Genomic DNA, 57,671 nt, shown 5'->3' on the forward strand with positions numbered 1-57,671 from the left:
CGATGACTCCCGGTAGGCCGTCATCGCCTACCGGGTCTCGGTCGGAGCCCGAAGTGGTGCGACGTGGCAGTCGGCGCTCGTCGCCCCGGCTTGTTGTGCTGCAACGCTGTACAAAGCGTCCGCTGCCCGCGGCATCGGCCACCCGGCGGAAGTCAGACCGCAGTCGGTTCGGGGGTGGCCGCGCGGTGGCCGAGGCGGACCGGCATCCGCTCATATCCGTGCAGCGTGAACAACTTTCGGCGTTGCGGCGTCCCGTCCAGCTGCAGGTCGGGGAAGCGCTCGAACAGCGACTGCAGCGCGAAGGTGGCTTCCATGCGGGCCAGGCTGGCGCCGAGACACACGTGTATGCCGCTGCTGAAGGTCAAGTGCTCCTTGGCATTCGCGCGGCCGACGTCGAAGACATCGGGATCGGCGAAGATCGCGGGGTCTCGATTCGCGCCCGCCAGCGACAGCACGACCGTGCTGCCCTTGTGTAACTGGATACCTTCGAATTCGAAGTCGGTCGATGCGATTCGCGCGGTCGTCTGCACCGGGGCGTCGATGCGCAGTACCTCTTCGACCGCATTCGGCCAGAGGTCCGGTTCGGCGCGCAACCGATCCAATTGTTCGGGGTGCGCGACCAATTGGGCGACACCATTGCCGATCAGGTTGACCGTCGTCTCGAATCCGGCACCCATCAGCAGACTCGCGCTCGCCTTCAGCGCGAAGTCATCGAGTTCACCGGCGGTGACCAGGCTGCTGAGGATATCGTCCCCGGGTTCGCGGCGCAGTCGCGCGATATGCCCGTCGAGGTAATGGTTCATCACCTCCATCGCCCCGAGCGCCCGCCGGAACGCCCGCCAGGAGATCCCGACATCGAGCAGCGGGGTCATGCGATCGCCCCAGTCCAGAAATACCTTTCGGTCCTTTTCCGGGAAGCCGAGCATTTCCGAGATGATGGCGATCGGCACCTGCGTGGCATACGACTCGATCAGATCGGCCGAGCCGCCCGATGGCAGCGCGTCGAGCAGTTCTTCGGTGACCGTTTCGACTCGATCCCGCAATCTGCCGACCGCCCGCGGGGTGAAGGCCGAGGCGACCGGCTTGCGCATCCGCGTATGCTCCGGCGGGTTGATGACCAGCATCGACGGCGGTTCGACCGGATTGGGCGGCAACGGAAGCCGTTCGGCGAGCAGTTGCAGCGGCTTCGGAATATTGAAGGTATCGGTGGTGCGTACACCGAACCGGCTGTCCCGCAGCACACTTCGGCACAGATCGTAGTCGAAGCTGGCCCACGCGATCGGGGTGCGCAGCAGCCGACCCTGCCCACGCAGCCGCTCGATCAGCGGGTAGGGATCGGCCAGGCCGTCCGGTCCGCCCATCAGCTGGGCGAACGGATCACCACGCCGCGCCTGCGTGCGCAGGGCCAAGCGAGGCGCACCCTGCGTCGACAACCAGCGGAACCAATATTGCGGCTTCATCTCACCACCCCATCGTTGTGCGATAGCTCCACCGTACTAACCGACCGGCGTGCGTGGAACGTCCTATGGTCGGACGCCCACCTATACCGGAGTAGGAGCTCAGCCGCGCTCCGCGGTGACCCGCTCGGATTCGATGCGCCGCTCGCGCAGGGCCGGATCGGGATTGACCACCTGGACCAGCGCGGCCCCCGCGACCAGTACCGAGACGAATCCGTCGATCAGTTCGGCGGCGGTATCCCAGGACGTGCTCGACAGCACCCGGTCGCCCTCACCGAACCCCTGCCGCAATGCGGATTTCCTGGCCTCGGCCAGCACCTCGGAGACCGGCATACCATCCAGCGCCACCCCGGTGCCGCGCGGCAGGAAGTGGTCCCCGTGTACCCGAACGGATGTGGCGAAATCGGTGATGCCGATCGGCAGATCGCGCACCGGCAGCCCGAAGGCGTCCAGCGAGAGTGCGGCGACCTCGGCGGTGCCGTCGGTCTCGGCCAGCCGTTCGGCGGTGGTCAGCGCCAGATCGGCGTCCGGATCGGGCCCAAGCACCACCTCGGTCCCGGCCCACCAGCAGCCGAGCAGCACCGCGGCGGTCTGCCAGTGTGCTGGCAGCAGCACCGCGACCCTGGCACCCGGGCTCAACCCGAATTCGTCGCGAATCAGATTGGCGGTCTTGGCCGCCCAGTTCGCCAGCGTCAGCCCGGAAAGCTCGATCCGGGCGCCGGTGGCATCGTCGTAGTAGGTGACGCGTGGTCCCGCTGGATCGCGTTCGAGGATCGGATCCAGCACCGCCTCGGTGAGGGTCAGTTTCTGGTCTTGGTCACGCATCGGTCAAATCACGCATGGTCAATTCACGCATTTCGGTCCATTCTGGCCTGCGTCGATCGGTGGGGCGGGCGGCACGGGCGTTGCGGTGCTCGACGTTCCGGAGAAGTCGAACATGCGGCCCGCGGCCGAGCCCGGACCAGAATAGTCGCTTGCCAGTACGACGCTGACCGAATCGGGCGACATCGAGGCATCGGAGACAATAGTCAGCCCGCCGAGTGCCTGCGCGACCGCCTTGGCCTTCGGATTCGAGGTACTCACCGCGAGAACTCGGCTGCCGGTGACGGCGGGCCCGGTGTAGTTACCGACCAGTCCCTCCTGAAATCCCTTGGCCCGCAGAGCCTGTGCCACCTGACCGGCAAGTCCGCCGACCCCGCTCGCATTGAACACATTGACGCTCACCGAGGTCGGATCGGTCGTTGGCTCGCCATGATCGGTGGACTTGCCGTCGACCAACCCCGCCACATACGCCGCGACCGGCTTCGGATCGACCCGGACGACCGATTCACCGTCGCTGGTCGTGTCATTGAGATCGGCGACCGGCACCGTCTCGAAACTGACCTGACCGCCCGTCAGATCCTTCAGCTGATGCAGGAACGCCAGCACATCCCAACCATCGTCCAGCACAACGGTGCGCCCGACCGCATCACTGAGATTCTTCAATTTGACAGGATTGCCGAGCGTTTTGGCGCTGAGCACCTGGCCGACCAACTGCGCCATGAAGACCTGCTGGCGCACGATCCGGTCCAGATCGCCGCGCGGGAGATCGTGGCGCTGACGCACGAAGCTCAAAGCCTCTGGGCCGTCGAGCTTCTGGCGGCCCGCGCGGAAGTCGGCGCCGGACATCCATTCGTCGACGGGATTGTTCAGACACACGTCGACCCCGCCGACCGCATCGGTCAGCAGCACGAAGCCGAGCAGACTGACCTCGGCGTAATGGTCGACGGTGATGCCGGTGAGATTGGCGACGGTCTTGATCAGCGCCTGCCGGCCTGCCTGCGTGGACTGCTTTTCCGCGTCTGCCTCCGAGACGCCCTGCTTGATCAGCTTCAGCCGCTGGGCCTCCTTGGTCGCGCCGTAGGCCGAGTTGATCTTGCCCTTGCCCATGCTGGGAATGTCGACATAGGAGTCGCGTGGAATGGAAATCGCGGTGGCGGAGCGGCCGTCGTTCGGAACGCGGATCAGCACGATGGTGTCGGTATTGGTACCCACCTCATCACCCGCGTGCAGTAAGGCGCGCTCGTTATTGCTGAGCGGATTGCCGTGCGCGTCGGTGCGGCTGTCCACGCCGACCAGCAGGATGTCGACGGCGCCGTCGCGGCCACCGCCGAGCCCGAGGCCGCCGATGCGTTCGATATTCGAGATCAGCGAGTCCACGCTGTGCCAGGCGAATCCGGTGATGAGCAGGATCAACACCGCCCCGATCGCGATGAACGCGCGCAGCGGCCCGAAGCCGCCCTCGGCCCCGGATAGTTGCGACGGCGCTGTCGCTCTGTGCATCTGCCGCACCACTGCATCCTCTCGCCGAACCCGGGTATCAATCCTGAGCTGTGCTCGCCGAGCGCTCCCAGCTGATCTTCTGCCTGCGCAGCGCCGGTTTCATCGCAGTCGATGGGTTGCTGACTTCGACCGCCCCGCCCCCGGTACCCCCGTCTCCGTTGCCTCAAGGCTAACCAACGGTTATCCGAGCGGACCTCAACCGCTGGTGCCCCGGCGTGCCAGACTCGTGCCCGTGACCGCGATATCGCCCTCCTCGACCGTAACCGCGCGCCTCGTCGTGACCGGGGCGGGCGGGCAGTTGGGCCGCGAACTCCTGCGCCGCGCACCCGCCGCCCGTGCCTTCGGTCGCGGTGAGTTGGACATCACTGATGCCGATGCCGTGGGTGCCGTGCTCGAGCCGGGGGATGTGGTGCTGAACTGCGCCGCCTACACCGCCGTCGACCAGGCCGAATCCGATGCCGAGGCCGCCTTCGCCGGTAACGCGACCGGACCCGCCGTACTCGCCGCGGCCTGTGCGCGGGTGGGCGCCCGACTGATCCATATTTCGACCGACTACGTGTTCGCAGGTACCAGCGACAAGCCGTACGAAACCGATGACCCGACCGATCCCGCGACCGTCTACGGCCGATCCAAATCGGCGGGCGAGCAGGCCGTGCTGGAACTGGCGCCACTCGCGCATGTGGTGCGCACGGCGTGGGTATACACCGGGCGCGGAAGCGATTTCGTGGCCACCATGGTGCGGCTGGAACGCGAACGCGACACCGTCGACGTGGTCAGCGATCAGCTCGGCTCCCCGACCTACGCCGCCGATCTGGCCGAGGGACTGCTGGAATTGGCCGGCCGGCCGGATGCGCCCCGGGTGCTGCACGCGACCAACTCCGGCCAGGCCAGCTGGTTCGACTTCGCCCGGGCGGTATTCGCCGGAATCGGCGCGGACCCGACTCGGGTCCGTCCGTGTGACTCGACCGCATTTCCGAGACCCGCACGGCGCCCGGCATATTCGGTGTTGTCCAATCGCTCGTGGGCCGATGCCGGACTGACTCCGCTGCGGTCGTGGGAGGCCGCACTCGGGGACGCGCTATCGGGGTTGTCCCGCTAGGCTGGGCGCTCGTGAATGAGCGTCAGCGAGTGAACCAAAGACACAGCGCGCCTTCGCGCACGACGGAGCCGAGCGTCAGCGAGGCGCAGTCGTGAGCGATTCTGTGGCCCCAGGCGGGCTTGTCGTCGTCACGGTGACCTATTCACCTGGCGAGCACCTCGAGCACTTCATCACCACCCTGGCCGCTGCCACCAGCGACAAGCCACAGGTGATTCTTGCCGACAATGGGTCGGTGGACGGGACGCCGGAGCTGGCGGCGGAGGCGAACTCGCACGTGCGACTGCTGCGGACCGGCGGCAATATCGGCTATGGCGGCGCCATCAACCGGGCGGTCGCGGAGATCGATCCGAGCGTCGAATTCATCGTCATCGCCAATCCGGATATCCGCTGGGGTGCCGATTCGATCGACAAACTGCTCGCCGCCGCCAAGCGCTGGCCGCGCGCGGGTGCGCTCGGACCGATGGTGCGCGAACCCGACGGCAGCGTCTACCCCTCGGCGCGCTCGGTCCCGGGTCTGCTCGACGGCGCCGGTCATGCCATTCTCGGCACGGTGTGGCCGTCGAACCCGTGGACGCTGCGCTACCGCCAGGACAATGAGGAGATCTCCGAGCGGGCCGTCGGCTGGCTGTCCGGTTCGTGCCTGCTGGTGCGGCGCGCGGCCTTCGATTCGATCGACGGTTTCGACTCCCGCTACTTCATGTACATGGAGGATGTGGACTTCGGCGACCGGATGGGCAAGGCGGGCTGGCACAACGTCTTCGTGCCCGATGCCGAGGTCACCCATGCCAAGGGACATGCGGCCGCACGCCATCCCGAGATCATGCTGCCCGCCCATCACGCGAGCGCGTACCGATTCCAGGCCGATCGACATCCGCACTGGTGGCAGGCGCCGTTGCGGCTGGCATTGCGGGCCGGACTTGCGATCCGTTCCCGAATTGCGGTTCGATCTGCGCTGCGTCAACAGGCGCAGGAAGCTCAGGGCTAGCGTCACAACTACGGCGCGATGGTGCCCGGCGCGTGTCGCCGGGCACTGAACTGGTGTCGCAGATGTCGAGTGCACCAGCGAGGACGATCCACTGTGAACAGGGGAGCATGATGGCAGGAAATGCAGGCACCGACGCCGTGATTCTGGTCGGCGGTCAGGGCACGCGGTTACGTCCGCTGACCCTGTCGGCGCCCAAGCCGATGCTGCCCACGGCCGGGCTGCCGTTCCTTACCCACCTGCTGGCCCGCATTGCCGATGCCGGTATCAGCCATGTGGTGCTCGGTACCTCGTTCAAGGCGGAGGTCTTCGAGGAGCATTTCGGCGATGGCGCCGAACTCGGTCTGGAGCTCGAGTACGTGACCGAGACCGAGCCGCTGGGTACCGGCGGTGGGATTCGCAATGTGCTGCCCAGGCTGCGCGCGGACAACATCATGGTGTTCAACGGTGATGTGCTCGGCGGTACCGATCTCGGTGCGATCCTCGACACCCACGAGTCCACCAATGCGGATGTGACACTGCACCTGGTCCGGGTGAGCGATCCGCGCGCGTTCGGCTGTGTGCCGACCGACGAGGACGGTCGGGTCACCGCCTTCCTGGAGAAGACCCAGGATCCGCCGACCGACCAGATCAATGCCGGTTGTTACGTCTTCCGCCGCGAATACATCGAGAAGATCCCGGTGGGCCGCCCCGTCTCGGTGGAGCGCGAGGTCTTCCCGGCACTGCTCGCCGAGGGCGCCCGCGTCCAAGCCCATGTCGATTCGTCCTACTGGCGCGATATGGGCACCCCCGAGGACTTCGTCCGCGGCTCCGCCGACCTGGTCCGCGGTATCGCCCCCTCCCCGGCCCTGCCCGGTCAGCGCGGCGAATCCCTGGTCCACGAGGGTGCCGGTGTGGCCCCCGGCGCCGTACTGATCGGCGGCACCGTCGTTGGCCGCGGCGCGGAGGTCGGTGCCGGAGCTCGCCTCGATGGCGCGGTCCTGTTCGACGGCGCCCGCATCGAAGCCGGTGCCACCGTAGAGCGCTCCATCATCGGCTTCGGCGCCCGCATCGGCCCCCGCGCCCTCGTCCGCGACGCCGTCATCGGCGACGGCGCCAATATCGGCGCCCGGTGCGAACTACTACGCGGCGCTCGAGTCTGGCCCGGCGTCCAAATCCCCGACGGCGGCATCCGCTTCTCTACCGACGTCTGAGCGCTTACGTCTTACTCCGGGCGTCTTACTCCGGGCGGATTTTCCAGATGTAGCGGGTTTTGGGGCGGCCTGCTCGGCCGTAGTCGGATTTACGGTCGACCAGGCCGTCATCGGCGAGCTTTTCGAGGTAGCGCCAGGCGGTGATGCGGGAGACGCCGACGGTGGTTGCGGTGTCGGCGGCGGTGATTCCGCCGGGGGCGTCGCGGACGGTGCGGGAGATTTCGTCGAGCGTTTGTGGGGCAACGCCCTTAGGGGCGGTGGCGCGTTGGTCGGAGGTGCGTAGCGCGCTGAGGGCGCGGTCGATGTCCTGTTGGGAGACGGCGGTTTCGCCCGCGGGGAGGGCGGTGCGGAATTCGAGGTAGCGTTCGAGTTTGTCGCGGAAGGCGGCGAAGGTGAACGGCTTGAGGAGATACAGCACCACGCCGTAGGAGACGGCGGTGCGCACCATGGCCAGGTCTCGGGCCGAGGTGATGGCGATGACGTCGGGGCGCGGCGCGAGGCCAGTAAGCGCGGCGGCGACGTCGAGGCCGCTGGCGTCGGGCAGGCCGATATCCATGAGCACCAGATCGATCGGCGCATTATCGGCGGCGGCATCGGCGGCGGCACGCATCGCCTCGCGGCCGGTGTGCGCCACGGCCACCGCGGCGAAGCCGGGAATGCGCTCGACGTACGCGCGGTGCGCCTCGGCGATCAATGGCTCGTCCTCGACGATCAACACTCGGATCATCGCGCGTCCTTTCGCGGAATCGTCACGGTCACGGCGCTTTCCGGATCTCGTTCGGTACCGATCACACCGTCGTGACGGTCGACCAGTCGGTGTACCAGTGCCAGGCCGAGGCCATGGTGGTCGGCTTTGGTGGAATAGCCGCGTTCGGCGGCGCGGGCGAAGGTCTCGGCGGACATTCCGGGTCCACTGTCGGCAACCCGGACGAACAGCGCCGAATCCCCGTTCGCCGATCGCACCGTATCGAACGCCGCGGCCGACTCGATCGCGAGCGCCGGATCGGCCCCCGCCGGATCGCAGGCAAGGTTCGAATCCTGTTGGCGCACAGTAACTTCCACCCATCCATCGGCGCCCTCGGCAGCCGCGTCGATGGCATTGTCGATCAGATTGCCCACCAGCGTCACCGTCTCCTGTGCCGACAGCGGCGCGGTCGAATCGAGCGCCGTATCCTCGGTGATCGTCAGCTCGATGCCGCGTTCGGCGGCCTGGTTCACCTTACCGAGCAGCAGCGCCGCCAAGGCCGGGTCGCCTACCGCGGTCAGCAGCCGATCGATAAGGGCTTGGGACAGTTGCAGTTCCGCGGTCGCGAACTCCACCGCCTCCCGGTAGCGGCCGAGCTCCACCATGGTGATCACGGTGTGCAGCCGATTGGCCGATTCGTGCGCCTGCGCGCGCAGCGATTCCGCGAAACCGCGCACCGAATCGAGTTCGCCCATCACAGTCCGCAGTTCGGTGTGGTCGCGAATGGTGATCACGGTGCCGATCGGTCGCCGCTCCCAGGTGACGACATCCTGATTGACCAGCAGAATCCGATCCGTGGTCACGTGCATCTCATCACGGACCACACCCCAGCTCATGCGCTGCATCGAAATCGGCAGATCGCCGCGCACGACCATACCGTCGGGCAGATCGAGCAACCTACGCGCCTCATCGTTGACCACCTCCGCGCGCTCACCGGTCGGTCCGAAAACCACCAGCCCCTCGTGGATCGAATGCAGCACCGCATCGTGCTGCTCGTACAGCGTGCGCAGCTCATCGGGCGCGAGACCGTGCGTCTGGCGGCGGATCCGGCGGCTCAACAGAAACGAACCCGCCGCCGCGACCGCGAGGCCAGCGGCGGCGACACCGAGGATCAACGGCAGCTGCGTGCCGACCTGATCGCCGATCCGTGCCCGGGTGACGCCCGCCGAGACCAACGCGATGATGCGCCCGTTGTCATAGACCGGAGTAACCGCCCGGATCGAGGGACCGAGCGTGCCGGTGAAGGTCTCGGTGAAGGTCTGCCCGGCCAGTGCGCGGTCGATATTGCCGCTGAACGGCTGCCCGATGCGCTCGGGCATGGTGTGGGTGTACCTGGTCCGGTCCGGTGCCATCACCACGATGAAGTCCATGCCGGTCTCGAGGCGGGTCCGCTCGGTCACCGGCTGCAGCAGCGCGGTGGGGTTGGGGGTGTGCAGCGCCTCGACGGTGGAGGGCGCCTGCGCGACGGTCACCGCCACATCGGTGACTTCCCGCGAGGTGGTGACATCGCTGTTGTGCCGGGCGTCGAGCACCGCGAGCACTGCCCCGATACCGATGACCAGCCCGAGCACCACGAGCTGGAGTACGAAGGCCTGTCCGGCCAGCGATAGCCGACCACGTCCCCCGTACTTCTCACCGCGCAACACTGTCTTTCCTCGAGCCATTGAACGTAATGCACCAAAGCGTGACCGCCGTCACCTCCAGAGCCAACATTGTGCACGTGATGGCGTGAGCCACCTCACCCCGGTACCAATGAAGAGGACTTTTCCCGCTATGAGCGATGTGCAGAAACGGCAGCCGCGCGACCGTACCCATTGGCTGTATCTCGGCGTGATCGTCGCCGTAATCGCGGGAATTCTGGTCGGCTGGCTGGCGCCCGAATTCGGTCAGGACGTGGCGCCGCTGGGCACCATGTTCGTCAATCTGATCAAGATGATGATCGCGCCGGTCATCTTCTGCACGATCGTGCTCGGCATCGGATCGGTGCGCTCGGCGGCCAATGTCGGCAAGGTCGGCGGGCTCGCGCTCGGGTACTTCCTGGTCATGTCGACGGTGGCGCTCGCCATCGGACTGGTCGTCGGCAACCTGCTCGAGCCGGGCTCTGGCATGAATATCGCCAAGACCGCCAAACAGGGCGCGAAACTGGCCGATCAGGCCCATGCCGCGGGCGGCACCTGGGACTTCATCCAGAGCATCATCCCGACCACGCTGGTCTCCTCGCTGACCACCGGCAGCGTGCTGCAGGCGCTGTTCATCGCACTGCTGGTCGGATTCGCGCTGCAGGCCATGGGTGCGACCGGTGAGCCGATCCTGCGCGGTGTCGCCTCGCTGCAGAAGTTGGTGTTCCGGATCCTTTCGATGATTCTGTGGCTGGCCCCGATCGGCGCGTTCGGCGCGATCGCGAATGTGGTCGGCAAGACCGGCCTGGACGCGGTGAAGCAGTTGGCGCTGTTGATGGTCGCGTTCTACCTGACCTGTCTGGTCTTCATCTTCGGTGTGCTCGGCGTGCTGCTGTGGGCGGTATCGAGGGTGTCGATCTTCAAGCTGGTCCGCTACCTGGCGCGCGAGTATCTGCTGATCCTGGGCACCTCGTCCTCGGAGTCCGCGCTGCCGCGGCTGATCGCGAAGATGGAGCATCTCGGCGTCGAACGCACCACCGTGGGTGTCGTCGTGCCAACCGGATACTCGTTCAACCTGGACGGCACCGCCATCTACCTGACCATGGCGTCGCTGTTCATCGCCGACGCGATGGGCAAACCGCTCAGTATCGGTGAGCAGATCGGCCTGCTGCTGTTCATGATCGTCGCGTCCAAGGGTGCGGCCGGGGTGACCGGCGCGGGTCTGGCCACGCTGGCGGGCGGACTGCAGAGCCATCGCCCCGAACTGCTCGACGGCGTCGGCCTGATCGTCGGCATCGACCGGTTCATGTCCGAAGCCCGTGCGCTGACCAACTTCTCGGGCAATGCCGTCGCCACCGTGCTGGTCGGCACCTGGACCAAGACCATCGATATGGAGGGGGTCCACTCGGTCCTCGACCGCAAACTGCCCTTCGACGAGCGGACCATGGTCGACGATGATCACGGGCCGCGGACACCGCAGGAGCCGGACGCCGTCGACATGGTGAAGGTGTAAGGCCCTGTCCGGACGAGGAGATAAGCCGTGACCGCCGAACGATGGTTCCCGACCGAAGGTGATCTGCACCTTCGGATCTCGGTGGCCGGTGTGGCTTTCGACTACACCGCCACCGCGGCGGCGGTCCGCAATCTGCTCCACGACTGGCGGCGAAAGCGCTGGTGCACAATCGAATTGATTCGCGAAACCGTCGACGACCGCCGACTGCTACCGCGCCTGCCGTGTGAACGCCTGTTCCTCGGGTCGTGACCGGCAGCACAAAGGGGCCCGCAGGATCTGCGGGCCCCTTCGTGCTGCGCGAACGGTCTGGACTGTCGTTGCGCTGGAATCGACCGGTCCGATTCAGGCGTTGACCGCGACGGCGGCCGGGCGGGTGGTCACGCTGCGCTCGCGGAGCAGCAGGATGCCGGTCGCGATGACGAAGGCCGCCGTCAGGCCGTGCACCAGCAGTGCGGTGGCGGTGGAACCGTGCCAGCTGAGGACGGTGAACATATCGCCGATCGGAACCAGCGCGATCACCAGGGTCACGATGCCGAGGGCGTAGCGCTGCTTGGTGGCGAGCAGCACCAGGATGATCAGTCCGGAGACGGTATCGCGCACACCCTTGAGGTTCATGAACGCGACCGCGTCACCCGAGGGCCATTCCGGCAGACCGAACCCGGTGGCGATGGTTTCCGGGGTGATCAGGTAGCTGATGCCGATGTAGAGGATGAAGGCCGCGCCGATGAGGGAAAAGGCGGTGGCGATGCGCGAGATGGTCATGGCGTGCTCCTCGATGTGGTGCTTGTGCTGCTCTGATTGCTAGCGTTGCTAGGTATAAGAGCAACGATAGTGGAGCTTCGTTAGTTTGTCTAGCGCTGCTAGAATTTTTGTATGACCACGCAGAACCGCAAAGAGCGCGAACGCGCCGAACGCCATCAGCGCATCATCGACACCGCCCGCGAGCTCGCCGAAACCTCGGGCTGGGAGGCGGTGACCGTGCGCCGCCTCGCCGAGAAGATCGAATACAGCCAGCCGGTGCTCTACAGCCACTTCGCGGGCAAGGCGGCGATCGTCTCGGCCGTCGCCGAAGAAGGCATCGTCGATCTCACCGCACACCTGCGCAAGCGGCGGGCCCGGGCGAAAACGCCGGTCGAGGCGCTAGAGGCCATGGTGCGCGGCTACCTGGACTTCGCGACCGAGAATCCGGCCCGCTACGACGCGATGTTCGTCCTCAATACCGAACTCACCTTCGGCAACGATGCCCCGCAGGCGCTGAAGGACGCGTTCGGCGAGATCCAGAGCGCCTACGCGCCATTCGCGGGCGAGTTCGATCTGCAGGCGGGCACCGAGGTGCTCTGGAGCACGATGCACGGGATAGCCACCCTGGATCGCAGCGGTCGACTGGTCGATGACCTGCGCGAAGAGCGCATTCGGGTGCTGCTCGGCCAATGGACGCAGCAGGGCACGAATGGGTGATCGATACCTCTCTGGAGTGACGGCATGACCCGGGTCGGCGCGGCAGAATCGAGGTATGCCAGATGTCGTCGTGGTCGGTTCCGGTCCCAACGGTCTCGCCGCGGCGGTGATCCTGGCCCGTGCCGGACTCGACGTCGAGGTGCACGAGGCGGAGAGCACCGCGGGCGGTGGATCTCGCACGCTCGAGCTGACGCTGCCCGGATACCGGCACGATTGCTGCGCCGGAGCGCATCCGATGGCCTTGGCCTCGCCCGTCTTTCGTGCCTTCGACCTGGCTGCGCACGGTGTCGACCTGCTGGCCCCCGAGGTGTCCTACGCCCACCCGCTCGACGGCGGCAGAGCCGGACTGGCTTGGCGGGATCTCGACCGCACGGTGGCCGGTCTCGGCCGCGACGGCGCGACCTGGCGATCGCTGTTCGGGCCGATGGTCCGGCATTGGCAGTCGGTTGTCGACTTCGCCATGTCGGATCTGCGCCGCCTGCCCGGGGATCCGCTGAGCGGACTGCGCTTCGGGCTGCGGGTACTGGAACAGGGATCGCCCCTGTGGAATGTGCGCTTTCGGGATGACACCGCCCCCGCACTGCTGACCGGTGTTGCCACGCACGCGATTACGCCGCCGCGCGCCATCCCCGCCGCGGGCGCTGGCATGCTGCTCGGCACCCTCGCCCATGTCGGCGGTTGGGTGCTGCCACGGGGCGGCAGTCAGGCCATTCCCGATGCGCTGAGCGCCGAACTCGAACGTCTCGGCGGCAAGGTCAGCACCGGACACCGAGTCGACACACTCGACGAATTCGCTGGTGCGCGAGCGATCATGCTGGATACCGCGCCCGCCGAACTGCTCCGTATGGCGGGGGACCGGCTGCCAGCGCACTATGCGAAGGGGCTGCGCCGCTTCCGTTATGGCGGCGCGGCCTGCAAAGTCGACTTCGCGCTGTCCGGACCGGTGCCGTGGCAGGCGGAGGGCTGCGCGCTCGCGGGGACCTTGCATCTGGTCGGAACCCGTGCCGAGGCGATGGCGGCCGAAAGGACCATCGCCGCAGGACAACACGCGGACCGTCCGTATGTACTCGCCATCCAGCCCGGCGTTGTCGACGAGACCCGGGCTCCGGCGGGCGGCCACACGCTCTACACCTACGCGCATGTTCCGAACGGATCCACCCGCGATATCAGCGACGAGGTGATCGCGCAGGTGGAACGATTCGCGCCCGGTTTCCGTGACTTGATCCTGGCCAAGAATGTCGTCACCGGTGCCGAAATGCCCTCCCACAATGCCAACTACATCGGCGGCGATATCTCGGCGGGCGCGATGACCCTGCGCCAGTTCGCCTTCCGCCCCGTCCCGCGCTGGAACCCGTACGCCACACCGCTACCCGGCGTCTACCTCTGCTCCGCCTCGACCCCGCCCGGTCCGGGCGTACACGGAATGTCGGGATTGCACGCCGCTCGGCATGTGCTGCGTCGGGAGTTCGGAATACATACCGACCCACTGGATCTGCTGCGCACACCGAAACCGGCCTGAGCGGACTTACCAGTACTTCGAAGCTGGGCGAAACGCGATAGCCGCCCAGCACTGCACGGCTGCGGGAACTGCTCGTCAGACAGTCTGCCTGCGGTAGAGGTCCGGCTCGAGATACATCACCCGTGCGGCGGGTACGGCGGCCCGGACCCGCGCCTCGGCATCGTCGATGGCCGCCGCGATCTCGGCGATATCCAGATCGGGCACGATCGAGATCTTCGCCGCGACCAGGATCTCCTCGGGACCGAGGTACTGCGTCTTGAGGTGGATCACCCGATCGATGCGCTTGCCGTCGACCAGATTGGCGCGGATCGCCCTGTCCTCCTCCGGAGTCGCGCCCTCACCGATAAGCAGGCTCTGCATCTCCACGATCAGGATCACCGCGATGATGCCGAGCAGTCCGCCGATGGCCAGCGTGCCGATGCCATCCCAGACCGGATCATCGGTGAGCATGGTCAGCCCGACCGCGGCGAATGCGAAGACCAGACCGATCAGGGCGCCGGTGTCCTCGAGCAGCACCACCGGCAGTTCGGGACTGCGTGAGTTGCGGATGAACCGCCACCAGCTCGCATTTCCCTTGAGCGGGATGGATTCTCGCATCGCCGTGGTGAAGCTGTAGCTCTCCAGGCAGATGGCGATGAACAGGATGACGATCGCGACTATCGGATTGCTCAGCTCCTCTGGATGCTGGATCTTGTGCACGCCCTCGTAGATGGCGTAGATCGAGCCGAGTGTGAACAGCACCAGTGCCACGATGAACGAGTAGAAGTAGCGATTGCGCCCGTATCCGAACGGATGCAGTTCGTCGGCGTCCTGCGCGGCGCGGCGCTGACCGAGCAGCAGCAGACCCTGGTTGGCGGTATCGGCGACCGAGTGCACCGCCTCGGCCAGCATGGATCCCGAACCGGTGATGAACGCGCCGACGAACTTGGCCGCCGCGATCCCCGCATTCGCCGACAACGCGGCCAGAATCGCCTTCTTGCCACCACCAGCCGACATGTGTGGACTTCCTCCTGTGTTCGATTTGCAGCGCCTGCGGCGCTGCGTGTTCACGGCCCCGAGTATTCAGCATCGCGTAGCGATTCGCTGCGGGGTGGTGGTCGGGCGAGGTCAGGCGGCGCCACCTACACACGCGCAGAACAACTGCGCATCGCCCTCCACCGCCTGCGCGCGAATCTCACTGTCGGCAGCCGATATCCACGCCGCCGCACCGCGCCCCAACACCAGCGAGGTTCCGCCCTGCAGCAGCCGCGCCGTCCCCGCCGTGCACAGCACAATTCCGGGACCCGCCGAGGTCAGCGGCACCTGTCCGGATCCGGCGGTCAGATCGAACCGCCGCAGCGCGAATTCCGGCGCGGGTGTCCGATAGCGCACCGACCCGTCGCCCGCCGGTTCCGGCAATACCACCGGCAGATCGATCGGTTCGAAATCCAGCACCCGCAAGAGCTCTGGCACATCGACGTGCTTGGGTGTCAGCCCGCCGCGCAGCACATTGTCGGAGTTGGCCATGATCTCCACACCGAGCCCGCGCAGATACGCGTGCAGATTGCCCGCGGCCAGGAACAGCCCCTGTCCCGGCTCCAAGGTCAGTCGGTTGAGCAGCAGCGCGGCCAGCACCCCGGCATCGCCCGGATAGGCCTCGGCGAGTTCGAGCGCGGTGCGCGCCTCGGCGGTGAACTCGCGGCTGCCCTTGACCGACAGGTAGCGCACGCAGCCGTCGAGCACTTGGGGCAGCAGCGTGGCCAGCACATGCTGCGGCAACGTGATCCAGGTGGTGAACAGGGTCCGCAGTCCGGCCGAATCGGGTTGGGCGGCAAGCAGGTCCGCGTAGGAGCGCAGCCCGGGCACATCCAGTGCGCGCAGCAGTTCGACTGTGCGGCGCGGATCCCGGAATCCGGCCAGCGCCTCGAACCGGTCCAGCGCCACCACCAATTCCGGTTTGTGATTCTCGTCGCGGTAGTTGCGCATCGGTGAATCCAGCGGCACCCGCGCGCGGTTCTCCAGCTCGAATCCGGCACGCGCCTGCGCCGAACTCGGATGCGCCTGTAGCGACAGCGGTTCCTCGGCGGCGAGGATTTTCAACAGGAACGGTAGCCGCCCGCCGAATTCCGGTGCGGCGGCGCCGAGTTCGCGCTCCGGATCGGCCGCGACCAACTCCAGCAGGGAACGGGTGCTGTTCTCGATGCGGACATGTGCCGGATCGGCGGGGTGGGCGCCGAACCACAGTTCCGCCTCAGGATGCGCCGAGGGGACCGGTCGGCCGCACAACCGAGCGAGTGCGGTGCGAGAACCCCAGGCATAGGAACGCAGCGCACCAACGAGTTCGTGCACTAGTAGCGTCCCCCGTCGAGCTGTTGCGTGGTCGGGTTCGCATCGCCGCGCGCGCCGATCAGCCGCAGATAGGCCGCGGCCATCTCCAGGCGCAGCGCGAGCACCGCGAGTTGTTCGAGTTCACTGGCATGGCCGATGGTGCCGGGCAGAGGTGCGCCCGATTCGTCCACCCTGGCCGGTGCGGGCGCGGCGGGATCGCTGAGCGAAGTGTGCAGCACCTCGACATCCGCGCTCACCAGATCGGCGTCGACCAGACCCGATCCGGCACTGCCGAAGACGGCCAGCCGGCGCCGCGCCGCCGCCCGATCGAGATCCGCACTGAGCACGAATATCCGGATCCGCTCCACCGGTGCGGGTCCGTCGAGTTCCTCGTCGTGGAACAGCGGATCGTAGTTCGGCGCGGTTTGTCCGGCGGCCTCGACCATGCGCGCATTGGCGGCGACGGCCTCGGCCAGCGTCACCGCGCTGGCCACCTTGCCCGCCGACTGCAACAGCACCTCGGCACCGTGCTCGGCCAGTTCGTTGGTGGCCGGGGAGTCTCCGACCAGCACGATGCCGCGCTGGTGCATGCGCGCGGCCAGCGTCTTGGCCGGATTGTGGAAGACCTCGTTGTGCGGACCATCGCGCAACGCCTCGGCATCGAGCACGTCGGCCAGTTCGGTCAGATCGGGTACGACCGCACCCGAACGGGCCGGATCAACGATGCGCAGCACCGCGATACAGGCCGCGAGGAAGCGCAGCAGGCGGTTGTGGTCGAGCACCGGAATTCGTGGCTCCAGCAGCGACGTACGCCCGGCTGCGGCGGCACGCAGCGGTCCTTCGTGTGGCGCGGCGACCACCACCTCGGCGCCCCGGCGCTGCGCGCGGTCGACCGCGTCGATCAGCCGGGGATCACCGGCGTCATCGCCCGCGACGAGCACCACATCCAACGGTCCGACCCACGGTGGGAGAGCGGCGACGGGCACCACGGGTAGGCCCGCGCGGTCGCCGAGCGCGGCGACGATAAGGCTGGCGGCGCGTGCGGCCCGGCCGGCGCCGGAGACCAGCACCACGCTGCGTGGCCGCAGATCGACGAGGCGCGCGAGCGCGTCCTCACCGACGGCCGCCGCGGTCGCGCGCACCTGCGCGCCACCGGATGCGGCGGAGCGCAGGGCGCCGCCGACATCGGCCGCCTCGAGTGAAGCGGCATCGTCGAGGTCGAGCACCGGTGTTCCAGCGATCATCGGGCGTCCCACCTCCCCTCATCGCGCTGTGTGCGGTCCCGCCCTGCTCCCACCCGGGCTGTCGACTCTGAGCTATCGACACGGGCGCCCAGGTCGGGCGAATCCAACGTCTGTGATTCCACTATTCCAGTCAGGAGCGCACGATGCTCAGGATCTCGGCATCGGGCTGAGTCGTCTACTTCCCTAGTCGTCGAATCCTGAGCATGTGATTCCATTCCGCCGTAATTCCACTATCCCAGTCAGGAGCGGACGATGCTCAGGATCTCGGTTACGAGTGCGTCTACTTCCTCTGTTGACCGCGCCTCGACGTTCAGTCGCAGCAACGGTTCGGTATTCGACGCGCGCAGATTGAACCAGGCATCATCGGCGAGCTGAACAGTGACCCCGTCCAACCGGTCCACCGAGACGGCCCGATCCCCGAATGCCTCCACCACAGCCATCGTTCGCTCCTTCGCGTCCGCCACCGTCGAGTTGATCTCTCCGGACGCCGCATACGTTTGGTACGACGACATGAGCTCCGAGATCGGCCGATCCTTCTCGCCGAGCGCGGCCAGCACATGCAATGCCGCGAGCATGCCGGAGTCGGCGCCCCAGAAATCGCGGAAGTAGTAGTGCGCGGAGTGCTCACCGCCGAATACCGCGCCGGTGGCCGCCATTTCCTGCTTGATGAACGAGTGCCCGACCCGGGTGCGCACCGGAGTGCCACCGAGTTCGTGCACGAGTTCGGGGACCGCGTGCGAGGTGATGAGGTTGTGGATGATGACCGCGCCGGGCTCCTTGGCCAGTTCCCGCTCGGCGACCAGTGCGGTGATCGCCGATGGCGAAATCGGGTCGCCGTTCTCGTCGACCACGAAGCAGCGGTCGGCGTCGCCGTCGAAGGCCAGGCCGATATCGGCGCCGGACTTGCGGACCAGATCCTGCAGATCGACCAGATTCTTCGGATCGAGCGGATTGGCCTCGTGGTTGGGGAACGAGCCGTCCAGTTCGAAGTAGAGCGGCACCACCTTCAACTGCGCAACGGTGCCGAGCACCTCGGGCACGGTGTGCCCGCCCATGCCGTTGCCCGCGTCCACCGCGATGGTGAGCGGACGGACATCGTCGAGATCGACCAGCCCGCGCAGGTACTTCGCGTAGTCGGTCAGCAGGTCGATCTCGGTGGCGCTGCCCGGCGTGCCGTCGTAGCCGGGGACGCCATTGATCACCTCGTCCTTGATGGTCGCCAGGCCGGTGTCCTGGCCCACCGGAAGCGCCTTCGCGCGGCACAGCTTGATGCCGTTGTAGCGGGCCGGATTGTGGCTGGCGGTGAACATCGCGCCAGGACAGTCCAGGTGACCGGAGGCGAAGTACAGCTGATCGGTCGAGGCGAGGCCGATATGCACCACATCCAGGCCCTGGCCGAGTGCGCCGTCGGCAAAGGCGGCGGCGAGTTCCGGTGAGGATTCACGCATGTCGTGTCCGATGACCACGCGGGTCGCACCCTCGGCGCGCATCAACCGCGCGAACGCGGCACCGACATCCTTGACGAATTCCCCGTCGATTTGTTCACCGACGACACCGCGGACGTCATACGCCTTGATCACCGCGTTCACGAATTCGGCAGAGCGGGCCACTGTCATGGTGACCACCCTAGTGGCTCCCACCGACGCCGCTGACACGGTCCCGCCCCGACCTCAGTTGGGCGGGTCCGGCAGCACTCGAAGGTGTCCGCGACGGCCGGTGCGGGTGGCGCGCGGCGGAGGCGGTGCGTAGTCGGAGTAGCCACGCCGATCGTGCTCCGGGGGACGGCGGCGCAATCCGGCCTCGCGGACCGCTTCGGCCAATGCCGTCAGATCGTCGTCATCCGGTGTGTTGGAAGAGAATCCGCCCTCGTGGCGCACCATCTCCCAACCCTTCGGCGCGGTGATGCGGGAAGCATGTGTTTCACACAGATCCCAAGAATGCGGTTCGGCCACCGTCGCCAGTGGCCCGACTACCGCGGTCGAATCGGAGTACACGTAGGTGAGCGTCGCAACAGCGGGATTCTTGCAACCTGGTCGGCAGCAACGACGCATGGGGATCACGCCGATGAGAGTAACCCCCTCGAGGCCGCGATGTGCTCAGACACGCTAAGGATTCGGGGTTTTCGGGCGCGAAATCACCCGTCGGGACTGTGCCGTTGGTTCGCCCGCGGCGTTCGCTCACTCGCCCTCGGGGTCGATAATGTCCGGATCGACGCCGAGATAGGTGGCGATCTGCTGGACGAGCACCTCGCGCAGGAGATCGACGAGATCGTCCGGATCGCCCGCGCGCAGTTCGAGTGGCTTGCGGAACAACACGATTCGGGCCCGGGTGGCCACGCCGTGTCGGTCCACACCGGCCGGTATGAGCCGCGACAGCGGCACCGGTCCGTCGGCCACCACCTCATCCGGCCAGGTAACCGAATCCGGGTGCAGCGGACGGATTTTCGGCACATCGTCGACCGCGATATCGAGTTTGGTCAGCCGATCGTGCCAGCGGGTGTCCAGCGGTGCGAAGGCCTCGAGGACCAGCCGGTCGAATTGCTGCCCCCTGGTGCGCCACGCGGGCACGGTCGGCGGGAGCATCGGCCCGCGCACCCCGCGCCCACGGCGGATCACCGAACGTGCGGTCGGTGGACGACGGTTACGTGAACGGGCCATGACTAAAACTTAGGCCAATTCGCCGCCCCGTACCTTCGCCGCCCCGCTGGCGCGTTGGCGGCCGACGGCGCGGTACGGGGGTCGACTGCTGGGCGTGCCCCCGGAGTCACCCATCCGCCAGCGAAGCAGTTGTCGCGTCGGCGACGCGCTGTGCTCGCGGGCAACTCCGGGGCATGCCCCAGGTCTCTAGCCGATGCCGCGCTTCAGGCGGCGCCGCTCTCGTTCGGAGAGGCCGCCCCAGATGCCGAAGCGTTCATCGTGTGCGAGTGCGTATTCCAGGCACTCGTCGCGTACCTCGCAGCCCATGCAGATCCGTTTGGCCTCACGGGTCGAGCCGCCCTTCTCGGGGAAGAACGCCTCCGGATCGGTCTGTGCGCACAGGGCACGTTCCTGCCACTGCTCCTCGATGGATTCGAACATCTCATCGAAGCCCGTCACGACCAAGCTGAGCCGGGGTGCTGTCACTCCGTCGATCATCTCGGGCTCGATCTGATCCGGTTCGATCCGACCGATCTCTGCGCAGACGCCACGTGCTGCGCCTGCTGTGGAATCGGTTTGCGATACGCCGCCCGGCATGCCCGAAGGGGCCAGCTCATTGGCCATCGCTCCGCCTCCTCACTGTGTGTTAGCGCAGATTGATTCTTTCCGTCGGACCAACACGCACACCGACGGCCGTACCCCGCGACGTTGTCCCGCGGACATCCCCGAGCTTGCCACCCCGGTGCGAACACCTGTTCGAAAAACCGTCCGCGCCTTGAACTCTCGCGCGAACCCGAAATGACATGACTGTGATTAGACACGCCGGACGTGTCGATGGTCAAGCCGCCGTCGCAATTCCGTTACTATCCGCAACCGCATTCCATAGCTGATCTTGAACGCGGAACAGCAAATGAGCAGCAAATACGGGATGAGTCGCGGCCGCTTCGGCAGCGCATAGGCTGTGTCGATGTGACTCCACAACAAGCGGACACCGCACCCGCCAGTGGTCCCAAGATTGCCGTCCTGGTGGGCGGGGTCGGCGGCGCGCGCTTCCTTCAGGGTGTCCGGGAACTGCTGCCCGATGCCGACGTTTCCGCCATCGTCAATGTCGGTGACGACGTCTGGATGCACGGCCTCCGGATCTGCCCCGACCTCGATACCTGCATGTACACCCTCGGTGGTGGCATTGATACCGAACGTGGCTGGGGCCGGGTCGCAGAGACCTGGCATGCCAAGGAAGAACTCGCCAAATATCATGCCCAGCCGGATTGGTTCGGGTTGGGGGATCGCGATATCGCCACGCACTTGGTTCGGACCGAAATGTTGCGCGCCGGGTACCCGCTCTCCGCGGTCACCGAGGCGTTGTGCAACCGATGGCAACCGGGCGTAAAACTCATCCCGGCTACCGACGATCGCTGCGAAACCCACGTTGTTGTCAGCGACCCCGACAACCCTGGCGAACGCCGCGCGATCCATTTCCAAGAGTGGTGGGTTCGCTACCGCGCGGACATCGAGACACACGGATTCGCCACAATTGGGGCAGATGAGGCCAAACCGGCACCAAATGTGACGCAGATCATAGCCGAGGCCGACGCTGTGCTATTGGCCCCGTCCAACCCCGTCGTGAGCATCGGCGCCATCCTCGCGGTGCCCGGTATTCGCGGTGCGCTGCGCACCACCGAGGCCAAGGTGATCGGCATCTCCGGTGTGATCGACGGGAAGCCGTTGCGCGGCATGGCCGATGAATGCCTTTCGGTGATCGGCGTCGAGACCACCGCCGAGGCGATCGGGCGCTACTATGGCGCGCGCTCGGCCACCGGCATCCTGGACGGGTGGCTGATCCACACCACCGATACCGCGGATGTGCCCGGTGTGGAGGTGCGCAGCGTGCCATTGCTGATGACCGATCCTCCGACCACCGCTGAAATGGTCCGGGAGGCATTGGATCTGGCGGGAGTCAAGCCGTGAGTCAGGGAGGTGACGCGATGTCCGAGCGGACCGTCGACGCGAACGGACCGGTCGACCACGCGGCGGGGGAGTTGCGCATCCTGCCGGTCACCGGACTGCCGGAGTTCCGGCCGGGCGACGACGTCGGTGAGCAGATCGCGGCCTGTGCGCCGTGGCTGGTCGATGGCGACATTCTGGTCGTCACGAGCAAGATCATCGCCAAGTCGGAAGGGCGCATCGTCGAGGCGCCGCTGGATCCGGAGGAGCGCGACAGCGCCCGCCGCGCCCTGGTCGAACAGGAGGCGGTGCGCGTGCTCGCGCGCAAGGGCCGCACGCTGATCACCGAGAACAAGCTCGGCATCGTGCAGGCCGCCTCCGGGGTGGACGGATCCAATGTCGAGCAGGGTGAACTCGTCCTGCTGCCCGCCGATCCGGACGGGAGTGCCAAGGCGCTGCGGACCGCGCTGGCGGAGCGGCTCGGCGTGCAGGTCGCGGTGGTCATCACCGACACCATGGGCCGGGCCTGGCGCAACGGTCAGACCGATACCGCCATCGGCGCGTCGGGGCTGCGGGTGCTGTACGACTACGCGGGCGCGGTCGACGGACAGGGCAATGAACTGCACGTCACCCAGGTCGCGGTGGCCGACGAACTGGCGGCCGCCGCAGATCTGGTGAAGGGCAAACTCGGCGGCGTCCCGGTCGCGGTGGTGCGCGGGCTGCCGGTCACCGATGACGGATCGTCGGCGGCGGACCTGTTGCGCGGCGGCATCGATGACCTGTTCTGGCTCGGTACGGCCGAGGCGATCGAGCGCGGACGCAGCGAGGCGCTGCTGCTGCGTCGCTCGGTTCGCCAATTCGCCGACACTCCGGTCGATCCCGAAAGCATCCGCGCCGCGGTCGCAAAGGCGCTCACCGCGCCCGCACCCCATCACACCCGCCCGGTGCGCTTCGTCTGGGTCCGCAAACCCGGCCTGCGCGGCCAACTGCTGGAGGCCATGGCCGCGCGGTGGCGGGCCGATCTGACCGCCGACGGGCTCGACCCGGAGCGGGTGGAACGCCGAATCGCCCGCGGCCGAATCCTTTACGACGCACCCGAAGTGATCATCCCGTTCTGCGTGCCCGACGGTGCGCACGACTATCCGGATGAGCGGCGGCGCGGTAACGAACGGACCATGTTCACCGTCGCGGTGGGCGCGGCCGTGCAAGGCCTGCTCGTCGCGCTGGCCACCGAGGGCATCGGCAGCTGCTGGATCGGCTCGACCATCTTCGCGCCGGAAATCACCCGCGACGTACTCGGCCTCGCCGACGACTGGAATCCCCTCGGCGCCATCGCCATCGGTCATCCCCTGGAGGAACTGACCCCCCGCCCGGTCTTCGGCCCCGGCCCCGGTCTGGTCGAGCTGTGAGCGTCCGGGAATTCGCTACCGGAGTAGACGAGTGAGCGCCGGTTCGCTGCACGCCTCGGCGACGACGCTGCTCGAATCGTGGCGGCCCGCGACGGGCACCGATGCATCGCTGCGGGAGGCGATGCTGGCATTCCTCGGGTCCGCACCGCGCGGATGTCTGCGTGAGCACGCACCCGGCCACATCACGGCCTCGGCCGTGGTCTTCTCCCATGATGAGCGTGCGGTCCTGCTGACCCTGCACCCGCGCGTCGGCCGCTGGATCCAACTCGGCGGGCACTGCGAGGAAGGTGACGAGACGGTGGCCGCCGCCGCGCTGCGCGAGGCCACCGAGGAGTCCGGTATGCCGGACCTGCGCATGGATCCGGAACTGTACGGCGCGCAAGCACATCCGATCACCTGTTCGCTCGGCCGCCCGACCAGGCATCTCGACCTGCTGTTCCGCATCGTGGCCCCGGCCGGTGCCGTCCCGATCCGCAGCCACGAATCCACCGACCTGCGCTGGTGGCCGGTCGACGCACTGCCCGACAACGCCGACGTCCTGCTGCGCTGATCGGCCGAACCGCCACAGATACCGCGCACGATCGCCGCGTGATCCCGCATTCGCCGGGGTGACGCGGCGATTGTCATTTCGGGCATGCCGCGCTCACATCGGTGTCCGATTTGCCGTTTCGGCCAGTCTTTACAAATTGCCTGATTTGTCTAGACGAGAGACAGATTGATCTCTATTGTCAAGAGTAAGTGGTACTGCACATCACATGTGATGTGCCGCTTTGATGAGGAGACAACGATGTCCACGGAAACTCATGCGTCCGGCCCTCGGGTCGAGGCGACCGACTGGCGCGACCGCAAGCGCTATCTGTGGCTGTGGGGGCTGTTCGCGCCGACCGGCCTCTTCACCATCGGCCTGCCGCTGATCTGGGCGTTCAATGAATTCGGCTGGCACAGGCTGGCCCAGGTGCCGTTCTGGCTGGGCCCGGTGCTGGTCTATGTGGTGATCCCGCTGGCCGATATCTTCTTCGGTCCGGACGGCGACAACCCGCCCGATGAGGTGATGGAGTACCTGGAGAACGACAAGTACTACCGCTACCTCACCTACCTCTACCTGCCGTTCCAGTACGCGACGCTGATCATGGGCGCCTACCTGATCACGGCGGACCACCTCAGCTGGCTCGGCATCGACGGCGGACTGCACATCGTCGACAAGATCGGCCTGGCCATCACCGTCGGCATGATCGGCGGCATCGGCATCAATACCGCGCACGAACTCGGCCACAAGAAGGTCCATCTGGAGCGCTGGCTGTCGCGGATCGCCCTGGCCCAGTCGTGCTATGGCCACTTCTACATCGAGCACAACCGCGGCCATCACGTGCGCGTCGCGACGCCGGAGGATCCGGCGAGTTCCCGGGTGGGCGAAACATTCTGGGCCTTCTGGCCGCGCACGGTCTGGGGCGGCCTGACCTCGTCGTGGCGCTTGGAGCGGACCCGGCTCGAGCGCCTCGGCAAGAAGCCGTGGAGCCTGCAGAACGAAGTGCTCAGCGCCTGGCTGATGTCGGTGGTGCTGTACGCGGTGCTGCTCGCGGTATTCGGAATCGGTCTGCTGCCATATCTGATCCTGCAGGCGGTCGTCGGCTTCAGCCTGCTGGAGGCGGTCAACTATCTCGAGCACTACGGCCTGGTCCGCCAGCGCACCGCATCCGGCCGGTACGAGCGGCCCGCCCCGGTGCACAGCTGGAACAGCGACCACATCGTCACCAATATCTTCCTGTACCACCTGCAGCGGCACAGCGATCATCACGCGTATCCGACCCGGCGCTATCAGACGCTGCGCAGTTGGGACGGTGCGCCGAATCTGCCGAGCGGCTACGCCAGCATGATCCTGCTCGCCTACTTCCCGCCGCTGTGGCGGCGCGTGATGGACAAGCGGGTGATCGCGCACTACGGCGGCGATATCAGCCGTGCCAATATCCATCCGGGCAAGCGGGACAAGGTGATCGCGCGCTACGGTACGCCCGGCGCGGCGGCGTGATCATGAGCAGATTTCGTTGTCCCGTCTGCGATTACGTCTACGACGAGCTGAAAGGTGCACCGCACGAAGGGTTCCCGGCGGGCACGCCGTGGGAGACGGTTCCCGACGACTGGTGCTGCCCTGATTGTGGTGTGCGCGAGAAGATCGACTTCGAACCTCTGGGAGTTCCGAAATGAGTACAGCATCGCGTAGCGATTCAGTGAGGGGTGGTGGCCGGGTGGCGGGCGGGCCCGAATACAAGCTGTTCCAGTGCATCCAGTGCGGTTTCGAATACGACGAGGCCAAGGGCTGGCCGGAGGACGGAATCGAACCGGGCACCCGCTGGGACGATATTCCGGACGACTGGACCTGCCCGGACTGTGGTGCGGCCAAGGCCGACTTCTACATGGTCGAGATCGAACGGTCGTGAATTTTGACTGCGGCAACCACCCGTGACAACCTCGCGGGTATGCCGCGCACCGGACCGAGGGTTTCCTATCAGGAGGCGGCGCGGGAACTCCTGCGCACCTCTGTCCTGGATTCGATGCGCGAACTGCTGACCGAGCGGGACTGGTCGAAGATCACCCTGGGCGATGTGGCCACTCGGGCCGGAGTCAGCAGGCAGACCCTCTACAACGAATTCGGTTCGCGCGCCGGGCTGGCGCAGTCCTACGCGCTGCGCCTGGCCGACGATCTGGTCGATCATGTCGGCTCCGCGATCGACGGCAATATTCACGACGCGCGCGCTGCGTTCGAGGAGGGGCTGCGCGATTTCTTCCAGGCGGCCGCCGCCGATCCGCTGGTGCAGTCGCTGGTCGCCGGTGAGGTGAAGCTGGATCTATTGCGGCTCATCACCCTTGATGCCGAGCCGTTGCTCGAACACGCCACCGCGCGGCTGTCCATCGCCTTCCAGCACAGCTGGGTGCAGGCGACGGCAACCGAATCCGATGTGCTGGCCCAGGCTTTGGTGCGGATCGCGCTGAGTTATATCCCGACGCCGCCCGCGCCCGGGCGCAACGCACCCGCCGAATTGAGTGCGGTTTTCAGTCCGTACGTCGAGGCTATTCTTGCGTCGCAAGAACAGCGCTGATCCCATCATTGGGAAGTTGACGGTTTGCGGTAAGTGTGCCGTGATTGTGGTCGCATGTGAAGGTGCTTAAAAACCAACCGGAAGGCATCTAACTGCTGACACCTTTCAACGGCGAGCCGCTGTGTAACGGTCGTAAAGTCTGTATGTATTGTCATGCGTCGGAGTTAGGGTACTTACTTAGCGGGGCAAACGTGCAAACGGTTGGCAAACCGGCGGGGTCTCCCGACCCCAAACGCCATCTGTGGGTTCTCGGACTGGTCGCTCCTTCGATCGCATTGCTGCCATCACAGTTGGTCTTGCATACTGGCGCGCCGGTCTTCTGGTGGATCGGGCCGATCATCGTGCTGATCGTGATCCCCGTGCTGGACTGGGCCGTCGGTGAGGATGGCAGCAATCCGCGCGATGAGGATTACGAGTTGCTGTCCAACGACCGGTACTACCGATGGTGCACCTATCTATTCCTGCCGGTCCAGTTGATCGGCCTACTCATCGCCGCCTATATGTGGGCGGGCGACGATCTGTCCGTGGTCGACAAGCTCGGGCTCGCAATGACTCTCGGGTTCGTCAGCGGTATCGGCATCAATGCGGCGCATGAACTCGGGCATCGGGTCGAAAATCTGGAGCGCTGGCTGGCCAAGATCTCGCTCGCGCAGTCCGGATACGGACACTTCTTCGTCGAGCACAACCGCGGCCATCACGCGCGGGTGGCGACGCCGGAGGATCCAGCAAGCGCCAGGCTGGGCGAATCGCTCTGGGAGTTCTTGCCGCGCAGCATTTCCGGCGGATACCGCTCCGCCATCCGGCTCGAACGCGAGCGCCTCACTCGCAAGGGCAAACGCTGGTTCAGTCCGAACAACCACATCCTGCAGGCGTGGGCGATGAGTGTGGTGCTGTTCGGCGCGCTGCTCGCGGTCTTCGGCTGGCGCGTGCTGCCGTACCTGGCGCTGCAGGCGGTGATCGGCGTCATGCTGCTGGAGACGGTGAACTACATCGAGCACTACGGATTGCTGCGGGCCCGCCGCCCCAATGGCCTCTATGTGCGCTGCTCGCCGCGCGACAGCTGGAACAGTGACCACCTGGTCACCAATATCTTCCTGTTCCACCTGCAGCGGCACAGCGACCACCACGCCAATCCGGGGCGCCGCTACCAGACCCTGCGCAGTTCGATGCAGGCGCCGCAGCTGCCCGCGGGATACCTGTCCATGATCGTGTTCGCGGCCGTTCCGCCGCTCTGGCGCGCCATCATGGATCACCGCGTACTGGCCCATTACGGCGGCGACATCACCCTGGCGAATATTCAGCCGCGTAAGCGCCGCCGGATCCTGATGACTTACGGCGTGACCGCGTAGTTCACCTGGTCCGGCAGCGACTAGCCTTGTGTCGGTACTGACGAACCAGGAGAGGCTGATAGAGGCAGATGACGACCTCAGAACTTCCCGCACGCACGTCCCTGACCGCCGATGTCCGCAACGGCATCGAATACAAGGTGGCGGACCTGTCGCTGGCTGAATTCGGCCGCAAGGAGATCCGCCTCGCCGAACACGAGATGCCCGGCCTGATGGCCCTGCGCCGCGAGTACGCAGAGGTGCTGCCGCTCAAGGGTGCGCGCATCTCCGGTTCGCTGCATATGACCATCCAGACCGCGGTGCTGATCGAGACCCTGACCGCGCTCGGCGCCGAGGTCCGCTGGGCCTCGTGCAACATCTTCTCCACCCAGGACCACGCCGCGGCGGCCGTCGTCGTGGGCCCGCACGGCACCGTGGACGAGCCCAAGGGCACCCCGGTCTTCGCCTGGAAGGGCGAGACCCTGGAGGAGTACTGGTGGGCCGCCGAGCAGATGCTGACCTGGCCGGGTGAGCCCGCGAACATGATCCTCGACGACGGCGGTGACGCCACTATGCTCGTGCTGCGCGGTGCGCAGTTCGAGAAGGCGGGTGTGGTGCCGCCGGAGGACGAGGACCACTCGGCCGAGTACAAGGTCTTCCTGAACCTGCTGCGCGAGCGCTTCGAAACCGATAAGACCAAATGGGGCAAGATCGCCGAATCGGTGCAGGGCGTCACCGAGGAGACCACCACCGGCGTGCTGCGGCTGTACCAGTTCGCGGCGGCGGGTGAGCTGGTGTTCCCGGCGATCAATGTCAACGACTCGGTCACCAAGTCCAAGTTCGACAACAAGTACGGCACCCGCCACTCGCTCATCGACGGCATCAACCGGGGCACCGATGTGCTGATCGGCGGCAAGAAGGTATTGATCTGCGGCTACGGCGATGTCGGCAAGGGCTGCGCGGAATCGCTTGCGGGACAGGGCGCCCGGGTGCAGGTCACCGAGATCGATCCGATCAACGCCTTGCAGGCGCTGATGGACGGCTACGACGTGGTCACCGTCGAGCAGGCGATCGGCCAGGCCGATATCGTCATCACCTCGACCGGCAATAAGGACATCATCACCCTCGACCACATGAAGGCGATGAAGGACCAGGCCATCCTCGGCAATATCGGTCACTTCGACAACGAGATCGATATGGCGGCGCTGGAGCGTTCCGGTGCAACGAAATTGAATATCAAGCCGCAGGTCGACCTGTGGACCTTCAAGGAGTCCGGCAAGTCGATCATCGTGCTGTCCGAGGGGCGGCTGCTGAATCTCGGCAATGCGACCGGACATCCGTCGTTCGTGATGTCGAACAGCTTCTCCAACCAGGTGATCGCCCAGATCGAGCTGTGGACCAAGCCGGACGAATACGATAACGAGGTCTACCGCCTGCCCAAGCACTTGGACGAGAAGGTCGCGCGCATCCACGTCGAGGCACTGGGCGGCACGCTGACCAAGCTCACCAAGGATCAGGCCGAGTACATCGGCGTCGATGTCGAGGGTCCGTACAAGCCCGACCACTACCGCTACTGAGCAGGGTTACCCGTCGGCCCGATATGGGCCGACGGGCCGAGGCGGCAATTGATTTGGCGGAGGATTCGTGCTGATTGCGGTGGAGGGTCTCGACGGCGCCGGGAAGCGGACGCTGATCGATGGCGTTGCCGCGGAGCTGCGCGCCAAGGGCCTGCGCGTGGAAACGCTCGCCTTTCCACGCTACGGGCGCTCGATCCACGCGGATCTCGCGGCCGAGGCATTGCGTGGTGGGCATGGCGATCTCGCCGATTCGGTACACGGGATGGCGCTGATGTTCGCGCTGGATCGGGCGGGCGCGCGTGATGAGTTGTCGAAGCTGTTGGCCGACAATGACATCGTGATCCTGGACCGCTACGTGGCCTCCAACGCCGCGTATTCGGCCGCGCGAATGCAGCAGTCGGCCGACGGTGAAATCGTGCGCTGGGTGGGTGAATTGGAGTTCGGTCGCTTCGATTTGCCGGTGCCGATGCTGCAGCTGTTGCTGGACGTGCCGACCGAGGTTGCGGCCGAGCGTGCCCGGCTGCGTGGCGAACTCGACCGGACCCGTGCCCTCGATGCCTACGAACGCGACGGCGGTCTACAGCGGCGCACCGGCGAGGTGTACCGTGAGCTGGCCGAACGGGACTGGTACGGGCCGTGGTGGAGATACCGATCCGGTGACGATCCGGCGACGCTGGCTGCTCGAGTGGCCGAATTTGTTGCCGGATAAGGTTGGATGTGCGGCGGGATTGCACCAGTGTTGGCGTGGCGGCCCGTTCCGAGCGCGAGAGATGACAACATAGTAGTTATGAAGCCGAAGATTCTGGTCGTCGACGACGATATGGCACTCGCTGAGATGCTCACGATCGTCTTGCGCGGGGAAGGGTTCGACCCGCATGTGGTCGGCGACGGCACGCAGGCGCTGGCGGCGGTTCGTGAACTCCGCCCCGATCTGGTGCTGCTGGACCTGATGCTGCCCGGCATGAACGGCATCGACGTATGCCGTGTGCTGCGGGCCGACTCGGGAGTTCCGATCGTCATGCTGACGGCGAAGACCGATACGGTCGACGTCGTGCTCGGTCTGGAGTCCGGGGCCGACGATTACATCGTCAAGCCCTTCAAGCCCAAGGAGCTCGTCGCCCGCGTGCGTGCCCGCCTGCGCCGCACCGAGGAGGAGCCCGCCGAACTGCTCTCCATCGCCGATATTGTCATCGATGTGCCTGCACACAAGGTGACCCGCGGTGGCGCGCAGATCTCACTGACGCCGCTGGAGTTCGATCTGCTCGTGGCGCTGGCCCGCAAGCCGCGCCAGGTCTTCACCCGTGAGGTGCTGCTCGAGCAGGTCTGGGGCTACCGGCACGCCGCCGACACCCGGTTGGTGAACGTCCATGTGCAGCGGCTGCGGGCGAAGGTCGAGAAGGATCCCGAAAACCCGGAGATCGTGCTGACCGTCCGCGGCGTCGGTTACAAGGCCGGACCCCCGTGATCGGAGGCGACGCGGATCGTTCGACCGCCCCGCCCACAGTGGTGCAGCGCATCGAACGATCCCTCGCGCCGGTGGTGGCTTGGCTCAAGGAAGTCGGCAGCGCACTCGGCCATGTTTGGCGGCGTTCGCTGCAGTTGCGCGTCATCGTGTCCACACTCACGCTGTCGCTGATCGTCATCACGATCCTCGGCGTGGTGCTGACCAGTCAGATCACCGACCGACTGATCGACGCGAAGATCAACGGCGCGGTCGAGGAGATGGATCGCGCCCGCAATACGGTGGAGAGCCAGCTGGCCGGTGTGCACGATATCGGCACCCAGCAGCAGCGTCTCATCGATGCGCGCAATGCGCTGTCCAACCGCGGCGGGACCGGCCAATCCACCGGTGTCGCAGGCAGTTTCGACTCGGCGCTGAGCCTGGTCGGCGGCACTCCGCAGCAGCTGATCTCGACCGGGCCGATCCAGGAGGTGCCCGAGGAGTTGCGCCGATTCGTCGCGCGCAACCAGGTCAGCTACCAGTTCGCCACGGTCTCGGATCCGGACGGCTATCACGGCCGGTCGCTGATCATCGGCAGCCCGAGCGCGGAGATTCCGACGCTGCAGATCTATCTGATCTTCCCGCTGGCCAATGAGGAGCGCAGCCTATCGCTGATGCGCGGCACCATGATGATCGGTGGCATCGTGCTGCTGGTGCTGTTGGCGGCGATCACGGCGCTGGTCACCCGGCAGGTGGTGCTGCCGATCCGTTCGGCTGCGCGGATCGCGGGCCGCTTCGCCGACGGCAGGCTCAAGGAACGCATGCTGGTGCGCGGCGAGGACGATATGGCGCGGCTGGCCCAGGCCTTCAACGAGATGGCGGAGAGTCTGTCCAACCAGATCAGTGAGCTGGCGGAGTTCGGAAATCTGCAGCGTCGCTTCACCTCCGACGTCAGCCATGAACTGCGTACCCCGCTGACCACCGTCCGCATGGCTGCCGACCTCATCCACGGCAGCAGCGACGATCTGGATCCGGCCCTGGCGCGCAGCTCCGAACTGCTGGTCACCGAACTCGACCGGTTCGAGGGTCTGCTCAACGATCTGCTCGAGATCAGTCGCCACGACGCCGGTGTCGCCGAATTGCAGGTCGAATCGCTCGACGTGCGGATGTGCGCGCGGGCCGCGATCTCCACCGTGCGCCATCTGGCCAGGGAGTCCGGTGTCGAGGTCGTCATCGATATGCCGGAGGAGCCGCTGGTCGCCGAGGTCGATCCGCGTCGGGTGGAACGGGTGCTGCGCAATCTGCTCGCCAATGCGATCGACCACAGTGAGGGCAAGCCGGTGCTGATCCGGATGCGTGGCGATGTCGAGGCCAATGCGGTCGCGGTGATCGTGCGCGACCAGGGCGTCGGCCTGCGGCCCGGTGAGGAGAAGCTGGTCTTCAACCGGTTCTGGCGTTCGGACCCGTCGCGGATGCGGCGTTCCGGCGGCACCGGACTCGGTCTGTCGATCAGCGTCGAGGATGCGAATCTGCACGAGGGCAAGCTCGAGGCATGGGGCGAAATCGGCATCGGCGCGAGTTTCCGGCTGACGTTGCCGCTGGTGCGCGGTAAGAAGATGGGCGCGAGCCCGCTGCCGCTGGAACCGGTAACGCGCAAGGCATTGCCCGGGGCGCGGGCCGGTACCGAACCGGCCGGTCCGGTACCGGCCGCCGAGGGCACCGTCACGGAGCTGGCTTCGGTGCACCGAGCCGAGACGAACGGCGCCGACGCGCCCCCGATCGCCGCCCAAGACTCCATGGACGCCGATTCGGACTCGAACGGCGGCACGCCGAGCGCCAGCAACGGCGCGGGATCAGTGGCCGACGAGGCGGCATTCGACGCCGACAGCGCAGAATCACGGCAGGCCGGGCGCAGCGTGCCCGGTGATGGCGGGGACGTACAGTCATGAGGATGCGTAGCTGGTATCCGAGGCGCACTTCGCTGCGGCTGTCCGCGCTCGGCGCGGCGGCGGTCGCGGCGTCGCTGGTACTCACCGGATGCGCGAGCCTGCCGGAATCCTCCGCACCCCAGGCACTCGGCACCATCAATCGCCAGCCCACGTCCGACGGCCCGCCGCCGCCCATCGCCGGTCGCGATCCGGACCTATTGCTGCGCGACTTCCTGCAGGCCACCGCCGATCCGGTCAATCGGCACCTGGCCGCAAGGCAGTACATGACACCGTCGGCGTCGGCGCAGTGGGACGACTCCGCGGGCACCTTGATCGTGGACAAGGCCGATACGCTGCGCGAATCACGCTCCGGCGATAAGGCGACCTATGTGATCCGGGCGCACAAGGTCGGCGAGTTGGCCGCCGACGGTGCTTACCGCGCGATCGACGCGCCACTGGAAAACAAGATCGAGATGACCAAAGTCGACGGCGAATGGCGCATCGATGAGCTGCCCGACGGCGTGGTGATGGAGCAGACCGCGTTCGCCAAGTCCTACCGCCGCTACGTGCTGTACTTCGTGGACCCGTCCGGCGCCGCGCTCGTCCCGGATCTGCGCTGGATTTCGGTGGCCAAGAACCAGCTGGCCCAGCGGCTGCTCAGCCTGCTCAGCGACGGCACGCAGCCCGCACTCGCCTCGGTGGTGCGCAATGAACTCGCACCCCCGGTGACCTTGCGCGGACCGATCACCAAGCCCAATAACGACAACACCGACGTCGGTGTGGGACTCGGCGGGGTGCGCATCGATTTCGCGAACGCCTCCGGACTGTCCCCACGCGATAAGGAGCTGTTGGCCGGACAGGTGGTGCTCACGCTGGCGGGTGCCGAAATCCTCGGCCCGTACATGCTGCTCGCCGACGGCAAACCGTTCGATGACCGCTTCGCCGCCAATGGATGGTCGGTCGCCGACGTCGAACAGTTCAGCCCCGCCGTGCTCGGGCGCAACCAGATCGGGCTGCACGCCCTGCGTAACGGTTCGCTGGTACAGGTCACCGACAGCGGCATGATCACCCCGCCCGGTTACTTCGGTGCGGTGAACAATCTGCAGTCGGTCGCGCTTTCGCCGGACGGACAACTGGTCGCCGCGGTCGCCGACGCCGGGCGTCCCCCGCCGGGACCGCCGCGCACACTGATGGTCGGCAGCTACGGCGGCAATGCCTTCCCGGTCGCCGAGGGTTCGACGATCAGCCGACCGTCGTGGAATGTCGATGGCACCGCGGCCTGGGCCGTCATCGATGGCGAGCGGGTCATCCGGGCGGTCACTGATCGCGGCACCGGGACGGTCTCGGTGCAGGAGGTCGATATCTCGGCGCTGATGGCCTCGACACAGGGGGCGTCGCTGCGACTGCCGATTACCGAATTGCGGATCTCCCGCACCGGCGTGCGCGCCGCGCTCATCGCCGACGGCAAGGTCTATGTCGCGGTGGTCGAACGGCGCCCGGACGGCAAATACGCGCTCACCTCGCCGCTGCAGCTAGCACTGACACTCAGCACCCGGGCGGTGTCGTTGAGCTGGCTTACCGCGGAAACCATCGTCATCGCGAGGGAGGGCAACGTCGATCCGCTGACAACTGTTTCGATCGACGGATCGCAGCCGACCCCGCAGATCAGCCAGAATCTGACCGCGCCCGTTCGGGTGGTCAGTGCCTCGCCCGAAGCCGAGTATGTCGGAGATTCGCGCGCGGTGCTCCAACTCCAGTACAGCGACCAGACCGCGGACCGCTTCTGGCGCGAGGTACCCGGCCTCAATGGCGAGAACTCGGTTCCGGTACTGCCCGGCTGACCGGTGGCGGCGGAACGGGTACTGAGACAGGACATTCGGCCGGAGTAAACCTGTCGGTGGGTGGGCGCAGACTCGTGCGATGCGGACACTGCTCGATCTGATCCTGCCCACGGACTGCGCCGGATGCGGTGCGGTCGGGGTCGGCTGGTGTGCGGAATGTGCGGCGACGCTGGCCCGGCCGCCGATGCGGGTGCGACCGCGCACCGATCCCGGTGTGCCGTGCTGGGCGCTCGGTCCGTACACGGGTCCGGCGCGACGGGCGGTGCTCGCGGTGAAGGAGCGCGGGCGACGCGATCTCGCGGAGCCGTTGGGGCTGGCGCTGGCTGCCGGTCTGATGCGGCTGCGCGGCGATGCACGGCCACTGGTGCTGATCCCGGCGCCGAGTAGGCGGGCGGCCGCACGACGCCGCGGCGGGGATCCAGTGGTCCGGACGGCGCGGGCGGCGGCGGGATGGCTGCCGGATTGCCGGGTGGTACCGATGTTGCGGGTGTGGTGGGGTGTGCGGGATTCGGTGGGCTTGACAGTCAGTGAGCGCCAACACAATATGCGCGGTCACGTAGTGGCCGCGCCAGGTGCCGGTGCCGTACCGGAGATCCCGGGGAATGCGGAGGTCGTGCTGGTCGACGATGTGCTGACGACCGGGGCGACGGCCCGCGAATCGGTCCGCGCGCTCGGCCGGATACCCGTGCCGGTATGTGCCGTGTTGGTGACGTGTTCGGCTTGACTCCGGGAAATTTGCGTGAACACTGGCGGACCGCTCGTTGGCGTACTAGCGTCGCGATCACACACCCGAACCGGGAGTTTGGAGGTGGCGCCTCGGACATCATGTGCCGAGAGAGTGTCTATCGGCACGGCTAATCCCGCCGCACGCACGTTGGTCTGTGCGGCCATATCCGGGAGGTACGCGTGACGACTTCTTCACGACCTTCAGTGAAAGTTGCCCCCTCTGTTAAAGAGGCCCAGTCCTCGGTGCTGGCTGACAGCACCTTGGAGGAGACAGCCGAACCCGCAGCGGACCGACCTCGAGCGCCTCGCGGCGATGTCGTGGTGAAGGGCCGCAATGTCGAGGTTCCCGACCATTTTCGAATTTACGTCGCGGAGAAACTCTCCCGTCTCGAGCGCTTCGATCCGTCGATCTTCCTCTTCGATGTGGAGTTGTTCCACGAGCGCAACCGTCGTCAGCGCAAAGCCTGCCAGCGCGTCGAGATCACCGCGCGCGGCAAGGGCCCGGTCGTCCGGGCGGAGGCCTGTGCGGACAGCTTCTACGCTGCCCTCGAATCGGTAACCGGCAAGCTGGAGAGCCGATTGCGCCGCACGAAGGACCGGCGCCGAGTGCACTACGGGGACAAGACGCCCGTATCGGTCGCGGAGGCTACCGCCGATCTGATCGACGATTCGCTGTTCGCGCCGCTGAACGAGACAGCGGCAGCGCACGATCATCCCGAGGTCGAGGGCCGTAGGCCCGCCGAAACCGAACCTGAGGATTACGCGGCCGGTCCCGGCCATATCGTGCGGACCAAGGTCCATAGTGCGACCCCGATGTCGGTCGACGATGCGCTCTACCAGATGGAGCTCGTCGGCCACGACTTCTTCCTATTCCAGGACAAAGAGACCGACCGACCGTCGGTCGTCTACCGTCGCCATGCATTCGACTACGGCCTGATCCGGCTCGCGTAGGCTCCCCCTGCTTCTCCGGGCATTCAGCCGATCAGCTGGGTGCCCGGAGATTTTGTGTTGCGGGACCTGCTGTCCGGATCGGCTTTCCGATGCGGTTGTCGCGTGGGCGATCAGCGCCGTCGGTCTCGGAAAAAGGTTCTGTGCAGCAAGGAATCTCGGCGTTGCGGGCGCATGGCCGCCAGCATGACCAGGTCGGCGAAGGTCTCCGCATCGCGTTCGCGCGCGGATTCATAATCGCTGCGCCCCAGCACGTATGCGATGGACTCCGGGGAGATCGATGGCAGCAGTTCGGCGATGGCCGACAGCGGTCGCGGGGTCGGCGCCGATGGCTCGGTCGCCGATTCCGGTCCGTGGCCGAGCAGCATGTGGCCCAGTTCGTGCACGATGATGTGCTCGGCATGCCATTCGGTCGTATCGGCGCCGTAGACGATGATGTCGCTGTCGCGCTTGGCAATCCACAGCCCGCTGCCGGTGCCGCAGCCGGTGCCGGCGAGCAGTGCGGTGTCCACCGGTTGCAGGGTGATGGTGCGGCCTCGATGCTCGGCGACGGCGTCGAGGTAGGTGCTCAGATTCCAGGGGGACGGTATCGGTACGTCCCGGGATACCTCCCGGAACCGGTTCTCCATACCGGGCATTCGTGGCGATCTCCTACAGCGCTGCGGGTAGCTCACGATGCTACCCAGCCGTTGGAAACTGCCCGATTCGCGGTCACCGCATGGGGTGGTCCGTACTTTCGATGAGTGTGGTCAACGCCGCGAGATCGATATCGGACCCGCGCAACGCGATACTGGCAACATTGGCGTCACGCATGGTGGCCAGCAGTTCGAGTTCGCGATCGATCGCGGCCGCTGCGGCGCCGGTGGTGGTCAGATAGTTCGCGCTCACCCCGAAACAGTGGGCGATCGCGGCGAGCAGGTCGGATCCGACTGGTGCGGAGTCGAATTCGCCTCGACGCAACCGGTCGAGCTGATCCGCCGAGACGGTGCGGCCCAACTGTGTGCCGACCTGTTCGGCGACCGAGGCGGTCGTGCGCTCGGGCTCCGAACGCGGGTGCACGGTCGCGAAAAGTCGATTCACCTTGTGGCTGAGCGTCAGTCGCGCTCGGTTCGTCGCCTCGTCGGTCATCTGCGTCGCCCTCTACTTCTTGCCGTTTCGAATCGATGTCGCACCCGGATTGGCCGCCAGCCAGCGCGCGCGGAATCTGGCCTCGGTGACGGCGTCCACATCCTCCACCCGCCCGGCCAGCCAGCGACGATAGCGGCGTTCCAGTAGTTCGGCGGGATCGTTCGATTCGGCTGGCACGTCCAGCAGATGGGAGAACGCCATGGCGACCAAAGGGTGCAGGGGTCGGCCCGGGCCGCCGTTGCGTTCCAGCATCGCGGTGGCATAGCGCGCGGACAGTCGAGAGACGACGTCGTTCAGCTCCGAAATGGCCGACAGCAGTCGGGGTTCGGTGGTCCGGACGCGTTCGACCGCGTCGTTGAGCCGACCGGATGCCGCGAGCAGCCCGGTCAGATCCGAGATTTCGAAGCGGATCGAATCGGGTCCGGAGACGATCGACTCGTCGGTGCTCGCGGCAGGCGCCGCGCCCTCGCGCGCGGTAGGGTCGCCGCCCGCGTAGGTGCGTGCCGCACTGCCGGGCAGCCAGCGCAGCGGTGCGTCGAGCTTGTTCAGGGTGTGCGTGCTGATCGCCGCGTCGCCGTCTTCGATTTTGCGGATCGTCGGCGCCGAGGGCCCTCCCAGATCGCCGATCTGCATCTGTGTCAGGCCGAGTTCGTCACGGCGCTCCTTGATGATTCGGCCGAAGCGCTTATGTCGCGACAGCTCCGAAGGGCTTTGCATAGTGAGGCTCATGCTAGAGCTCTTTTGGGTTAAAAGACAACTTCATAGAAAAGATTTGAAAAACGAATGGAAAGATTGCTATCGTTTCCTTGCGCCGGAAGGGTGTCGACGTCGGCCTTGCGGGTTCCGGAACGAGCAGGGGCGTTCGCCGGGACGGGCGCCCCCGGTCTGCTGCGCAACGGCGCGCCGCAGGCCGGGACCGGCTGGGCGCAGGCTCGTTTCGGGTGTGCGGCGTCTCGGCTCAGCGGCAGATGGAGGGGATCGCTGAGCCGGGTATGCCGGCCTGGACCTTTAACTTACTTCCGAGTAAGTTTGTGGAATAGGTCTCTCGAGGAGGACAAACCCCATGGCTACCAATGCTGCTCGCCGTGCCGTCATCGTCTCCGGTGCGCGCACGCCGTTCATCAAGGCGTTCACCGACTACACGCGGATGGATTCGATCGCGTTGGCCGATGCCGCGGTGCGCGGGCTGCTGGAGCGGACCGGGCTGCCCGGTGCACAGGTGCAGGCCATTGTGTGGGGCGGGGTGATCCTGCCGAGTGCGGCGCCGAATATCGCGCGCGAGATCGCGTTGGATCTCGGTCTCGACGCCGGGTGTGAGGGGTACACGGTGACGCGGGCATGCGCCTCCGGACTGCAGGCGATCACCTCGGCCGTCGCGGCGATCGAGCGCGGCGAATACGACATCATGATCGCCGGAGGCAGTGATTCGACGAGCAATGCCGAGGTGAAGTTGCCACAGAAGCTGGTGCACGCCGGAGCGCCGCTGGCGCTGGGCAAGCCGAAGCCGAAGGACTATCTCATGGCAGCGCGTCAGCTCGCGCCGTTCACCGATCTGCTGCCGAGTCGACCGAAGATCGCCGAACGCACCACCGGTGAGGTGATGGGGGAGTCGGCGGAGAAGATGGCCCGCATCCACGGGATCAGCCGTGCGGATCAGGATGAATTCGCGGCACGTTCGCATCACCGTGCCGCCGCAGCCATCGATTCGGGGCGCTTCGATGACGAGGTGCTGCGGGTGCGCACGCCGGACGGCGCGGATATCACCCGCGATGGACTGGTGCGCGCGGGTACCAGCGTCGAGAAGTTGGCGCGGTTGCAGCCGGTCTTCGCCCGCGACGGCAGCGTGACCGCGGGCAATGCCAGCCCGTTGACCGACGGTGCGTCAGCGGTGCTGCTGATGAGCGAGGAGACCGCGCATGCCCTCGGCTATCGGCCGCTGGCGGCGTTCCGCTCGTGGAGCTATGTCAGCGTGGACCCGACCGATCAGGTGCTGATCGGCCCGGCCATCTCCATGCCGCGCGCCCTCGATAAGGCCGGAATGTCACTGGGCGATATCGATTTCGTCGATATCCACGAGGCCTTCGCCGCCCAGACGCTGTCCGTGCTCGCCGCACTGAACAGCGACGAGTGGGCCAAGACCCGTCTCGATCGCGACACCGCGGTCGGCGAGGTCGATATCGACAAACTCAATGTGCACGGCGGCTCGGTCGCCCTAGGTCATCCCTTCGGTGCCACCGGCGCCCGCATGGTCACCACAATGGCCAACGAATTGGCCCGCACCGGCAGAACCGCCGCTCTCCTCGGCATCTGCGCCGCAGGCGGAATCGGCGCATCGGCGGTGCTGGAGCGCGTCTGATCACCGCGTGTGTGATCAGTGACAACTGATTTCGTGAGTACTGTCGGGAACGCCCAAAACTCACTTGGCACTCGACGTCAGACCCGAACGCAACGGGCGTGGCACCCAACTTGTATGGCCTAAAGGCGCGGAGAGGCGGGTGAGTAGGTTTCTTGGTGAACGGCGTCGGTGAGGGGGCGGCCGGTGCGCCAGCCGAAGCGTTGGAGGTCGGGTATGGGCTGGAATTGGTGAACGGGGCCTATGCACAGCCAAGCGACGGGGCGGATGCCTTCGGGGAGGGCGACCAGGTCGGAAAGGAATTCGGTGTCGTAGAACGAGACCCAGCCGACGCCGATCTGCTCCGCGGTCGCGGCGAGCCAGAGGTTCTGAATGGCTAGAACCGCCGAGTAGATGCCGGTTTCGGGGACGGTGGCGCGGCCGAGGACCTGCGGGCCGCCCCGGTCGTGGTCGTAGGTGACCACGATGCCGGTGCCGCTCTCGGTAATGCCCTCGATCTTGATCGGTTCGAAGGTCGCCGCCCGCTCCGGCGCAAGTGCATCCCGGAATTCGATCCGCTTCTGCGCGACATGCTCCGCGAACTTCCGCAGCGTCGCACCCTCGCGCACCACCACAAAGTCCCACGGCTGCGAATTGCCGACACTGGGCGCGCGATGTGCGGCATCGAGTATCCGCCACAGCGTCGCATCATCGACGAGGTCACCGGTGAATTCGGCCCGCACATCCCGCCGCATCCGGATGGCCTCGTAAACGCTCAGATCTTCCGCACCCACGCCCATCAGTCAACCAGCCGCAACCCGCGCTCCCGTCGAGGCCCAGGGGATACTGTGAGCGCACTGGCCGCGAGCCGATATGTCCATCGAAAAACGAAGGCGCCCACGGACTTCCGTGGGCGCCTTCGTTGCGACTGCGCGTCAGCCGATCGGCACGGCCCGCCGCGCGATCCGGCGACGGCCCTGCTTCAGTGCCGTGCGCAGCCCGCGACGCTTACCGGTCACCGGGTCGAAGCTGGGGGCGGTGTCACCCGCGAACTTGCGCTCCGAGGCGGTTTCGGGGGCATCGTCGGTGGTCGCGCGCAGGTACTTGTTCGGCAGCGACAGCTTCAGAATGGTGCGCCAGGATTTGAAGTACTGCACCGGAAGCGAGCCGGTGGTGTAGGGCAGGTCGTATTTGTCGGCCAGCTGGCGCACCCGCACCGCGACCTCGGCGTAGCGGTTGCTCGGTAGGTCCGGGAACAGGTGGTGTTCGATCTGGTGGCTCAGGTTGCCGGTCATGAAGTGCATGAGCGGACCGCCGGAGATATTGGCGCTGCCCAGCATCTGGCGCAGATACCACTGGCCTTTGGATTCGCTGTCGATATCGGCCCTGGTGAACTTCTCCGCACCGTCCGGAAAGTGGCCGCAGAAGATCACCGCATTGGTCCAGACATTCCGGATGATATTGGCGGTGAGGTTCGCGGTGAGCGTCGAGACGAAGGCGGGCCCGGTCAGCAGCGGGAACAGCAGGTAGTCCTTGCCGATCTGCTTGCCGATCTTGACCAGCACTTCCTTGCGCTTGACCTCGAATTCGGCCCGCTCGGCGGAATCCGGCTGGTACCGGCCGACCTTGCCCAGCTCGAGATGCTGCACCGCGACGCCGAATTCGAAGAACATCTGCAGCAGCAGGTTGTAGACGGGGTTGCCGATATTGAACGGCTTCCAGCGCTGGTCGCGGGTGACGCGCAGCAGGCCGTAGCCGATGTCGTCGTCCATGCCGAGCACATTGGTGTACTTGTGGTGCAGGTAGTTGTGCGTGTGCTTCCAGTGCTTGGACGGGCCGGTGTTATCCCATTCCCAGGAGCTGGAGTGGACCTCGGGATCGTTCATCCAATCCCACTGCCCGTGCATGACGTTGTGCCCGATCTCCATGTTCTCGATGATCTTGGCGGCACTGAGCAGGGCGACACCGGTGAACCAGGCGGGCGGCAGGAAGCTGGCGAACAGCACCGCGCGGCCGCTGATCTCGAGCACGCGCTGTAGTCGGATGACATTGCGGATGTACCGCGCGTCACGAGCACCACGCGAGGCCTCGACATCACGGCGGATCGCGTCGAATTCCGCGCCTAGTGCCTCCACATCGGCCTCTGTGAGGTGCGCGTATTCCTTGACATCCGAGATCGCCATGGCGGTTACAGTACCGTAAGTTACGAGACCGTAGGTTGCGGGGACCATCTCCGAGATGTGGTAAATCCCCCATTGCAAATGGGAACGGCGGATGCTAACTCATTTTGCGGCGTCGGATCCGACGAATCGCCCGCTCACGCGCGGCTTTCCGCTGCAATGTCGCCTTTTCCTGACGTGCCTTCTCCTGCAGCGCCAGCTTCGCCTCGCGCAGCACTTCCTTCTCGTGCCGTGCCTTCTCCCGCAGCACCACCTTGGCCTCGGTCAGCGCCGAACGCAGCCCGCGGCGCTTACCGGTCTCCGGGTCGACGGGCAGCCAATGCGTCTCGTTCCATTTGTCGGCCCAGCGCTCGGCATTGGGCATCGCCGGCATCGAGATGCCGGCGAACTTGCGCTCCGAGGAGGTCTCCGGCGCATCATCGGCGGTGCGCTTGAGGAAGCGGTCCGGCAGCGCCAGCTTGTGGATGGTCCGGAAGGCGAGCAGATACTGCTTGCCGAGTGAGCCGGTGGTGTAGGGCAGGTCGTACTTATCGCACAGTTCGCGGACCCGGGCCGCGATCTCCGGATAGCGGTTGCTCGGCAGATCGGGGAACAGGTGATGTTCGATCTGGTAGCAGAGGTTGCCGCTCATGAAGGCCATGGCGGGCCCGGCCTTGAAGTTGGCGCTGCCGAGCATCTGACGCAGATACCATTCGCCGCTGGTCTCGCCCTCGAGCTGTTCGATGGTGAATTTCTCGGCGCCATCGGGGAAGTGGCCGCAGAAGATCACCGCATAGGCCCACAGGTTGCGCACCAGGTTGGCGGTCGCGTTCGCCTTGAGCGTCGACATGAAGGCGGGTCCGGTTAGCGCGGGGTAGAACACGAAGTCCTTGGCTACCTGGCGGGTGATCTTGCGGGCGAACTCCTTGTTCGGCTCCGACATCAGCTCCTTGGGCGGTACGCCGGACAGTTCCTTCTCGATGCTCCAGTCGTGCAGCGCGATACCCCATTCGAAGGTGGCTGCGAGCAGGATATTGGCCAGCGGCTGGACCAGGTGGATCGGCCGCCACTGCTCGTCGCGGGTCATCCGCAGGATGCCGAAGCCGAGGTCCTCGTCCTTGCCGAGCACATTGGTATAGGTGTGGTGGGAGTAGTTGTGCGCTCGGCGCCACTGCGCCGACGGCCCGGTCATATCCCACTCCCAGGTGCTGGAGTGGATCTCCGGATCGTTCATCCAGTCCCATTGCCCGTGGCTGATGTTGTGCCCGAGCTCCATATTCTCGATGATCTTGGCGACCGACAGCAGTGCCGTACCGGTCAGCCAGGCCCAGCGGTTGCGGCTGCCGAACAGCACCGCGCGTGCGAGCACCTCGAGGCCACGCTGTGCGGCGATGGTGCGCCGGATGTACTTCGCGTCACGCTCGCCGCGGGACAGCTCGACGGAGCGGCGAATGGAATCGAGTTCCTGCCCCAGTGTTTCGATGTCGCCCGCCGTGAGATGAGCGAACGCCTTGATATCGGTGATGGCCACCGGGGTCCTTTCACTGACTGGATGTACCTCGAGGGTACCTGCCGGATCCTCCCGGCGGGTGGGCTGAGTGCTAGCTGTCTCAGACGTCGAGCGTGCAGTCGCCCGCCGCGGCCGAGATACAGGTCTGCACCTTGTCGCCCTCGCGGCGCTCGTCACCGTTGCGCAGATCGCGGGTATGTCCGGAAGCCAGTGTCACGACACAGGTTTGGCAGATGCCCATCCGGCAGCCGAACGGCATCTGCACACCGGCGGCTTCGCCCGCCTCCAGCAGACTGGTCGCGCCGTCGACCTGCGCGGTGCGCCCGGTCCTGGCGAAGGTGACGGTGCCGCCCTCGCCGATGGCGGAGCGTTCGATCTCGAATCGCTCGATATTCAGGCGATCGCTCACGCCCGCCTCGCGCCAGTGCTGCTCGATCTCGTCCAACATGGCGGCCGGGCCGCAGGCCCAGGTCTGGCGCTGACGCCAATCCGGGAACCGATCATCGAGTGCGGTGAGGGAGAACCGGCCCTGTTCGTCGGTGAGGTGCAGGTGCGAGGAAAAGCTGGGGTGCCGGTCGTGCAGGTCGCGCAGTTCGGCGCCGAACATCACATCGTCGAGGCTGCGCGCGGAGTGCACATGCACCACATCGGTGACCACATCGCGGCGATCCAGCGCCCGCAGCATGGCCATGACCGGGGTGATACCGCTGCCCGCGGTCAGGAACAGCACCTTCTCCGGCGGCGGCGACGGCAGCACGAAACCGCCCTGCGGCGCGGCCAGCCGGACGATGGTGCCCGCGGCGACACCGCTGACAAGATGGCTCGACAGGAAGCCCTCCGGCATCGCCTTCACCGCGATCGAGATGGTGCGCTTGCCGCGGTGTTCCGGATCGGTCCAGTTCGGCGGGCAGGTCAGTGAGTACGAGCGCCAGTGCCAACGGCCGTCGACCAGGATGCCGATGCCGATGTACTGACCCGGTTCGTATTTCCAGTCGAAGCCCCAGCCCGGCCTGATGACCAGGGTGGCCGAATCGGCGGTTTCCTTGCGCACTTCGACAATTCGGCCGCGCAGCTCCCGCGCGGACCACAGCGGATTCGCCAGGTGCAGATAGTCGTCGGGCAGCAGTGGTGTGGTCACGCGGGCGACGGCGCCGCGCAATACGTTCAGCCGTCCGCCGCGCTCGGCGACCTCGGCCGCCGGAGCCTCCAGCCACTCCCGGACCGTGCGCACCGAGGATGCCGCTTTTTTCAAGACCATTGCCGCAGTTCGTCTCCCTGTCGTGCGGCCACCAGCGGAGCCGCCTCGCTGTCAGGTTACGGCATCGTAGGTTTGCGCGGGATGCGCAGGTGCTGGCTCACCGTGATTCGGCCCGGATCACAGCAATTCGAGCAGGAACGGCAGTTCCTGGGCGGCGTACCAGGCGAGCTGATGGTCCTCGGCGTCGCCGAGCACGAATTCGGCATCGGTATCGCCGAGATCGGCCGCGTCCACCACATCGACTGCCTTGGCCACCTCGGGTTCGGCCTCGGCCAGATCGACATGCACCGACGCGATCCGGTCGTAGCCGATCGGTCCGGCCAGCCGGACCACCGCGTCGTCGAGGTCGGGGCGCAGCTTCGCACCCGTCACATCGGCGGCGATGACCGCGCGCCGGTAGACCGGACTGTGGTAGGTGACGGGACCGCCGGCGTCCTCGGAATCGTCATCGTCGACGCGGTCCTCGGCCGCCTCCTCGCGCTCGGCGGCCAGTAGCCGCAGCGAGGCCCGCGCGGCCTCGGCCATCGCGACCTCGGCCAACTCGTCGTCGTCACCGGAGGCGTAGGCCTCGCGCAGGGTCGGGGTGACCGCGAAGGCGGTGCCGCCGACCGCGCGCAGTTCCCGGTTCGCGACGAGCTCACGCAGCATCGGGACGGTGGCGGGTATGTAGACCCGCAGAGTGTTCTGATCAGACGCAGGCACCGAGCATCTCCTCCATGGACTCGTGCACCGACGCGGCCAGCACGCCGATATCGGCCATCGCGTCGCGGTCGGCGTTGAGTCCGTAGAAGACGCGTCCGTCATAGGACGTGATCCCGATGCTCGAGGCCTGGTTGCGCAGCAGCGGCGACACCGGATACATCTCCAGCATCCGCGCGCCGCCGATATACATCGGGGTCTGCGGACCCGGTGCGTTGGTGATCACCAGATTGAACGTGTGCTCTGCGAACGTACTCGCCGCCCGCACACTCATTGCATGCAGGCTCGCCGGAGCGAACCCGGCCAGGTGCACCAGGGTGCGTGCCCGAACCCCGCGCCGGTGTTTGCTATTGGCCTCGGTGGCGTGGGAGATATGCGAGAGCCGCATCACCGGATTCGGTTCACCCACCGGCAGATCGATCAGGAACGAGGACACCTCGCTGACCGGTTTCAGCTGGTCGTCGATGCCCTCCACATAAACCGACATCGGCACCACCGCGCGCAGCACGGCCGATTCGGTGAGCGCCTCACCCCGTGAGAGCAGCCAGTTGCGCAGCGCGCCGGTGACGACGGCCAGGATCGCGTCGTTGATCGAGCAGTTGAAGCGCTTGCGGATCTTGCGGTAGTCCTCCAGATCCGTGCGCACCACGTCGAAGCGGCGATTGCGCGAGGTCTTGGCGTTCAGCGGGCTGTCGGGTGCGCCGATGGCCGCCGCGCGCACGGCCGAGACCACCGAGTCCACCGCCTTGCCTGCGGCCTCGACCACCGAGAACGCGTGTGCGCTGGCGTCGCGGGCGACCTCGAGCACCTCGCGCGGCTGCCCGGCCAAATGGGTGAGCGCGCCGACCAGCAGCTCCGCCTCATTGGGTTCGCGTGGCGCGACCCACGAGTCGTCGGCGATGTCGCGCGGGGAGGGGCTGTTGTCGAGGATCACGTGCCCGATCTCGAGCGCGGTATCCCCGTCGACGAGTGCCGAATGGGTCTTGGTGAAGATCGCGGACCGGCCCTCGGTGAGTCCCTCGATCAGATACATCTCCCACAGCGGGCGGCTCTGATCGAGCGGACGCGACGCCAGCCGGGCCACCAGATCGTGTAGCTGGGAGTCGCTACCCGGAGCGGGCAGTGCGGAGCGGCGGATGTGATAGGTGATATCGAATTGGCTGTCCTCGACCCAGACCGGACGGCCGAGCGCGAAGGGGATCTCGCGCACCTTTCTGCGGTAGCGGGGGACCAGGGAGAGCCTGCTCTCCACCAGGTCGACCAGCCGGTCGTAGTCCAGTGCCGGTTCCCCCTGTGTGGTGTCGCTACCTCGGACGATCGCGAGAGAGCCGATGTGGATCGGATTGCTACTCGACTCGAGCCGATAGAACGACGCGTCCTGCGGCGTCAATCTCGTGATCACGCTGCCCGGTGCTCCTTCCGATGTGGCTCCCACCCGAGCCGTCTGCATCGCCTATTGTGGTCGCCCACAACGGTCCGTTCTGCCTCCTGTGGCAAATCCAGCGATATCCGCGCACCCCTTACCCGAACCCGCGATCCGTGGGAGGGTTCATCGGTTCGGTTCCGGGGTACTCGATTCGACCACAGCGAGCGGGGGTACCGCGCGGGACATGCCCAAGAGCCGCGCTGCCCCTACGTCATCGCATGCCGTCCGACCTCAGCAAATGGGGTCGATACAGTCGGCACCACGGACGACATACATCGTATGACACCGACAGTGAAACAGGTTCGACTCCAATTCGATCGACCGAAGTTCGCATCGGTCTGCGCTATCGGAGACCGCGAGCTGCCATTTCCGGCCCGCTCCCGCGCGCGACAGACGGGTACGGTGAGAAGAAACGGCTGCCGCCTCGGTGGTAGCGGCGGGTGCGGCGCCGGGGCGCTGGTTACCGGCTGGCTCTTACGAGCGACCTGCAAGCAGTCGCTACGGAACTAGCATGGTGGCCGCATTACCATGAACGGTGCAGCGGATTCCGCCATGCTGGGCGGGGGCCCTGAGCACACTGCCCGACCCGGGTGACGGCCGAACATTTGACACACCGACCAGAGGACTGACGAGACCCGTGCCTGCGCTGACACTGACGAGGTTGCTACGGATTGGTGAGGGACGCACGGTCAAGCGGCTCGCCCACCTCGCGGACGAGGTCCTCGCGCTCGGGCCCGAGTACGAGCTGCTCACCGATGCCGAGCTGCGTGCCAAGACCGACGAGTTCAAGGAGCGCTACGCGGACGGCGAATCGCTGGACGATCTGCTCCTCGAGGCCTTCGCGGTGGCCCGTGAGGCGTCCTGGCGCGTGCTGAACCAGAAGCACTACAAGGTGCAGATCATGGGTGGCGCGGCGCTGCACCTCGGCAACATTTCCGAGATGAAGACCGGTGAGGGCAAGACCCTGACCTGTGTGCTGCCTGCCTACCTCAACGCCATCTCCGGCGACGGCGTGCACGTGGTCACGGTCAATGACTACCTGGCCAAGCGCGACGCGGAGTGGATGGGCCGTGTGCACCGCTTCCTCGGGCTCAGTGTCGGCGTGATCCTGTCCGGTATGACCCCGGCCGAGCGTCGCGAGTCCTACAACTCCGACATCACCTACGGCACGAACAACGAATTCGGCTTCGACTACCTGCGCGACAATATGACCCACTCGCTCGACGATCTGGTTCAGCGCGGGCACAACTTCGCCGTGGTCGACGAGGTCGACTCCATCCTCATCGACGAGGCCCGCACCCCGCTGATCATCTCGGGTCCGGCCGACGCCTCTTCGAAGTGGTACGCCGAATTCGCGCGCATCGCACCGCTGCTCAAGAAGGACCTGCACTACGAGGTCGATATCAAGAAGCGCACCATCGGCGTGCACGAGGCGGGCGTGGAGTACGTCGAGGATCAGCTCGGCATCGACAACCTCTATGAGGCCGCCAACTCGCCGCTGGTCAGCTACCTGAACAACGCCGTCAAGGCCAAGGAGCTCTACAACCGGGACAAGGACTACATCGTCCGCGACGGCGAGGTGATCATCGTCGACGAGTTCACCGGCCGCATCCTGGTCGGACGCCGCTACAACGAGGGCATGCACCAGGCGATCGAGGCCAAGGAAGGCGTCGAGATCCAGCCGGAGAACCAGACCCTGGCCACGATCACGCTGCAGAACTACTTCCGCCTCTACAACAAGCTCTCCGGTATGACCGGTACCGCCGAGACCGAGGCCGCCGAGCTGCACCAGATCTACAGCCTGGGCGTTGTGCCGATCCCGACCAATAGGCCGATGGTCCGCGCGGACCAGTCCGACCTGATCTACAAGACCGAAGAGGCCAAGTTCTCGGCCGTGGTCGACGATGTCGTCGAACGGCACGAAAAGGGTCAGCCGGTGCTGATCGGTACCACCAGCGTCGAGCGCTCGGAGTACCTGTCCAAGCAGTTCACCAAGCGCGGTATCGCGCACAACGTGCTCAACGCGAAGTTCCACGAGAAGGAAGCCGAGATCATCGCCGAGGCGGGCCGACCGGGTGCGGTCACCGTGGCGACGAATATGGCCGGTCGTGGTACCGACGTCGTGCTCGGCGGCAACCCGGACATCATCACCGACATCATCCTGCGCAAGGAGGGGCTGGATCCGGTGGAGACGCCGGAGGAGTACCAGGCTGCCTGGCTGCCGACGCTGGAGCGGGTCAAGGAGCAGACCGCTGAGGACGCCGACGCGGTGCGCGACGCCGGTGGCCTGTATGTGCTGGGCACCGAGCGGCACGAGTCGCGGCGCATCGACAACCAGCTGCGCGGTCGTTCCGGTCGTCAGGGTGACCCGGGTGAGTCCCGGTTCTACCTGTCGCTGGGTGATGAGCTGATGCGGCGCTTCAATGGCGCCGCGCTGGAAGCGATCATGACCAGGCTGAATCTGCCCGATGACGTGCCGATCGAGGCGAAGATGGTCTCCAAGGCCATCAAGAGCGCCCAGACCCAGGTCGAGCAGCAGAACTTCGAGATCCGCAAGAACGTGCTCAAGTACGACGAGGTGATGAACCAGCAGCGCACCGTCATCTACGGCGAGCGCAACCGGATCCTGCGCGGTGAGGATATGGAGGGCCAGGTACAGGAGATGATCACCGATGTGATCACCGCCTATGCCGATGGCGCCACCGCAGAGGGCTATGTCGAGGACTGGGATCTGGACAAGCTGTGGACGGCGCTGAAGACGCTGTACCCGGTGAGCCTGGACTACCGGGATCTGACCGGCGAGACCGGTGTCGGCGAGGCGGGCGACCTGACCAAGGACGAACTGGTCGATGCGCTGCTCGACGATGCACATGACGCCTACGACAAGCGTGAGCAGCAGATCGACGGTCTGGCGGGCGATGGTTCGATGCGCAATCTCGAACGCCAGGTACTGCTTTCCGTGCTGGACCGCAAGTGGCGCGAGCACCTCTACGAGATGGACTACCTCAAGGAGGGCATCGGCCTGCGTGCCATGGCGCAGCGCGATCCGCTGGTCGAGTACCAGCGCGAGGGCTTCGACATGTTCGCCGCGATGCTCGAGGGTCTGAAGGAGGAGTCGGTCGGCTTCCTGTTCAACCTGCAGGTCGAGGTGCAGCAGCCGCAGCCGGAGGGCGTTTCGGTCGACCAGGGCCTGCGTTCCCCGGTCGGCGCGATGTCCGCGCCGCGTCCGCTGCCCACCCAGGAAGCCGCTCCCATGGCCAACGGGGCTCCGGCGGCATTGCGCGCCAAGGGCATCGACGAACGCGGCTCGCGCGGCTTCAGCTACTCGGGCCCGGACGAGGGCGGGCACGCCGCCGTGCACGACGACGCCGAGGAGTACGGCGACGGCGAATTCGGTGGTGGCACCCGCCGCGAACGCCGCGAGGCCGCCCGCGCCGAATCGAAGGGGAAGCGCGCACCGAAGTCGCGTCGTCGGCACTGATTTCGAATGACGAACGCGCCCATGAACATTCATGGGCGCGTTCATCAGCTCCGCCCCTGCGTCTAGCGCTCGTAGATATCGCGACGGTGTCCGGCGGTAACTACGAGGATGGTCAGCTTGCCGTCATCGACCTCGTAAACCAAGCGGTAGTTGCCAACTCGTAGCCGGAATCCTGGTCGGCCGGCAAGAGCTCGGACATCCACCCCATCGCGTCGGTATGGGTCGTCGCCCAGCAGCGTGAGCGCGATCAATAAGCGCATGGCATCGGGATGCGGAATATTTCGCAATACACGACGAGCGGCTGGGGTCCAACAGAATTCGTATTTCACGCGGCACCGTTATGTCCGGCGCCGAGGATGTCATCCATCATCTGGCCGAGGGTGATATTTTCCGGTTCACCACCTTCGGCGAGCGCTTCGTCGGCCATGCGTCCGAGCTGCTCGTCTTCCCACTCTTCGAGCTTTGCGAGCATGAACAGCGGGATGACCGCGGCTGCGGGTTCCCCGGCACGCGTAATGACGGTCACATGCCCGTCCTGAACCGCGGCGTTGACGACGGCAGGGAGCTGGGCTCGGGCCTCACGAATGCTGAGCTGGTCTTCCATATTGTGAGTGTACACCGCAATGTGTACACCACTCGGCTCGCCTGCCTCGGCGGCGGCCGGGTTACCAGAGATCGTTGGAGTTCAGGGCGGTCAGCAGAAGCCGGATGGCCGCAACGCGACGTTCCTTGCCGGGCAATGCATCCAATGCGCATTCCGGATCCGTGGGCGGACCGAGGTGGGTACAGCCGCGCGGACAGTCCTCGATGGCGGCGGCCAGATCGGTGAAGGCGGCGATGACATCGTCTGGGGTGATATGGGCCAGGCCGAAGGAGCGGACACCGGGCGTGTCGATGACCCAGCCGCCCCCGGGGAGTGGCAGGGCGACGGATTGGGTCGAGGTGTGCTTGCCCTTGCCAACGCCGGAGACCTCGCCGACGGCTCGATCCGCATCGGGGACAAGGCGATTGACCAGTGTCGACTTGCCGACGCCGGAGTGGCCGATGAAGGCGGTGAGACGGTCGGTGAGCAGCTCGAGGACCGGTTCGAGTGGGTCGTCGATGCCGCCGTAGATAATGGTGAGATCGAGATCGTCGAAGGCGGCGGCGAATTCGGATTCGGCCGCTAGATCGTGTTTGGTGAGACACAGAATCGGTTGCAGCCCACCGGCATATGCGGCGACCATGGCCCGTTCGACGAATCCGGTGCGCGGCGGCGGGTCGGCGAGGGCGACGACGATGAAGAGTTGTTCGGCATTGCCGACGACGATCCGTTCGAAGGGATCGGTGTCATCGGCGGTGCGGCGCAATACCGTTCGGCGTTCGGCGACGCGGACGATGCGCGCGAGCGTATCGGGTCTTCCGGAGAGATCGCCGACCACATCGACCTGGTCGCCGACGACGATCGGGGTGCGGCCGAGTTCCCTGGCCCGCATGGCGACGATCAGCTTGTCCGGATCGCCGTCGAGCACACAACCCCAACGGCCGCGGTCCACCGAAACGACCATGGCCGATTCCGCATCATTGTGCTGCGGACGGGTTTTCGTGCGTGGACGCGACGATCTGCCCGGGCGTACCCGGACATCCGATTCGTCGTACTCGCGTTTTCTCAGCGGGCCGCTCCCTGATTCGAGAGCGTCGGATCGAGCATCTGCTCCCACAGGCCGACGAATCCGGGCAGCGTCTTGGCCGTGGTGCCGATATCCTCGATCGCCACACCCGGCACCTTCAGTCCGAGAATCGCACCGGCGGTTGCCATTCGGTGGTCGGCGTAGGAATGCCAGTTGCCGCCGTGCAGCGGGGCCGGGGTGATCTCCAGTCCGTCCTCGGTCTCGGTGACATTGCCGCCGAGCCGGTTGATCTCGGTGGAAAGGGCCGCGAGCCGATCGGTCTCGTGCCCGCGCAGGTGCGCAATGCCGCGCAGCCGGGACGGCGAATCCGCAAGTGCCGCAAGGGTGGCCACGGTCGGGGTCAGCTCGCCCACATCGTGCAGATCGATGTCGATACCGGCGAGCCGTTCCGGGCCGCGCACGGTCAGCAGGCCGTCGAAGCGGGTCACCTCGGCGCCCATGCGCACCAGGATCTCCCGGATCACGTCACCGGGCTGGGTGGTCAGCCGCGGCCAATGCGGAATGCGGACCTCGCCGCCGGTGATGGCGGCCGCCGCGAGGAAGGGCGTGGCATTGGACAGATCCGGCTCCACATCCCAGTTCACCGCGCGGATCGGGCCGGGTGCGACGGTCCAGGTCTGAGCCTTGCGGCTATCGATGGGTGCCTCGACGGCGACCTCGGCGCGCCGCAACATCTCCACCGTCATCTCGATATGCGGCATGGAGGGCAATGCCTTGCCGTCGTGGTGCACCACGATGCCCTCGTCGAAGCGGGCCGCCGACAACAGCAGACCGGAGACGAACTGCGACGATCCGGAGGCATCGATGGTGACCGCGCCGCCGCGCAGGGCACCCTCGCCATGCACGGTGAACGGCAGTGCGTTGCCCTCGATATCCGCGCCGATCCGACGCAGTGCGTCCAGGATGGTGGCCAGCGGGCGGACCCGGGCCTGCTCGTCACCGTCGAAGGCGACATCGCCGGTGGCCAGGGCCGCGACCGGCGGCAGGAACCGCATGACGGTGCCCGCCAACCCGCAGTCGACGGTGCCGCCGTGCAGCGGCGCTGGCGTCACGGTCAGTGTGTCCCCGTCGCCTTCGATCCGTGCACCCAATGCCCGCAGCGCGCCGATCATGAGTTCGGTATCGCGGCTGCGCAGCGCGCCGGAGATGGTCGAAGGGCCCTCGGCGAGCGAGGCCAGGATCAAGGCCCGGTTCGTGATCGATTTCGATCCGGGCAGGGTCACGGTCGCGTGCACGGGTACATCGACATGGGGCGCTGGCCAGAAACTCACCCGTCCATCTTCGCCCATCGCGAACCTGGACACACGGACTGGGCTGTGTTTGATGCCAGCGCCTTCGGCGATGCGGCCCCAGGGCACACCTACTTGTGGCGTCCGTGCAGGATGGGGACCAGGCGGCGCAGGAGTTTCATCGTGGACTTGGTCCGCGAGTAGCTGAGCAGCGCCATGCCGGGAATCGCGAAGCGCTGCACCGCGATCGAATGCGGACGGGCGAATTCGCGCAGGCCCGGCTCGCCGTGGATGCGGCCGATACCGGAATCGCCGACGCCGCCGAAGGGCAGGCCCGCGATGGCGGCGAAGGCGAGCACGGAGTTCACCGAGGTGGCGCCGACGCGCAGTCGACGGGCGATATCCAGGCCGTTCTTCTTCGAGTAGACCGCCGAGGACAGGCCGTACTTGGACTTGTTCGCCAGCTCGACCGCCTCGTCGACGCTGTCCACCGTCCGGATGGTGACGGTCGGGCCGAAGGTCTCCTCGGCGACCGCCTCGGAGCTCTCGTCCACATCGACGAGCACGACCGGCTCGATGAACGGTCCCTTGACCGACTCCGGCCCGCCGAGCACCGCGGTGCCACCGCTCTTCAGCGCATCGTCGATATGGCGGCGCACGATATCGATCTGGCTGGGCATGGTCATCGGTCCGTAGGCGGCATCGGAGCCCGAGCCCGGCTTGATGTCGATCAGGATGCGCTTGACCTCGGCCACGAAGTCATCGCGAACCGAGCGATCCACGTACACCCGCTCCACTCCGGCGCAGGTCTGGCCGCTATTGGCGGTGGCGCCCCAGGCGACCGCGTCGGCGGCGGCCTTGATATCGGCATCGCCCGCGACGATCACCGCGTCCTTGCCGCCGCATTCCAGCAGTATCGGGGTCAGTGATTCGGCGGCCGCGGCCATGATCTTCTTACCGGTCGCGGTCGAACCGGTGAACGCGATCTTGTCCACGCCGGACTTGACCAGCTCGGCGCCGGTCGCGCCGTAGCCGTTGATGGTTTCGAAGATCCCTTCCGGCAGCTCCGGATTGGCCTTCTTGAACGCGTCGGAGAGGAAATTGCCGATACTGGTGGAGAATTCGCTCGGCTTGAAGACCACGGCGTTGCCCGCGGCGAGCGCGTAGGCAATGGAGCCGTTCGGGGTGTAGACCGGATAGTTCCACGGGCCGATCACGCCGATGACGCCGAGCGGGCGCTGCTCCAGCCGGGCCGAGAAGTTCGCCATGAACGCCCCGGGCGCGATCTTCTTGGGCGCGAGAACTTTCTTGGCATTCTTGGCCGCCCAGGCGATGTGCTCGAGTGCGAGCAGCAACTCCAGGAACGCGTCGTCGAGCGGTTTGCCGTTCTCCCGGTGGATCAGCGCGGTGAATTCCTCGGAGTCCGCGACCAGCTGGCTCGACCAGCGCAGCAGATGTTTGCGCCGCTCATCGAAGCCCAGTCCATCCCAGGTCGCGGCGGCACTGCGGGCCTTGGCGACGGCCGCGCGCACCGCGTCGGCATCGGCGATGGTGTGCGTGCCGATCACCTCTCCGGTGGCCGGATCGACCGATTTCAGCGCCGTCTCCGGTGCCGCTGGGGTGGTCTCGATGGTTGTCACGGTGGGTCTCTCCTCTTGCCGAGATAAGTTAACGGCCATTCCCTTGAGATGATGCTATGTCACAACTCTCACCAGGTCACCACCTACAATCAATTCTTCCCGAGTCTGTCGGCACCTAGTGGAAGTATCGAGATATGTGTGGCAGATACGCGACAACTACCGATCCCGGTCGGCTCGCCGTCGAGCTCGATGCCATCGACGAGACTCCTACCGGCAACGGCGGCGGGTTCACCAACTACAACGTCGCGCCGACCACCCAGGTGCTCACTGTGGTCGAGCGGCACGAACACGGCCATCCGGACGATGCGGCCAAGCTGCGCATCCGGCGGATGCGCTGGGGCCTGATCCCGGTGTGGACCAAGGCCGCTGAACCCGGGGTGCCGGTGAAGGGGAAGCCGCTGTTCAACGCCCGCGCCGATAAGGCCACGACCACGGCGTCGTTCCGAGATGCGGTGAAATACCGCCGCTGCCTGGTGCCGATGGACGGCTGGTACGAGTGGCTGGTCGAACCGGATGCCGCAGCCAAGGGCAAGGTCGCCAAACATCCCTATTTCATGGCGAATGCCGATGGATCGCGGCTGTATATGGCCGGGCTGTGGTCGGTATGGCGGGACCGCTCGCTGCAGGCGAGCGAACCGCTGCTGTCCTGCACCATCCTGACCACCGACGCCGTCGGCGAGCTCACCCACATCCATGACCGGATGCCGCTGCCGATGCCGCGCGAGCAGTGGGCTGCCTGGCTGGATCCGGACCATCCGGCACCGGCCGCGCTGCTCGAGACGCCGAGCGTCGAGTCGGTGGCGGGCATTGTGGCGCGTCCGGTTTCGTCGCTGGTCAACAGCGTGCGCAATAACGGCCCGGAGTTGCTGGCGCCCTTGGACATTCAGGCGGGTACGGAAAAGGCCGGGCAGATCAGCTTGCTGTGATCGCCCGGCCCACCGTTCATCGACTCAGAGCTGGCACTTCACGCTGTTCGTCACGATATTGAGCGCGCACTTGACGATATTGCCGGCCAGGACGGCCATACCGCCGGCCATGTCGATGACCTTGCTAGCGACCCCACCGCCCAGCTTCTCGGCCTTGTCGGCCCGCTCATCCTTCTTCGGGGGGCCGTCCTTCTTCGGTGCGTCGTCAACGACATGCTCGTTGAACGGGAAGTCGTTGACGTCGATCACCAGGGGACCGCCCGGTGTGGCGGTGGCCGTCGGCGCGGACAGCGCGGCCGGGCCGAGGGCGAGTAAGAGAACTCCGAACAGGGTGACGATCACGGTGCACAATCGCTGGCGCGCGGACATTTCGCATCCCATCCTCGAGTCGGACGATCTTGGCCCGTTCAGTAACGCACAAATGTTGCTGGCTCGGTGCTGCTTTATTCCGTTTATCCCGATATGACCGGTGCGGTGACCGCGTCGGTGAGTCGGACCAGATCCGCTGGCGCCAATTCGATCTCCAATCCGCGCCGTCCCGCACTGCACAACATGCGGTCCCAGGCCAGCGCCGAGGCATCGACGACGGTCGGTAGCAGCTTGCGCTGGCCGAGCGGGGAGATGCCGCCGAGCACGTAACCGGTGATTCGCTCGGCCTTCGCCTTATCTGCCATCGCTGCCTTGGGCGCGCCGAGCGCGGCGGCGGCCGCCTTGAGCGACAAGGTATTCGGCACCGGCAGCACCGCGACCGCGAGTGCGCCGGTCGACAATTCGAGCACCAGCGTCTTGAAGATCTGCGCCGCCGTCACGCCGACCTCGGCGGCGAGGGCGTCGACGGCCTCCGCGCCATAGGATTCGGCGCGCGGATCGTGTTTGTAGCTGTGCACGCGATGGGCGACACCGGCCTTGGCCAGGGTGCGGATCGCCGGGGTCGAGGCTCCTGCCATGCGGTCACCCTAGCGGCGCGGTAACCCCGTTCGGCAAACCGTTTTCGGTGCGCAGAGTTCGCTGTGGGAACACAGTCGGGCACCCGCATGTTGCATGCGAATACAGAAACCCCGAACAGCAGTACGACGTGAAGGAGAGGTCGGTGCCCGTTCTGCTCGAAGAGCGCCCGGTGGCGTCAGCTGTGCTGGATATGCGACACATTCGGCCCCCGGCGTCAGCGCGCTCCGCTGCCGCCTTCGGGCACGTCGATGGTGCCGCGGGGGACGCTCGGTTCCCACTCGATCCGACCGCGCCTGTAGATTTGGCAGGTACGGCGATCGAAGGGATTGGTGTGACGAGCGACGATGACGTGGTGACCGACGGTGCGGTCGGCGCCGCGGTCGACGATACCGAGCTGGTGCAGCGGTTCGAGCGCGATGCGCTCCCGTTGCTCGACCAGCTCTACGGTGCCGCGCTGCGCATGACCCGGAATCCGGCCGATGCCGAGGATCTGGTTCAGGAAACCTACGTCAAGGCGTTCCAGGGCTTCAAATCCTTCAAAGAGGGCACCAATCTGCGTGCCTGGCTCTACCGGATCCTGACCAACACCTACATCAACTCCTACCGCAAGAAGCAGCGCCAGCCCGCGCAGTACCCGACCGACGAGATCACCGACTGGCAGCTCGCGGCCACCGCCGAGCACACCTCGACCGGCCTGCGTTCGGCCGAGGTCGAGGCGCTGGACGCGCTGCCCGACGATGACATCAAGGCCGCGCTGCAGGAGCTGCCGGAGGAGTTCCGGATGGCGGTTTACTACGCCGATGTCGAGGGCTTCCCGTACAAGGAAATCGCCGACATCATGGGCACTCCCATCGGTACGGTGATGTCCCGGCTGCATCGCGGCCGCAAGCAGCTCAAGGGTTTGCTCGCCGATGTGGCGCGCGAACGTGGATTCAAC

55 protein-coding genes (1 of these 55 running past the window's edge) are annotated in these 57,671 nt (G+C 66.2%); 26 read left to right on the top strand and 29 right to left on the bottom strand.

Features of this window, described 5'->3' with window-relative positions:
- Window positions 1-152: 152 nt before the first annotated feature.
- The 3 genes from ABZ293_RS02845 to ABZ293_RS02855 all read right to left on the bottom strand — a co-directional run bounded on the left by ABZ293_RS02845 (window position 153) and on the right by ABZ293_RS02855 (window position 3,779).
- Complete coding sequence (locus ABZ293_RS02845; RefSeq protein ID WP_355176978.1) at window positions 153-1,460, bottom strand: cytochrome P450; 1,308 nt, start codon at window positions 1,458-1,460, stop codon at window positions 153-155.
- Window positions 1,461-1,559: 99 nt separating this feature from the next.
- Window positions 1,560-2,282, bottom strand: a complete 723-nt coding sequence (locus tag ABZ293_RS02850; RefSeq protein ID WP_355176979.1) for a TIGR03089 family protein — start codon at window positions 2,280-2,282, stop codon at window positions 1,560-1,562.
- 18 nt (window positions 2,283-2,300) lie between these two features.
- On the bottom strand, window positions 2,301-3,779 hold the full coding sequence (locus tag ABZ293_RS02855) for an LCP family protein (RefSeq protein WP_355176980.1): 1,479 nt from the start codon (window positions 3,777-3,779) through the stop codon (window positions 2,301-2,303).
- A 232-nt stretch (window positions 3,780-4,011) separates the two neighbouring features.
- Between ABZ293_RS02855 and rfbD the strand changes: the two genes are divergently transcribed.
- From rfbD to ABZ293_RS02870, 3 genes are all read left to right on the top strand, one after another.
- The gene (gene rfbD / locus ABZ293_RS02860; protein ID WP_355176981.1) at window positions 4,012-4,878 is read left to right on the top strand and encodes a dTDP-4-dehydrorhamnose reductase; all 867 of its coding nucleotides are present in this window, start codon (window positions 4,012-4,014) and stop codon (window positions 4,876-4,878) included.
- Between the two features lie 91 nt (window positions 4,879-4,969).
- Window positions 4,970-5,863 carry a glycosyltransferase family 2 protein gene (locus ABZ293_RS02865; protein WP_355176982.1) on the top strand — a complete coding sequence of 298 codons (894 nt, stop codon included), beginning with the start codon at window positions 4,970-4,972 and terminating at the stop codon, window positions 5,861-5,863.
- 110 nt (window positions 5,864-5,973) lie between these two features.
- The gene (locus tag ABZ293_RS02870; RefSeq protein ID WP_355176983.1) at window positions 5,974-7,053 is read left to right on the top strand and encodes an NDP-sugar synthase; all 1,080 of its coding nucleotides are present in this window, start codon (window positions 5,974-5,976) and stop codon (window positions 7,051-7,053) included.
- A gap of 25 nt (window positions 7,054-7,078) precedes the next feature.
- Here the strand turns inward: ABZ293_RS02870 and ABZ293_RS02875 are convergent, their stop codons facing one another.
- Both ABZ293_RS02875 and ABZ293_RS02880 read right to left on the bottom strand, forming a co-directional pair.
- Window positions 7,079-7,780 carry a response regulator gene (locus tag ABZ293_RS02875; RefSeq protein ID WP_355176984.1) on the bottom strand — a complete coding sequence of 234 codons (702 nt, stop codon included), beginning with the start codon at window positions 7,778-7,780 and terminating at the stop codon, window positions 7,079-7,081.
- Entirely contained in the window at window positions 7,777-9,462 is a 1,686-nt protein-coding gene (locus tag ABZ293_RS02880; protein WP_355176985.1) for a sensor histidine kinase, read from the bottom strand. Before ABZ293_RS02880 ends, ABZ293_RS02875 begins: the two co-directional genes overlap by 4 nt.
- Window positions 9,463-9,571: 109 nt before the next feature.
- Here ABZ293_RS02880 and ABZ293_RS02885 point away from each other — a divergent pair, with 109 nt between their 5' ends.
- Both ABZ293_RS02885 and ABZ293_RS02890 read left to right on the top strand, forming a co-directional pair.
- Window positions 9,572-10,930, top strand: coding sequence for a cation:dicarboxylase symporter family transporter (locus tag ABZ293_RS02885; protein WP_355176986.1), 1,359 nt, complete (start codon window positions 9,572-9,574; stop codon window positions 10,928-10,930).
- A gap of 27 nt (window positions 10,931-10,957) precedes the next feature.
- Entirely contained in the window at window positions 10,958-11,179 is a 222-nt protein-coding gene (locus ABZ293_RS02890; protein WP_355176987.1) for a hypothetical protein, read from the top strand.
- A gap of 93 nt (window positions 11,180-11,272) precedes the next feature.
- On the opposite strand, the gene ABZ293_RS02895 is transcribed toward ABZ293_RS02890, so the two are convergent.
- Window positions 11,273-11,692, bottom strand: coding sequence for a DUF4267 domain-containing protein (locus ABZ293_RS02895; protein WP_355176988.1), 420 nt, complete (start codon window positions 11,690-11,692; stop codon window positions 11,273-11,275).
- Between the two features lie 111 nt (window positions 11,693-11,803).
- On the opposite strand from ABZ293_RS02895, the gene ABZ293_RS02900 reads away from it, so the two are divergent.
- Both ABZ293_RS02900 and ABZ293_RS02905 read left to right on the top strand, forming a co-directional pair.
- Window positions 11,804-12,388, top strand: coding sequence for a TetR/AcrR family transcriptional regulator (locus tag ABZ293_RS02900; protein ID WP_355176989.1), 585 nt, complete (start codon window positions 11,804-11,806; stop codon window positions 12,386-12,388).
- A gap of 55 nt (window positions 12,389-12,443) precedes the next feature.
- Window positions 12,444-13,907 (top strand): NAD(P)/FAD-dependent oxidoreductase, encoded by a 1,464-nt coding sequence (locus tag ABZ293_RS02905; RefSeq protein WP_355176990.1) that lies wholly within the window; start codon window positions 12,444-12,446, stop codon window positions 13,905-13,907.
- 75 nt (window positions 13,908-13,982) lie between these two features.
- On the opposite strand, the gene ABZ293_RS02910 is transcribed toward ABZ293_RS02905, so the two are convergent.
- From ABZ293_RS02910 to ABZ293_RS02940, 7 genes are all read right to left on the bottom strand, one after another.
- Window positions 13,983-14,903, bottom strand: a complete 921-nt coding sequence (locus ABZ293_RS02910) for a cation diffusion facilitator family transporter (RefSeq protein WP_355176991.1) — start codon at window positions 14,901-14,903, stop codon at window positions 13,983-13,985.
- Window positions 14,904-15,014: 111 nt separating this feature from the next.
- Window positions 15,015-16,235, bottom strand: coding sequence for a mannose-6-phosphate isomerase, class I (gene manA / locus ABZ293_RS02915; RefSeq protein WP_355176992.1), 1,221 nt, complete (start codon window positions 16,233-16,235; stop codon window positions 15,015-15,017).
- The gene (locus ABZ293_RS02920) at window positions 16,235-17,458 is read right to left on the bottom strand and encodes a tobH protein (protein ID WP_355176993.1); all 1,224 of its coding nucleotides are present in this window, start codon (window positions 17,456-17,458) and stop codon (window positions 16,235-16,237) included. The genes manA and ABZ293_RS02920 overlap by 1 nt, the downstream gene beginning before the upstream one ends.
- Window positions 17,459-17,697: 239 nt before the next feature.
- On the bottom strand, window positions 17,698-19,068 hold the full coding sequence (locus ABZ293_RS02925; protein ID WP_355177145.1) for a phosphomannomutase/phosphoglucomutase: 1,371 nt from the start codon (window positions 19,066-19,068) through the stop codon (window positions 17,698-17,700).
- Between the two features lie 60 nt (window positions 19,069-19,128).
- Window positions 19,129-19,518 (bottom strand): DUF3499 domain-containing protein, encoded by a 390-nt coding sequence (locus tag ABZ293_RS02930; RefSeq protein ID WP_355176994.1) that lies wholly within the window; start codon window positions 19,516-19,518, stop codon window positions 19,129-19,131.
- 117 nt (window positions 19,519-19,635) lie between these two features.
- Window positions 19,636-20,115 carry a metallopeptidase family protein gene (locus ABZ293_RS02935; protein WP_355176995.1) on the bottom strand — a complete coding sequence of 160 codons (480 nt, stop codon included), beginning with the start codon at window positions 20,113-20,115 and terminating at the stop codon, window positions 19,636-19,638.
- Window positions 20,116-20,301: 186 nt separating this feature from the next.
- Window positions 20,302-20,535, bottom strand: coding sequence for a WhiB family transcriptional regulator (locus ABZ293_RS02940; protein ID WP_029901515.1), 234 nt, complete (start codon window positions 20,533-20,535; stop codon window positions 20,302-20,304).
- 528 nt (window positions 20,536-21,063) lie between these two features.
- On the opposite strand from ABZ293_RS02940, the gene cofD reads away from it, so the two are divergent.
- The 15 genes from cofD to raiA all read left to right on the top strand — a co-directional run bounded on the left by cofD (window position 21,064) and on the right by raiA (window position 36,331).
- Window positions 21,064-22,062 (top strand): 2-phospho-L-lactate transferase, encoded by a 999-nt coding sequence (gene cofD / locus ABZ293_RS02945; protein ID WP_355176996.1) that lies wholly within the window; start codon window positions 21,064-21,066, stop codon window positions 22,060-22,062.
- 17 nt (window positions 22,063-22,079) lie between these two features.
- Window positions 22,080-23,447, top strand: coding sequence for a coenzyme F420-0:L-glutamate ligase (locus ABZ293_RS02950; RefSeq protein WP_355176997.1), 1,368 nt, complete (start codon window positions 22,080-22,082; stop codon window positions 23,445-23,447).
- 31 nt (window positions 23,448-23,478) lie between these two features.
- The gene (locus ABZ293_RS02955; RefSeq protein WP_355176998.1) at window positions 23,479-23,997 is read left to right on the top strand and encodes an NUDIX domain-containing protein; all 519 of its coding nucleotides are present in this window, start codon (window positions 23,479-23,481) and stop codon (window positions 23,995-23,997) included.
- 237 nt (window positions 23,998-24,234) lie between these two features.
- Window positions 24,235-25,473 (top strand): alkane 1-monooxygenase, encoded by a 1,239-nt coding sequence (locus ABZ293_RS02960; RefSeq protein WP_355176999.1) that lies wholly within the window; start codon window positions 24,235-24,237, stop codon window positions 25,471-25,473.
- 2 nt (window positions 25,474-25,475) lie between these two features.
- The gene (locus ABZ293_RS02965) at window positions 25,476-25,649 is read left to right on the top strand and encodes a rubredoxin (RefSeq protein WP_354959580.1); all 174 of its coding nucleotides are present in this window, start codon (window positions 25,476-25,478) and stop codon (window positions 25,647-25,649) included.
- A 41-nt stretch (window positions 25,650-25,690) separates the two neighbouring features.
- Window positions 25,691-25,882 (top strand): rubredoxin, encoded by a 192-nt coding sequence (locus ABZ293_RS02970; protein ID WP_355177146.1) that lies wholly within the window; start codon window positions 25,691-25,693, stop codon window positions 25,880-25,882.
- 39 nt (window positions 25,883-25,921) lie between these two features.
- Window positions 25,922-26,542 carry a TetR family transcriptional regulator gene (locus ABZ293_RS02975; protein WP_354959594.1) on the top strand — a complete coding sequence of 207 codons (621 nt, stop codon included), beginning with the start codon at window positions 25,922-25,924 and terminating at the stop codon, window positions 26,540-26,542.
- A gap of 296 nt (window positions 26,543-26,838) precedes the next feature.
- A complete protein-coding gene (locus ABZ293_RS02980; protein ID WP_355177000.1) occupies window positions 26,839-27,891 on the top strand; it encodes an alkane 1-monooxygenase in 1,053 nt (350 codons plus the stop codon).
- A gap of 68 nt (window positions 27,892-27,959) precedes the next feature.
- Window positions 27,960-29,444 carry an adenosylhomocysteinase gene (gene ahcY, locus ABZ293_RS02985; protein WP_355177001.1) on the top strand — a complete coding sequence of 495 codons (1,485 nt, stop codon included), beginning with the start codon at window positions 27,960-27,962 and terminating at the stop codon, window positions 29,442-29,444.
- Window positions 29,445-29,511: 67 nt separating this feature from the next.
- Window positions 29,512-30,153: a dTMP kinase gene (locus ABZ293_RS02990; protein ID WP_355177002.1), complete on the top strand. Its 642-nt coding sequence runs from the start codon at window positions 29,512-29,514 to the stop codon at window positions 30,151-30,153.
- Window positions 30,154-30,222: 69 nt separating this feature from the next.
- Complete coding sequence (gene mtrA / locus ABZ293_RS02995) at window positions 30,223-30,909, top strand: MtrAB system response regulator MtrA (RefSeq protein WP_354959593.1); 687 nt, start codon at window positions 30,223-30,225, stop codon at window positions 30,907-30,909.
- Window positions 30,910-30,947: 38 nt separating this feature from the next.
- Window positions 30,948-32,834 carry an MtrAB system histidine kinase MtrB gene (gene mtrB, locus ABZ293_RS03000; RefSeq protein ID WP_355177147.1) on the top strand — a complete coding sequence of 629 codons (1,887 nt, stop codon included), beginning with the start codon at window positions 30,948-30,950 and terminating at the stop codon, window positions 32,832-32,834.
- A 2-nt stretch (window positions 32,835-32,836) separates the two neighbouring features.
- Entirely contained in the window at window positions 32,837-34,654 is a 1,818-nt protein-coding gene (gene lpqB, locus ABZ293_RS03005) for an MtrAB system accessory lipoprotein LpqB (protein ID WP_355177003.1), read from the top strand.
- Between the two features lie 79 nt (window positions 34,655-34,733).
- Window positions 34,734-35,378 (top strand): ComF family protein, encoded by a 645-nt coding sequence (locus tag ABZ293_RS03010; RefSeq protein WP_355177004.1) that lies wholly within the window; start codon window positions 34,734-34,736, stop codon window positions 35,376-35,378.
- Between the two features lie 263 nt (window positions 35,379-35,641).
- The gene (gene raiA / locus ABZ293_RS03015) at window positions 35,642-36,331 is read left to right on the top strand and encodes a ribosome-associated translation inhibitor RaiA (protein WP_355177148.1); all 690 of its coding nucleotides are present in this window, start codon (window positions 35,642-35,644) and stop codon (window positions 36,329-36,331) included.
- Window positions 36,332-36,441: 110 nt separating this feature from the next.
- Here the strand turns inward: raiA and ABZ293_RS03020 are convergent, their stop codons facing one another.
- The 3 genes from ABZ293_RS03020 to ABZ293_RS03030 form a co-directional block, all read right to left on the bottom strand.
- Entirely contained in the window at window positions 36,442-36,966 is a 525-nt protein-coding gene (locus ABZ293_RS03020) for a hypothetical protein (protein WP_355177005.1), read from the bottom strand.
- 73 nt (window positions 36,967-37,039) lie between these two features.
- The gene (locus ABZ293_RS03025) at window positions 37,040-37,456 is read right to left on the bottom strand and encodes a hypothetical protein (RefSeq protein ID WP_355177006.1); all 417 of its coding nucleotides are present in this window, start codon (window positions 37,454-37,456) and stop codon (window positions 37,040-37,042) included.
- Window positions 37,457-37,468: 12 nt separating this feature from the next.
- Entirely contained in the window at window positions 37,469-38,185 is a 717-nt protein-coding gene (locus ABZ293_RS03030) for a helix-turn-helix transcriptional regulator (RefSeq protein WP_355177007.1), read from the bottom strand.
- A 334-nt stretch (window positions 38,186-38,519) separates the two neighbouring features.
- Here ABZ293_RS03030 and ABZ293_RS03035 point away from each other — a divergent pair, with 334 nt between their 5' ends.
- On the top strand, window positions 38,520-39,812 hold the full coding sequence (locus ABZ293_RS03035; RefSeq protein ID WP_355177008.1) for an acetyl-CoA C-acyltransferase: 1,293 nt from the start codon (window positions 38,520-38,522) through the stop codon (window positions 39,810-39,812).
- A 119-nt stretch (window positions 39,813-39,931) separates the two neighbouring features.
- On the opposite strand, the gene bluB is transcribed toward ABZ293_RS03035, so the two are convergent.
- The 6 genes from bluB to ABZ293_RS03065 all read right to left on the bottom strand — a co-directional run bounded on the left by bluB (window position 39,932) and on the right by ABZ293_RS03065 (window position 46,816).
- The gene (gene bluB, locus ABZ293_RS03040; protein ID WP_355177149.1) at window positions 39,932-40,567 is read right to left on the bottom strand and encodes a 5,6-dimethylbenzimidazole synthase; all 636 of its coding nucleotides are present in this window, start codon (window positions 40,565-40,567) and stop codon (window positions 39,932-39,934) included.
- A gap of 156 nt (window positions 40,568-40,723) precedes the next feature.
- Window positions 40,724-41,971 (bottom strand): fatty acid desaturase, encoded by a 1,248-nt coding sequence (locus ABZ293_RS03045; protein ID WP_355177009.1) that lies wholly within the window; start codon window positions 41,969-41,971, stop codon window positions 40,724-40,726.
- Window positions 41,972-42,065: 94 nt separating this feature from the next.
- On the bottom strand, window positions 42,066-43,478 hold the full coding sequence (locus ABZ293_RS03050; protein ID WP_355177010.1) for a fatty acid desaturase: 1,413 nt from the start codon (window positions 43,476-43,478) through the stop codon (window positions 42,066-42,068).
- A gap of 79 nt (window positions 43,479-43,557) precedes the next feature.
- Complete coding sequence (locus ABZ293_RS03055) at window positions 43,558-44,715, bottom strand: ferredoxin reductase (protein WP_355177011.1); 1,158 nt, start codon at window positions 44,713-44,715, stop codon at window positions 43,558-43,560.
- A 117-nt stretch (window positions 44,716-44,832) separates the two neighbouring features.
- Entirely contained in the window at window positions 44,833-45,363 is a 531-nt protein-coding gene (locus ABZ293_RS03060) for a hypothetical protein (protein ID WP_355177150.1), read from the bottom strand.
- A gap of 40 nt (window positions 45,364-45,403) precedes the next feature.
- Window positions 45,404-46,816 carry a wax ester/triacylglycerol synthase family O-acyltransferase gene (locus ABZ293_RS03065; protein ID WP_355177012.1) on the bottom strand — a complete coding sequence of 471 codons (1,413 nt, stop codon included), beginning with the start codon at window positions 46,814-46,816 and terminating at the stop codon, window positions 45,404-45,406.
- A gap of 661 nt (window positions 46,817-47,477) precedes the next feature.
- Here ABZ293_RS03065 and secA point away from each other — a divergent pair.
- On the top strand, window positions 47,478-50,321 hold the full coding sequence (gene secA, locus ABZ293_RS03070; protein ID WP_355177013.1) for a preprotein translocase subunit SecA: 2,844 nt from the start codon (window positions 47,478-47,480) through the stop codon (window positions 50,319-50,321).
- A 62-nt stretch (window positions 50,322-50,383) separates the two neighbouring features.
- Here secA and ABZ293_RS03075 read toward each other — a convergent pair whose 3' ends face one another.
- The 5 genes from ABZ293_RS03075 to ABZ293_RS03095 all read right to left on the bottom strand — a co-directional run bounded on the left by ABZ293_RS03075 (window position 50,384) and on the right by ABZ293_RS03095 (window position 54,860).
- On the bottom strand, window positions 50,384-50,650 hold the full coding sequence (locus tag ABZ293_RS03075) for a type II toxin-antitoxin system RelE/ParE family toxin (protein ID WP_355177014.1): 267 nt from the start codon (window positions 50,648-50,650) through the stop codon (window positions 50,384-50,386).
- Window positions 50,647-50,925 (bottom strand): type II toxin-antitoxin system Phd/YefM family antitoxin, encoded by a 279-nt coding sequence (locus tag ABZ293_RS03080; RefSeq protein WP_355177015.1) that lies wholly within the window; start codon window positions 50,923-50,925, stop codon window positions 50,647-50,649. The genes ABZ293_RS03075 and ABZ293_RS03080 overlap by 4 nt, the downstream gene beginning before the upstream one ends.
- A 61-nt stretch (window positions 50,926-50,986) precedes the next feature.
- Window positions 50,987-51,973 (bottom strand): ribosome small subunit-dependent GTPase A, encoded by a 987-nt coding sequence (gene rsgA, locus ABZ293_RS03085; protein ID WP_355177151.1) that lies wholly within the window; start codon window positions 51,971-51,973, stop codon window positions 50,987-50,989.
- The gene (gene aroA, locus ABZ293_RS03090) at window positions 51,970-53,280 is read right to left on the bottom strand and encodes a 3-phosphoshikimate 1-carboxyvinyltransferase (protein WP_355177016.1); all 1,311 of its coding nucleotides are present in this window, start codon (window positions 53,278-53,280) and stop codon (window positions 51,970-51,972) included. The genes rsgA and aroA overlap by 4 nt, the downstream gene beginning before the upstream one ends.
- 71 nt (window positions 53,281-53,351) lie before the next feature.
- Window positions 53,352-54,860 (bottom strand): aldehyde dehydrogenase family protein, encoded by a 1,509-nt coding sequence (locus tag ABZ293_RS03095; RefSeq protein WP_355177017.1) that lies wholly within the window; start codon window positions 54,858-54,860, stop codon window positions 53,352-53,354.
- A gap of 134 nt (window positions 54,861-54,994) precedes the next feature.
- Between ABZ293_RS03095 and ABZ293_RS03100 the strand changes: the two genes are divergently transcribed.
- Window positions 54,995-55,786 (top strand): SOS response-associated peptidase, encoded by a 792-nt coding sequence (locus ABZ293_RS03100; RefSeq protein WP_355177018.1) that lies wholly within the window; start codon window positions 54,995-54,997, stop codon window positions 55,784-55,786.
- 24 nt (window positions 55,787-55,810) lie between these two features.
- Here the strand turns inward: ABZ293_RS03100 and ABZ293_RS03105 are convergent, their stop codons facing one another.
- Window positions 55,811-56,155 carry a hypothetical protein gene (locus tag ABZ293_RS03105; RefSeq protein WP_355177019.1) on the bottom strand — a complete coding sequence of 115 codons (345 nt, stop codon included), beginning with the start codon at window positions 56,153-56,155 and terminating at the stop codon, window positions 55,811-55,813.
- Window positions 56,156-56,238: 83 nt separating this feature from the next.
- Complete coding sequence (gene ybaK, locus ABZ293_RS03110; RefSeq protein WP_354961570.1) at window positions 56,239-56,733, bottom strand: Cys-tRNA(Pro) deacylase; 495 nt, start codon at window positions 56,731-56,733, stop codon at window positions 56,239-56,241.
- A gap of 350 nt (window positions 56,734-57,083) precedes the next feature.
- On the opposite strand from ybaK, the gene ABZ293_RS03115 reads away from it, so the two are divergent.
- On the top strand, window positions 57,084-57,671 hold the 5' portion of the coding sequence (locus ABZ293_RS03115) for a sigma-70 family RNA polymerase sigma factor (RefSeq protein WP_245567342.1). It continues 36 nt past the right edge of the window; the window shows 588 of its 624 coding nt (coding positions 1-588); its start codon is at window positions 57,084-57,086; its stop codon lies beyond the right edge, outside the window.

The sequence above is a fragment of the Nocardia sp. NPDC005998 genome, from assembly GCF_040614395.1.
Classification (GTDB): domain Bacteria; phylum Actinomycetota; class Actinomycetes; order Mycobacteriales; family Mycobacteriaceae; genus Nocardia.

Coding starts and splice junctions, on each gene's coding strand:
- ABZ293_RS02845 (WP_355176978.1), bottom strand. CDS start 1,460: ATGAAGCCGCAATATTGGTTCCGCTGGTTGTCGACGCAGGGTGCGCCT.
- ABZ293_RS02850 (WP_355176979.1), bottom strand. CDS start 2,282: ATGCGTGACCAAGACCAGAAACTGACCCTCACCGAGGCGGTGCTGGAT.
- ABZ293_RS02855 (WP_355176980.1), bottom strand. CDS start 3,779: ATGCACAGAGCGACAGCGCCGTCGCAACTATCCGGGGCCGAGGGCGGC.
- ABZ293_RS02870 (WP_355176983.1), top strand. CDS start 5,974: ATGGCAGGAAATGCAGGCACCGACGCCGTGATTCTGGTCGGCGGTCAG.
- ABZ293_RS02875 (WP_355176984.1), bottom strand. CDS start 7,780: ATGATCCGAGTGTTGATCGTCGAGGACGAGCCATTGATCGCCGAGGCG.
- ABZ293_RS02880 (WP_355176985.1), bottom strand. CDS start 9,462: ATGGCTCGAGGAAAGACAGTGTTGCGCGGTGAGAAGTACGGGGGACGT.
- ABZ293_RS02885 (WP_355176986.1), top strand. CDS start 9,572: ATGAGCGATGTGCAGAAACGGCAGCCGCGCGACCGTACCCATTGGCTG.
- ABZ293_RS02895 (WP_355176988.1), bottom strand. CDS start 11,692: ATGACCATCTCGCGCATCGCCACCGCCTTTTCCCTCATCGGCGCGGCC.
- ABZ293_RS02900 (WP_355176989.1), top strand. CDS start 11,804: ATGACCACGCAGAACCGCAAAGAGCGCGAACGCGCCGAACGCCATCAG.
- ABZ293_RS02905 (WP_355176990.1), top strand. CDS start 12,444: ATGCCAGATGTCGTCGTGGTCGGTTCCGGTCCCAACGGTCTCGCCGCG.
- ABZ293_RS02910 (WP_355176991.1), bottom strand. CDS start 14,903: ATGTCGGCTGGTGGTGGCAAGAAGGCGATTCTGGCCGCGTTGTCGGCG.
- ABZ293_RS02920 (WP_355176993.1), bottom strand. CDS start 17,458: ATGATCGCTGGAACACCGGTGCTCGACCTCGACGATGCCGCTTCACTC.
- ABZ293_RS02935 (WP_355176995.1), bottom strand. CDS start 20,115: ATGGCCCGTTCACGTAACCGTCGTCCACCGACCGCACGTTCGGTGATC.
- ABZ293_RS02940 (WP_029901515.1), bottom strand. CDS start 20,535: ATGTTCGAATCCATCGAGGAGCAGTGGCAGGAACGTGCCCTGTGCGCA.
- ABZ293_RS02950 (WP_355176997.1), top strand. CDS start 22,080: ATGTCCGAGCGGACCGTCGACGCGAACGGACCGGTCGACCACGCGGCG.
- ABZ293_RS02960 (WP_355176999.1), top strand. CDS start 24,235: ATGTCCACGGAAACTCATGCGTCCGGCCCTCGGGTCGAGGCGACCGAC.
- ABZ293_RS02965 (WP_354959580.1), top strand. CDS start 25,476: ATGAGCAGATTTCGTTGTCCCGTCTGCGATTACGTCTACGACGAGCTG.
- ABZ293_RS02975 (WP_354959594.1), top strand. CDS start 25,922: ATGCCGCGCACCGGACCGAGGGTTTCCTATCAGGAGGCGGCGCGGGAA.
- ahcY (WP_355177001.1), top strand. CDS start 27,960: ATGACGACCTCAGAACTTCCCGCACGCACGTCCCTGACCGCCGATGTC.
- lpqB (WP_355177003.1), top strand. CDS start 32,837: ATGCGTAGCTGGTATCCGAGGCGCACTTCGCTGCGGCTGTCCGCGCTC.
- ABZ293_RS03010 (WP_355177004.1), top strand. CDS start 34,734: ATGCGGACACTGCTCGATCTGATCCTGCCCACGGACTGCGCCGGATGC.
- ABZ293_RS03020 (WP_355177005.1), bottom strand. CDS start 36,966: ATGCCCGGTATGGAGAACCGGTTCCGGGAGGTATCCCGGGACGTACCG.
- ABZ293_RS03025 (WP_355177006.1), bottom strand. CDS start 37,456: ATGACCGACGAGGCGACGAACCGAGCGCGACTGACGCTCAGCCACAAG.
- ABZ293_RS03030 (WP_355177007.1), bottom strand. CDS start 38,185: ATGAGCCTCACTATGCAAAGCCCTTCGGAGCTGTCGCGACATAAGCGC.
- ABZ293_RS03035 (WP_355177008.1), top strand. CDS start 38,520: ATGGCTACCAATGCTGCTCGCCGTGCCGTCATCGTCTCCGGTGCGCGC.
- ABZ293_RS03045 (WP_355177009.1), bottom strand. CDS start 41,971: ATGGCGATCTCGGATGTCAAGGAATACGCGCACCTCACAGAGGCCGAT.
- ABZ293_RS03055 (WP_355177011.1), bottom strand. CDS start 44,715: ATGGTCTTGAAAAAAGCGGCATCCTCGGTGCGCACGGTCCGGGAGTGG.
- ABZ293_RS03060 (WP_355177150.1), bottom strand. CDS start 45,363: ATGCTGCGTGAGCTCGTCGCGAACCGGGAACTGCGCGCGGTCGGCGGC.
- ABZ293_RS03080 (WP_355177015.1), bottom strand. CDS start 50,925: ATGGAAGACCAGCTCAGCATTCGTGAGGCCCGAGCCCAGCTCCCTGCC.
- aroA (WP_355177016.1), bottom strand. CDS start 53,280: ATGGGCGAAGATGGACGGGTGAGTTTCTGGCCAGCGCCCCATGTCGAT.
- ABZ293_RS03100 (WP_355177018.1), top strand. CDS start 54,995: ATGTGTGGCAGATACGCGACAACTACCGATCCCGGTCGGCTCGCCGTC.
- ABZ293_RS03105 (WP_355177019.1), bottom strand. CDS start 56,155: ATGTCCGCGCGCCAGCGATTGTGCACCGTGATCGTCACCCTGTTCGGA.
- ybaK (WP_354961570.1), bottom strand. CDS start 56,733: ATGGCAGGAGCCTCGACCCCGGCGATCCGCACCCTGGCCAAGGCCGGT.